The 54,785-nt window shown below is 73.3% G+C and carries 62 protein-coding genes and 1 tRNA gene (2 of these 63 running past the window's edge); 37 read left to right on the top strand and 26 right to left on the bottom strand.

The features are described 5' to 3' along the window. Both IEX42_RS10555 and IEX42_RS10550 read right to left on the bottom strand, forming a co-directional pair. Positions 1-1,197, bottom strand: the 5' portion of a protein-coding gene (locus IEX42_RS10555) for an alpha/beta fold hydrolase (protein WP_188779733.1). The gene continues 186 nt to the left of window position 1, outside the view; the window shows 1,197 of its 1,383 coding nt (coding positions 1-1,197); the start codon lies at positions 1,195-1,197; its stop codon lies off the left edge, out of view. Positions 1,198-1,251: 54 nt separating this feature from the next. Beyond that, on the bottom strand, positions 1,252-2,088 hold the full coding sequence (locus tag IEX42_RS10550) for an alpha/beta fold hydrolase (RefSeq protein ID WP_188779732.1): 837 nt from the start codon (positions 2,086-2,088) through the stop codon (positions 1,252-1,254). A gap of 62 nt (positions 2,089-2,150) precedes the next feature. On the opposite strand from IEX42_RS10550, the gene IEX42_RS10545 reads away from it, so the two are divergent. The 4 genes from IEX42_RS10545 to IEX42_RS10530 all read left to right on the top strand — a co-directional run bounded on the left by IEX42_RS10545 (position 2,151) and on the right by IEX42_RS10530 (position 6,154). Next, on the top strand, positions 2,151-2,744 hold the full coding sequence (locus IEX42_RS10545) for a TetR/AcrR family transcriptional regulator (protein ID WP_188779731.1): 594 nt from the start codon (positions 2,151-2,153) through the stop codon (positions 2,742-2,744). A gap of 58 nt (positions 2,745-2,802) precedes the next feature. Continuing rightward, positions 2,803-4,242 (top strand): amino acid permease, encoded by a 1,440-nt coding sequence (locus IEX42_RS10540; RefSeq protein ID WP_188779730.1) that lies wholly within the window; start codon positions 2,803-2,805, stop codon positions 4,240-4,242. Positions 4,243-4,319: 77 nt separating this feature from the next. Further along, complete coding sequence (locus tag IEX42_RS10535; RefSeq protein WP_188779729.1) at positions 4,320-4,463, top strand: GPGG-motif small membrane protein; 144 nt, start codon at positions 4,320-4,322, stop codon at positions 4,461-4,463. A 143-nt stretch (positions 4,464-4,606) separates the two neighbouring features. Then, positions 4,607-6,154, top strand: coding sequence for an alkaline phosphatase family protein (locus IEX42_RS10530; protein ID WP_188781066.1), 1,548 nt, complete (start codon positions 4,607-4,609; stop codon positions 6,152-6,154). 14 nt (positions 6,155-6,168) lie between these two features. On the opposite strand, the gene IEX42_RS10525 is transcribed toward IEX42_RS10530, so the two are convergent. Continuing rightward, positions 6,169-6,555 carry a cupin domain-containing protein gene (locus IEX42_RS10525; protein ID WP_229660774.1) on the bottom strand — a complete coding sequence of 129 codons (387 nt, stop codon included), beginning with the start codon at positions 6,553-6,555 and terminating at the stop codon, positions 6,169-6,171. Between the two features lie 4 nt (positions 6,556-6,559). After that, positions 6,560-6,853 (bottom strand): putative quinol monooxygenase, encoded by a 294-nt coding sequence (locus tag IEX42_RS10520; protein ID WP_188779728.1) that lies wholly within the window; start codon positions 6,851-6,853, stop codon positions 6,560-6,562. A 75-nt stretch (positions 6,854-6,928) separates the two neighbouring features. Between IEX42_RS10520 and IEX42_RS18165 the strand changes: the two genes are divergently transcribed. Both IEX42_RS18165 and IEX42_RS10515 read left to right on the top strand, forming a co-directional pair. Continuing rightward, positions 6,929-7,279 carry an iron chaperone gene (locus tag IEX42_RS18165; protein ID WP_229660773.1) on the top strand — a complete coding sequence of 117 codons (351 nt, stop codon included), beginning with the start codon at positions 6,929-6,931 and terminating at the stop codon, positions 7,277-7,279. Beyond that, positions 7,276-8,322 (top strand): GTP pyrophosphokinase, encoded by a 1,047-nt coding sequence (locus IEX42_RS10515; protein WP_308422219.1) that lies wholly within the window; start codon positions 7,276-7,278, stop codon positions 8,320-8,322. The genes IEX42_RS18165 and IEX42_RS10515 overlap by 4 nt, the downstream gene beginning before the upstream one ends. Here the strand turns inward: IEX42_RS10515 and IEX42_RS10510 are convergent. Beyond that, positions 8,313-10,226, bottom strand: coding sequence for a penicillin-binding transpeptidase domain-containing protein (locus IEX42_RS10510; RefSeq protein WP_188779727.1), 1,914 nt, complete (start codon positions 10,224-10,226; stop codon positions 8,313-8,315). The two genes, IEX42_RS10515 and IEX42_RS10510, sit on opposite strands and share 10 nt — an antisense overlap. 114 nt (positions 10,227-10,340) lie before the next feature. On the opposite strand from IEX42_RS10510, the gene IEX42_RS10505 reads away from it, so the two are divergent. Then, on the top strand, positions 10,341-10,823 hold the full coding sequence (locus IEX42_RS10505) for a glutathione peroxidase (protein ID WP_188779726.1): 483 nt from the start codon (positions 10,341-10,343) through the stop codon (positions 10,821-10,823). A 3-nt stretch (positions 10,824-10,826) separates the two neighbouring features. Here IEX42_RS10505 and IEX42_RS10500 read toward each other — a convergent pair whose 3' ends face one another. Continuing rightward, positions 10,827-11,621, bottom strand: a complete 795-nt coding sequence (locus IEX42_RS10500; RefSeq protein WP_188779725.1) for a mycothiol-dependent nitroreductase Rv2466c family protein — start codon at positions 11,619-11,621, stop codon at positions 10,827-10,829. Between the two features lie 33 nt (positions 11,622-11,654). On the opposite strand from IEX42_RS10500, the gene IEX42_RS10495 reads away from it, so the two are divergent. Continuing rightward, the gene (locus IEX42_RS10495) at positions 11,655-12,077 is read left to right on the top strand and encodes a PPOX class F420-dependent oxidoreductase (protein ID WP_188779724.1); all 423 of its coding nucleotides are present in this window, start codon (positions 11,655-11,657) and stop codon (positions 12,075-12,077) included. Here the strand turns inward: IEX42_RS10495 and IEX42_RS10490 are convergent. Beyond that, on the bottom strand, positions 12,065-13,060 hold the full coding sequence (locus IEX42_RS10490) for an iron-siderophore ABC transporter substrate-binding protein (protein WP_188779723.1): 996 nt from the start codon (positions 13,058-13,060) through the stop codon (positions 12,065-12,067). The two genes, IEX42_RS10495 and IEX42_RS10490, sit on opposite strands and share 13 nt — an antisense overlap. Before the next feature lie 50 nt (positions 13,061-13,110). Here IEX42_RS10490 and IEX42_RS10485 point away from each other — a divergent pair, with 50 nt between their 5' ends. The 3 genes from IEX42_RS10485 to IEX42_RS10475 are packed head-to-tail and all read left to right on the top strand — an operon-like array spanning position 13,111 to position 15,958. After that, positions 13,111-14,160: a FecCD family ABC transporter permease gene (locus IEX42_RS10485; RefSeq protein WP_229660772.1), complete on the top strand. Its 1,050-nt coding sequence runs from the start codon at positions 13,111-13,113 to the stop codon at positions 14,158-14,160. After that, positions 14,157-15,164 carry a FecCD family ABC transporter permease gene (locus IEX42_RS10480; protein ID WP_188779722.1) on the top strand — a complete coding sequence of 336 codons (1,008 nt, stop codon included), beginning with the start codon at positions 14,157-14,159 and terminating at the stop codon, positions 15,162-15,164. The genes IEX42_RS10485 and IEX42_RS10480 overlap by 4 nt, the downstream gene beginning before the upstream one ends. Next, a complete protein-coding gene (locus IEX42_RS10475; RefSeq protein ID WP_188779721.1) occupies positions 15,161-15,958 on the top strand; it encodes an ABC transporter ATP-binding protein in 798 nt (265 codons plus the stop codon). The genes IEX42_RS10480 and IEX42_RS10475 overlap by 4 nt, the downstream gene beginning before the upstream one ends. Here IEX42_RS10475 and IEX42_RS10470 read toward each other — a convergent pair. After that, positions 15,948-16,313, bottom strand: coding sequence for a VOC family protein (locus tag IEX42_RS10470; protein WP_188779720.1), 366 nt, complete (start codon positions 16,311-16,313; stop codon positions 15,948-15,950). The two genes, IEX42_RS10475 and IEX42_RS10470, sit on opposite strands and share 11 nt — an antisense overlap. 120 nt (positions 16,314-16,433) lie before the next feature. Between IEX42_RS10470 and IEX42_RS10465 the strand changes: the two genes are divergently transcribed. Together IEX42_RS10465 and IEX42_RS10460 are read left to right on the top strand one after the other, a co-directional pair. Continuing rightward, entirely contained in the window at positions 16,434-17,357 is a 924-nt protein-coding gene (locus IEX42_RS10465; protein ID WP_188779719.1) for an SGNH/GDSL hydrolase family protein, read from the top strand. Next, on the top strand, positions 17,354-17,842 hold the full coding sequence (locus IEX42_RS10460; RefSeq protein ID WP_188779718.1) for a GNAT family N-acetyltransferase: 489 nt from the start codon (positions 17,354-17,356) through the stop codon (positions 17,840-17,842). The genes IEX42_RS10465 and IEX42_RS10460 overlap by 4 nt, the downstream gene beginning before the upstream one ends. Positions 17,843-17,870: 28 nt before the next feature. On the opposite strand, the gene IEX42_RS10455 is transcribed toward IEX42_RS10460, so the two are convergent. The 6 genes from IEX42_RS10455 to IEX42_RS10430 all read right to left on the bottom strand — a co-directional run bounded on the left by IEX42_RS10455 (position 17,871) and on the right by IEX42_RS10430 (position 23,996). Continuing rightward, positions 17,871-18,719 carry an oxygenase MpaB family protein gene (locus tag IEX42_RS10455; RefSeq protein WP_229660771.1) on the bottom strand — a complete coding sequence of 283 codons (849 nt, stop codon included), beginning with the start codon at positions 18,717-18,719 and terminating at the stop codon, positions 17,871-17,873. 136 nt (positions 18,720-18,855) lie between these two features. Further along, complete coding sequence (locus tag IEX42_RS10450; RefSeq protein WP_188779717.1) at positions 18,856-20,529, bottom strand: DUF885 domain-containing protein; 1,674 nt, start codon at positions 20,527-20,529, stop codon at positions 18,856-18,858. A gap of 255 nt (positions 20,530-20,784) precedes the next feature. Then, positions 20,785-21,243, bottom strand: a complete 459-nt coding sequence (locus IEX42_RS10445; protein ID WP_188779716.1) for a TspO/MBR family protein — start codon at positions 21,241-21,243, stop codon at positions 20,785-20,787. Beyond that, a complete protein-coding gene (locus IEX42_RS10440) occupies positions 21,240-22,205 on the bottom strand; it encodes an SDR family NAD(P)-dependent oxidoreductase (RefSeq protein WP_188779715.1) in 966 nt (321 codons plus the stop codon). Before IEX42_RS10440 ends, IEX42_RS10445 begins: the two co-directional genes overlap by 4 nt. 4 nt (positions 22,206-22,209) lie before the next feature. Beyond that, a complete protein-coding gene (locus IEX42_RS10435) occupies positions 22,210-23,556 on the bottom strand; it encodes a cryptochrome/photolyase family protein (RefSeq protein ID WP_188779714.1) in 1,347 nt (448 codons plus the stop codon). Next, positions 23,553-23,996 (bottom strand): SRPBCC family protein, encoded by a 444-nt coding sequence (locus tag IEX42_RS10430; protein WP_188779713.1) that lies wholly within the window; start codon positions 23,994-23,996, stop codon positions 23,553-23,555. The genes IEX42_RS10435 and IEX42_RS10430 overlap by 4 nt, the downstream gene beginning before the upstream one ends. Positions 23,997-24,050: 54 nt before the next feature. On the opposite strand from IEX42_RS10430, the gene IEX42_RS10425 reads away from it, so the two are divergent. From IEX42_RS10425 to IEX42_RS10380, 10 genes are all read left to right on the top strand, one after another. Further along, positions 24,051-24,728, top strand: coding sequence for a cobalamin B12-binding domain-containing protein (locus IEX42_RS10425; protein ID WP_188779712.1), 678 nt, complete (start codon positions 24,051-24,053; stop codon positions 24,726-24,728). Then, positions 24,725-25,147, top strand: a complete 423-nt coding sequence (locus IEX42_RS10420) for a pyridoxamine 5'-phosphate oxidase family protein (RefSeq protein WP_308422218.1) — start codon at positions 24,725-24,727, stop codon at positions 25,145-25,147. The genes IEX42_RS10425 and IEX42_RS10420 overlap by 4 nt, the downstream gene beginning before the upstream one ends. A gap of 37 nt (positions 25,148-25,184) precedes the next feature. Further along, positions 25,185-26,159, top strand: a complete 975-nt coding sequence (locus tag IEX42_RS10415) for a bile acid:sodium symporter family protein (protein ID WP_188779711.1) — start codon at positions 25,185-25,187, stop codon at positions 26,157-26,159. 81 nt (positions 26,160-26,240) lie between these two features. Then, entirely contained in the window at positions 26,241-26,633 is a 393-nt protein-coding gene (locus IEX42_RS10410; RefSeq protein ID WP_188779710.1) for a hypothetical protein, read from the top strand. A 121-nt stretch (positions 26,634-26,754) separates the two neighbouring features. After that, entirely contained in the window at positions 26,755-29,481 is a 2,727-nt protein-coding gene (locus IEX42_RS10405; RefSeq protein ID WP_188779709.1) for a tetratricopeptide repeat protein, read from the top strand. A gap of 147 nt (positions 29,482-29,628) precedes the next feature. Next, positions 29,629-30,015: a Crp/Fnr family transcriptional regulator gene (locus IEX42_RS10400; protein WP_229660770.1), complete on the top strand. Its 387-nt coding sequence runs from the start codon at positions 29,629-29,631 to the stop codon at positions 30,013-30,015. Between the two features lie 7 nt (positions 30,016-30,022). Continuing rightward, entirely contained in the window at positions 30,023-31,009 is a 987-nt protein-coding gene (locus IEX42_RS10395) for an adenylate/guanylate cyclase domain-containing protein (protein ID WP_229660769.1), read from the top strand. A 50-nt stretch (positions 31,010-31,059) separates the two neighbouring features. After that, the gene (locus IEX42_RS10390) at positions 31,060-32,514 is read left to right on the top strand and encodes a flavin-containing monooxygenase (protein ID WP_188779708.1); all 1,455 of its coding nucleotides are present in this window, start codon (positions 31,060-31,062) and stop codon (positions 32,512-32,514) included. A gap of 8 nt (positions 32,515-32,522) precedes the next feature. Beyond that, positions 32,523-33,260, top strand: a complete 738-nt coding sequence (locus IEX42_RS10385) for a CPBP family intramembrane glutamic endopeptidase (RefSeq protein WP_188779707.1) — start codon at positions 32,523-32,525, stop codon at positions 33,258-33,260. A gap of 251 nt (positions 33,261-33,511) precedes the next feature. Continuing rightward, positions 33,512-34,447, top strand: a complete 936-nt coding sequence (locus IEX42_RS10380; protein WP_188779706.1) for a 1,4-dihydroxy-2-naphthoyl-CoA synthase — start codon at positions 33,512-33,514, stop codon at positions 34,445-34,447. Here the strand turns inward: IEX42_RS10380 and IEX42_RS10375 are convergent. Then, on the bottom strand, positions 34,441-35,079 hold the full coding sequence (locus IEX42_RS10375; RefSeq protein WP_188779705.1) for a hypothetical protein: 639 nt from the start codon (positions 35,077-35,079) through the stop codon (positions 34,441-34,443). The two genes, IEX42_RS10380 and IEX42_RS10375, sit on opposite strands and share 7 nt — an antisense overlap. Positions 35,080-35,288: 209 nt before the next feature. On the opposite strand from IEX42_RS10375, the gene IEX42_RS10370 reads away from it, so the two are divergent. Continuing rightward, the gene (locus tag IEX42_RS10370; RefSeq protein ID WP_188779704.1) at positions 35,289-35,477 is read left to right on the top strand and encodes a PLDc N-terminal domain-containing protein; all 189 of its coding nucleotides are present in this window, start codon (positions 35,289-35,291) and stop codon (positions 35,475-35,477) included. Here IEX42_RS10370 and IEX42_RS10365 read toward each other — a convergent pair. After that, the gene (locus IEX42_RS10365; protein WP_229660768.1) at positions 35,466-36,074 is read right to left on the bottom strand and encodes a TetR/AcrR family transcriptional regulator; all 609 of its coding nucleotides are present in this window, start codon (positions 36,072-36,074) and stop codon (positions 35,466-35,468) included. The two genes, IEX42_RS10370 and IEX42_RS10365, sit on opposite strands and share 12 nt — an antisense overlap. A gap of 83 nt (positions 36,075-36,157) precedes the next feature. Here IEX42_RS10365 and IEX42_RS10360 point away from each other — a divergent pair, with 83 nt between their 5' ends. Genes IEX42_RS10360 through IEX42_RS10335 form a run of 6 tightly spaced genes read left to right on the top strand, consistent with a single transcriptional unit; the run spans position 36,158 to position 41,248 of the window. Then, on the top strand, positions 36,158-37,384 hold the full coding sequence (locus IEX42_RS10360; RefSeq protein ID WP_188779703.1) for a cytochrome P450: 1,227 nt from the start codon (positions 36,158-36,160) through the stop codon (positions 37,382-37,384). A gap of 5 nt (positions 37,385-37,389) precedes the next feature. Further along, positions 37,390-37,605, top strand: a complete 216-nt coding sequence (locus IEX42_RS10355) for a ferredoxin (RefSeq protein ID WP_229660767.1) — start codon at positions 37,390-37,392, stop codon at positions 37,603-37,605. An 18-nt stretch (positions 37,606-37,623) separates the two neighbouring features. Beyond that, the gene (locus IEX42_RS10350) at positions 37,624-38,349 is read left to right on the top strand and encodes an NAD-dependent deacylase (RefSeq protein ID WP_188779702.1); all 726 of its coding nucleotides are present in this window, start codon (positions 37,624-37,626) and stop codon (positions 38,347-38,349) included. Positions 38,350-38,391: 42 nt separating this feature from the next. Continuing rightward, a complete protein-coding gene (locus IEX42_RS10345; protein ID WP_188779701.1) occupies positions 38,392-39,555 on the top strand; it encodes an NAD(P) transhydrogenase subunit alpha in 1,164 nt (387 codons plus the stop codon). Continuing rightward, positions 39,552-39,860, top strand: coding sequence for an NAD(P) transhydrogenase subunit alpha part 2 (locus IEX42_RS10340; RefSeq protein ID WP_188779700.1), 309 nt, complete (start codon positions 39,552-39,554; stop codon positions 39,858-39,860). The genes IEX42_RS10345 and IEX42_RS10340 overlap by 4 nt, the downstream gene beginning before the upstream one ends. Continuing rightward, positions 39,857-41,248 (top strand): NAD(P)(+) transhydrogenase (Re/Si-specific) subunit beta, encoded by a 1,392-nt coding sequence (locus IEX42_RS10335; RefSeq protein WP_188779699.1) that lies wholly within the window; start codon positions 39,857-39,859, stop codon positions 41,246-41,248. The genes IEX42_RS10340 and IEX42_RS10335 overlap by 4 nt, the downstream gene beginning before the upstream one ends. Here the strand turns inward: IEX42_RS10335 and IEX42_RS10330 are convergent. The 7 genes from IEX42_RS10330 to upp form a co-directional block, all read right to left on the bottom strand. Then, entirely contained in the window at positions 41,235-42,203 is a 969-nt protein-coding gene (locus tag IEX42_RS10330; RefSeq protein ID WP_188779698.1) for a putative endonuclease domain-containing protein, read from the bottom strand. The two genes, IEX42_RS10335 and IEX42_RS10330, sit on opposite strands and share 14 nt — an antisense overlap. Before the next feature lie 103 nt (positions 42,204-42,306). Next, entirely contained in the window at positions 42,307-44,025 is a 1,719-nt protein-coding gene (locus IEX42_RS10325) for a peptidoglycan recognition protein family protein (RefSeq protein WP_188779697.1), read from the bottom strand. Between the two features lie 91 nt (positions 44,026-44,116). Beyond that, positions 44,117-45,322, bottom strand: coding sequence for an ABC transporter permease (locus IEX42_RS10320; RefSeq protein ID WP_188779696.1), 1,206 nt, complete (start codon positions 45,320-45,322; stop codon positions 44,117-44,119). Then, on the bottom strand, positions 45,319-46,197 hold the full coding sequence (locus tag IEX42_RS10315) for an ABC transporter ATP-binding protein (protein WP_188779695.1): 879 nt from the start codon (positions 46,195-46,197) through the stop codon (positions 45,319-45,321). Before IEX42_RS10315 ends, IEX42_RS10320 begins: the two co-directional genes overlap by 4 nt. Positions 46,198-46,291: 94 nt before the next feature. Continuing rightward, positions 46,292-46,948: a response regulator gene (locus tag IEX42_RS10310; protein WP_188779694.1), complete on the bottom strand. Its 657-nt coding sequence runs from the start codon at positions 46,946-46,948 to the stop codon at positions 46,292-46,294. Further along, entirely contained in the window at positions 46,945-48,240 is a 1,296-nt protein-coding gene (locus IEX42_RS10305) for a sensor histidine kinase (protein ID WP_188779693.1), read from the bottom strand. Before IEX42_RS10305 ends, IEX42_RS10310 begins: the two co-directional genes overlap by 4 nt. 14 nt (positions 48,241-48,254) lie before the next feature. Beyond that, a complete protein-coding gene (gene upp, locus IEX42_RS10300) occupies positions 48,255-48,896 on the bottom strand; it encodes a uracil phosphoribosyltransferase (protein WP_188779692.1) in 642 nt (213 codons plus the stop codon). Between the two features lie 85 nt (positions 48,897-48,981). Between upp and IEX42_RS10295 the strand changes: the two genes are divergently transcribed. The 7 genes from IEX42_RS10295 (at position 48,982) to IEX42_RS10265 (ending at position 54,019) form a co-directional block, all read left to right on the top strand. Beyond that, positions 48,982-49,416, top strand: a complete 435-nt coding sequence (locus tag IEX42_RS10295; protein ID WP_188781056.1) for a nucleoside deaminase — start codon at positions 48,982-48,984, stop codon at positions 49,414-49,416. Positions 49,417-49,425: 9 nt separating this feature from the next. After that, positions 49,426-50,448, top strand: coding sequence for an aldose epimerase family protein (locus IEX42_RS10290; protein ID WP_188779691.1), 1,023 nt, complete (start codon positions 49,426-49,428; stop codon positions 50,446-50,448). Beyond that, the gene (locus IEX42_RS10285) at positions 50,445-51,173 is read left to right on the top strand and encodes a (Fe-S)-binding protein (RefSeq protein ID WP_188779690.1); all 729 of its coding nucleotides are present in this window, start codon (positions 50,445-50,447) and stop codon (positions 51,171-51,173) included. Before IEX42_RS10290 ends, IEX42_RS10285 begins: the two co-directional genes overlap by 4 nt. Before the next feature lie 41 nt (positions 51,174-51,214). After that, the gene (locus tag IEX42_RS10280) at positions 51,215-52,684 is read left to right on the top strand and encodes a lactate utilization protein B (protein ID WP_188781055.1); all 1,470 of its coding nucleotides are present in this window, start codon (positions 51,215-51,217) and stop codon (positions 52,682-52,684) included. Next, positions 52,681-53,259, top strand: a complete 579-nt coding sequence (locus tag IEX42_RS10275; protein ID WP_188779689.1) for a LutC/YkgG family protein — start codon at positions 52,681-52,683, stop codon at positions 53,257-53,259. Before IEX42_RS10280 ends, IEX42_RS10275 begins: the two co-directional genes overlap by 4 nt. 103 nt (positions 53,260-53,362) lie before the next feature. Continuing rightward, a tRNA-Ser gene (locus IEX42_RS10270) sits at positions 53,363-53,452 on the top strand. 54 nt (positions 53,453-53,506) lie between these two features. Then, positions 53,507-54,019: a DUF1990 domain-containing protein gene (locus IEX42_RS10265; RefSeq protein WP_188779688.1), complete on the top strand. Its 513-nt coding sequence runs from the start codon at positions 53,507-53,509 to the stop codon at positions 54,017-54,019. Positions 54,020-54,023: 4 nt separating this feature from the next. Here IEX42_RS10265 and IEX42_RS10260 read toward each other — a convergent pair whose 3' ends face one another. The 3 genes from IEX42_RS10260 to IEX42_RS10250 all read right to left on the bottom strand — a co-directional run. Beyond that, positions 54,024-54,182 carry a hypothetical protein gene (locus IEX42_RS10260; RefSeq protein ID WP_188779687.1) on the bottom strand — a complete coding sequence of 53 codons (159 nt, stop codon included), beginning with the start codon at positions 54,180-54,182 and terminating at the stop codon, positions 54,024-54,026. Between the two features lie 73 nt (positions 54,183-54,255). Next, positions 54,256-54,582: a GAF domain-containing protein gene (locus tag IEX42_RS10255; protein ID WP_268236457.1), complete on the bottom strand. Its 327-nt coding sequence runs from the start codon at positions 54,580-54,582 to the stop codon at positions 54,256-54,258. A 20-nt stretch (positions 54,583-54,602) separates the two neighbouring features. Next, positions 54,603-54,785: the final stretch of a hypothetical protein gene (locus IEX42_RS10250; protein WP_188779686.1), read on the bottom strand. 243 nt of this gene lie beyond the right edge of the window; 183 of the gene's 426 nt are visible here — the last part of the coding sequence; the start codon falls outside the window, past its right edge; the stop codon is at positions 54,603-54,605.

Genomic DNA, 54,785 nt, shown 5'->3' with positions numbered 1-54,785 from the left:
GTCGGCGAAGCCGCGCGCCGCCTCGGTGGGGGTGAACTCGCAGTGCCCGGCCTCGCGGATCGCGCGCTGCACGAGCAGGCTCTGCTGGTGGTTGGCCGCGACGTCGCGGGCGTAGATCTGCTCCTCGTCGAACGGTACGTAGTAGTCGCCGAGGCCGTGCAGGCTGAGCACCGGGACGTCGGGGCGGCCCTGGATCGTCGGCACCTGGGTCAGCCGGTTCGTCGTACGGGACGCGGCGTCGCGAGGCGCGACCCGCTGCACCGTGCGGTTCACCCGCGCCGGCCGGTTCGGCCGGTAGTCGGTGTCGAGGTTCTGCGCCAGCCGCCCGGGGTTCTCGGCGAGCGAGCCGCCGTTGTCGACCTGGTACAGCGTGAACGGGAAGTCCTTCCAGTACGCGAACGCCTGATCGGCCCCCGGGCGCTCGCCCCCGGTCAGCCGGGTCGCGACGTCGCGCAGCTGGGCGCCTCGCGCGTTCGTCGTGTCGGGGCCACCCGGCGTCAGGGTCGCGATCCCCAGCGCCTTCTCGATCGCCGGGACGTCGGCGGTGAGGTAGTCCGGCCGGGGCGGGTACGCCGCCGGGTGGTCGGCGAGGTCCTGCGCCACGAGGTTGTAGGAGAGGAACCAGTCGAACAGCTGGTGGTCGCCGAGCACCCCGCACATCGGCATCGCGCCGGCGTAGAAGCGCGGGTACTGCTCCAGCGAGCGGCCGATCACGTGACCGCCCATGGACGCGCCCGCGACGTAGGTCCGCTCCGGCTGCCGAGGCAGCCGCAGGGCGGCGTACCGCGCCAGGTCGTACGTCGTGGTGATCCCGGAGGCGACGTCGTAGCCGTTGCGGGCGTACGACGACGCCGCCCACGCGTAGCCATGCTCGAGGAACGTCCGTCGCAGCCCGAAGGAGGGCACGTCGACGCTCAGCGTGGACCCGTTGCCGCGGTATCCGTGCGCCCACATCACCAGCTGACCGTTCCAGTCCCGTGGGATCTCGATGTCGTACGCCGCGTGCTTGCGGACGCCCTGGACCACCCGGGTCCGCTGCCCGTCGACGACCAGCGGCTTCAGCGCCGGCGCCGAGATCGTGTACCCCGGGTACGGCTGCGAGCCCGGCGGGCTGTCGGCCTGGCCGGCCGGTGCGAGAGCGACCGCTGCGAGGGCGAGCGTGGCGGTGGCGACGAGAGCGCGAACGGAGCGGACCATGAGGAGCCTTCCCGAGAGTGACGTACGTCACTGTGCGCCCGCCACGCAGCTCGGTCAATCCTCCGGGCCACCGACGAAGTCACGGATCAGCCGGGCGAGCACCTCGGGCTGGTCCTCGGTGACCAGCGTCCGCGAGTCGGCCACCTCGACGTACCGCCCCTGCGGCAGCAGCTCGGCAAGCCGCCGACCATGCGCGAGCGGCATCATCGTGTCGTCGGCGGCCCAGACGACCAGCGCGGGCCGGTCGAAATCGGCCAGACGCGCCGACCACTGCAGCAAGGTGGAGCGTCGCGGCGTACCGGTGGCGAACGCGCGCAGGTCGCGACGTACGAGCGGGTCGCGGCGCGCTGGCTCGAACCAGGCGTCCATCACCTCGTCGGGCACGCGCGCGTGACTCATCGAGCCGTACCCGTGGCGGCCGTGGCGCAGCAAGGACGTACGCATCAGCTGGGTGAGCAGCCAGGTGCCGCCGGGTGCGCGGCACAGCAGTGCCGCGGGTCGCGCCGGCGGCGGCGGGAAGTTGTCGAACGCCTCGCAGGAGACCATCACCATCCGTGCCACGCGCTCGGCCCGGTCCTGCGCGACGACGAACGCGGGCCCGCCCCAGTCGCTCATCACGAGCGTGACCTCGTGCAGGTCCAGCGCGTCGAGGAAGTCGGCCAGGATCCTGGCCTGGCCTGCCTGCGTCAGGTCGGTGCCCGGCCGCATGGCGTGCCGGTGCGCGCCGAGAGGCAGCGTGGGCAGCACGCACCGCAGGCCGTCCAGGTCCGGCAGGACCAGACGCCACTGGCGGTGATCCATCGGGAAGCCGTGGGTCAGGACGACCACTGGACCCGAACCGCCGGTGTCGACGTACTCGACAGGTCCGGCGGGGAGCTCGACGACTGGCACGATGACCTCCACTTGAACGATCGTTCAAGATGGGACGCTAGCGGCGAGGAGGGAGGATGTCGATGACCCGAGACACCCGCGAGCGGATCACCACGACCGCCACCACGTTGTTCCGCCGCCAGGGCTGGACCGGCACCGGGCTGGCCCAGATCGCCGCCGAGTCCGGCACAGGGGTCGGCTCGATCTACCACTTCTTCGGCGGTGGCAAGGACGCCCTGACCGCGGAGGTGGTCCGCGACGGGGGACGGGCGTACGGCGCGTACGTCGCAGCGGTGCTCGCCGACGGCCCGGGCGACCCCGTCGACGCACTGGGTCACGCGTTCGTCCGGGCCGCCGAGGATCTCGCCGCCAGCGACTACGCCGACGCCTGCCCGATCGCGACGATCGCGCTGGAGGTCGCCAGCACCCACGAGCCGCTCCGGGTGGCGACCGCAGAGGTGTTCGCGAGCTGGATCGAGGCGCTGAGCGCGTTCTGCCGAGGGGTGGTCGACGACGAGGCGGAAGCCCGCGACCTCGCCTACGCCGTGCTGACGATGCTCGAGGGGGCCTTCGTGCTGGCCCGGTCGTCGCGCAGCCGCGAGCCGCTGCTGGCCGCGGGCCGGGGCGTCGTCCGGCTCGCCGAGGGGCAGCGCGACCGCGTCGCGCGCGGCGGCTGAGAGGGGCACGTCCGACGACGGCTCGACACAGACGACGCGCGAGGCGCACCGTGCTCCCATGAGCAGCACCCCGGCCGACCGCAGCCCCTCCCGCAGCATCTTCCGCCGCCGACCGATCGAGCCGGCCTCCGAGGACGGGCCGCTGGAGCGCTCGATCGGCCTGTGGCAGCTCACCGCGATCGGGCTGGGCGCGATCATCGGCGCCGGGATCTTCGCGCTCACCGGCGAGGTGGCGAACGAGTTCGCCGGGCCCGCCGTGTCGGTCTCGTTCCTCCTGGCCGGGGCGGCGAGCGCGTGCGCGGCGCTGTCGTACGCCGAGTTCGGCGGGCTCATCCCGCAGTCGGGGTCGGCGTACACCTACGGCTACGCCGTGCTCGGCGAGGCGGTCGGGTGGTTCATCGGCTGGGACCTGCTGCTGGAGTACACCGCGATCGTCGCCGTCGTCGCGATCGGCGTCTCGCAGTACGTCTCCTACCTGCTGACCGCGATCGGGCTGGACCTGCCCGCCTGGATGCTCGGCGCGCCCGGGTCGGGCGACGGCCACCGGGTCGACCTGTTCGCGGTGCTGCTGTGCCTGGGCGTCGCCTGGCTGCTCAACCGCGGCATCCGCAACAGCGTGCGCGTCGAGACCTGGCTGGTCCTCGTGAAGATCGTGATCGTGCTGGTGGTGGTCGTGGCCGGGGCGTTCTACGTCTCCAGCGACAACCTGACGCCGTACTTCCCGTACGGCTTCGGCGGCGCCGCGACCGGTGCGGCCACCGTCTTCTTCGCGGTCTTCGGGTACGACGCGATGTCCACGGCCGCCGAGGAGTCCAAGGAGGCCGAGCGCAACCTGCCCAAGGCGATCATCCTCTCGCTCGTGATCGCGATGGTGCTCTACCTGCTGGCCACCACCGTGCTGACCGGCATGCAGAAGTACACCGACATCTCGCCCGACGCCGCGTTCAGCGAGGCCTTCGAGGCGGTGGGCCGGCCCGAGCTCGCGAAGGTGATCGCCGTCGGCGCGATCGTCGGGATCGTCACCGTGCTGTTCTCCTTCACGCTCGGCGCCTCGCGGGTGGGCTACGCGATCAGTCGCGACGGGCTGCTGCCGGCGTGGTTCGCGAAGACCAACAAGCACCACTCGCCGAGCCGGACGGTGTGGCTGGTCGGCGTCGTGTCCGCGGCGATCGCCGGCTTCGTCTCGATCGGCACGGCCGCCGAGCTGACCAACATCGGCATCCTGCTGGCCTTCGTCGTGGTGTGCGCGGCGGTCATCGTGCTGCGCTACCGCTCGCCGGACCTGCCGCGCACCTTCCGGGTGCCGTTCATGCCGGTGGTGCCGCTGCTCGGGATCGGGTTCTCGCTGTGGCTGACCAGCAAGCTGATGTGGGAGACCTGGCTGCGCTTCGGGATCTGGTTCGCCCTCGGCATCGTGGTGTACGCGGTCTACGGCTACCGGCACTCCAAGGTCGGGCGCGGGGAGAGCGTCGGGAACGCGGAGGCCGAGGTCGAGTGACGGTGGTTTGGCTCACAGCCCCAGGGGTACCCCAGCGATATCGCCCCGACCGGTGGCGAGCTGAGGGAGGGAAAGTCATGGACCTGATCCTGTGGATCATCGCCGTCGTGCTCGTGATCGGCGGCATCGTCTCGCTGGTGCGCGGCCAGATCCTGTGGGGCATCGTGCTCATCGTCGTCGGGCTGCTCGTCGGCCCGGGCGGGGTCTCCGTGTTCAGTTGACCCGTGCCCACCTGACCAGCGCGCATCGAGACCGGCAACTGTTGCCCAACTCTCGGTGACACCCCTTGAGGCCAGCACGGGGCGGAGGCTTTCGTGGGTGACGGACCACGTCGCCTGCTCGGGAGGTTCGCCTCGTGCTGCCCATGTCCTCACGCGTGCTCGCGCGCGCCCTGCTCGCCCCGCTGGTTCTCGTCCCGGGGCTCCTCGCCGGGCTCGCGGCCGACCCGGCCGCGGCGGCACCGCGCGCCGACCCGACCTCGGCGACCGGGGTGGAGGCCGCGGCGAGGATCGCCCGGCCGCACGTGCTCGTGGTCGGCATCGACGGGCTGCGTCTCGACGTCGCCGAGCGCCAGCGCACTCCCGCGCTGCACGCGCTGATGGCGCGCGGGCAGACCTGGCGCACGCTGCTCTACGCGCCGCCGTTCTCGACCACCAAGTCCGGACCCGGCTGGTCGACGAACCTCACCGGCACCTGGCCGGACAAGCACAAGATCAAGGACAACGACTGGGGCGCCTCCGGTGACGTCGCCGACCACCCGGACGTCCTCACCCGGGTCGAGCGGGCGCGGCCGGAGCTGTCGACGTACGCCGCCGCCGGCTGGCCGGACCTGACCTCCGGCGGGCCGGACCGCCCGGTGATCTCCTCGGCGGTCGACACCCGGGTGTCGTACGACGGCGACGCCGACGGCTGGACGGGTACGGACGCCCGGGTCGCCGACGCGGCGGTGACGCACCTGCGCGGACCGCACCCCGACGCCTCGTTCGTGTACTTCGGCGCGGTCGACGAGGCCGGGCACGAGTGCGGGGCCGCCCACGCCTGCTACGCCGACGCGATCCGGCGCACCGACGCGCACCTGGGGCGGCTGATGCGGGTGGTCGCCGAGCGCCGGGCCCGCGGAGAGACCTGGACGGTGCTCCTCACCACCGACCACGGTCACAAGGACGCGGGCGGTCACGGCGGGGTCAGCCCGCACGAGCGGGCCTCCTTCCTCACGATGGACGGCGCCGGTGCGTACCCGGGGCAGGTCTCCGGTGACGACAGCCCGGTGCGCAACGTCGACCTCGTGCCGACGGTGCTGCGGCAGCTCGGCGTCCCCGCACCCGCCGACCTCGACGGTCGGCCGCTGACCGCGCCGGACCCGGACCCGTTCGACGCGCTCACCGCGACCGTCGCGGGCGGCGCGACCCACGAGGCGCCACCCGGGTGGGACGTCGACGACGCCGCGATGGGCACCGGCGGCGACGCCCGGTGGCGCGGCTGGGCGTTCACCGGTGACGCGCGCTGGAGCGCCGCGCAGCGCTACCAGGGCCGGGGCGGCAACGTGCGCGAGCGCGGCACGTTCGCCGTCGCCGACTCCGACGAGTGGGCGGACGCCCCGCACACCGGACGCTTCGACTCGACCCTGCGCTCCCCGTCGTACGACGTCGGCGGTCACGCCTCGGCGGTCGTGCGGTTCGCCTCCCACTACAAGGGCCACGCCGACCAGGCCGGTCAGCTCGCGGTGTCCTTCGACGGCGGGCCGGCGCAGGTGGTGCGCACCTGGCGGGCGAGCCGCCCGCACACGATCGAGCACGTCCCGGTCGCGGTGCCCGCCGGGGCCGAGCGGATGAGCGTCCAGTGGCGGCTGACGGGCGCGGCGAACGGGTGGTACTGGGCGGTCGACGAGCCGTCGGTGACGCCGACCGGCTGACTGCGACCGGCCGGCTACGCGTGCGGCGCCGGCGGCCCGTCCACGTTGACCGTGGGGACGTCGGTGCCGGCACGCGCGATCAGTGCCAGCGAGGCCTCGGAGCCGGGGTTGGACTCCCGGTGCACCGCGTGCGCCGGCACGTGGACCACGCACCCGGGCTCGGCGTCGACGTACCCCTCGACGCCCTCGCACTCCAGGCGCAGCACCCCGCGGACCACGTAGAGCATCGACTCGTTGCTCGCGTGGTGGTGCCAGCCGGACGCCGACCCGGGCTGGGTGGTCACCCGGCCGGCCCACAGCCCGGGAACGGTGAAGGCCTGCTCACGAGCCATCCCCGGGGTGGGGTCGGCCGGTTCCCAGTCGTCGGGGCCGTAGACCCGGACCCGGCCCGGTCGCGTCACGGGGTCAGAGCGCCTCGCCGAGCGGGTGGATCGCCACCTCGCCGGCCGCCTTGCCCTCCAGCGCGCCGAGCGCCTTGGCGATGTGCGGGGTCTGCATGTGCGCGTCGAGGTCGTCCTGGGAGCGCCAGCGCTCGACGGTCACGAAGACGCCGGGCGCCGATGCGGACTCGCGCGCCTCGTAGGACAGGCAGCCCTCCTCCTTGTTCGTCTCCACCGCCAGCTCGGAGATGAGCGGGCGCAGCTCGTCGACGTGCTCGGGCTTGACGGGGATGGTGGCGACGACGTGCAGCTCGCTCATGAGGGCCTCTTCTCTGCGGGTGGGGGTTCCTTCGCACTGTAGGCCCGTGGGGGTGCCTGGTCCTAGGGTGCAGGCGTGAGCAGCACTCCGGAGGTCGAGGCGTACGTCGCTGCGCTCCCCGACGCCACCCGCCCGCGCTTCGAGCAGCTGCTCGCGCTGGTGCGCGAGTGCACCGGCGACGGCTTCACCGAGGCGCTGCGCTACGGCGTCCCGACGTTGCGCCGCGAGGGCCGCAACGTGCTGCACGTCGGCGGGTTCGCCGCTCACGTCGCGGTCTACCCGCTGCCCGACACCACCGCGGACCCTGGGCTGGCCGCCGCGATGGCGCCGTACGTCGCGGGCAAGGGCACGCTGCGGTTCCCCCACGCGCAGCCGCTGCCGGAGGCGGTCGTCCGTCGCGTGGTCGGCGCGCTGGTGGGCCGGTGAGCCGCGCGCGCGACACCCCGTTCGACGAGGTCCGTCGCCGCGCCGTCGAGGAGTACGCCGGACGGCACCCGCAGCTGCGCGCGGCGGGGGCGGCGTACGTCGCCCTGATCACCGAGGTGCTCGACGACGCGGGCATCAACTACCTCTCCGTCACGGGCCGGGTGAAGTCGGTGCAGTCCTTCGCGGGCAAGGCCGTGCGGCCGGGCACGGACGGGGCTCCGATGTACGCCGACCCGCTGGGCGAGATCACCGACGCGATCGGGGTCCGGGTGATCACCTACGTCGCCGCGGACGTCGACGCGGTGGCTGAGCTGCTCGGCGAGGAGCTCCTCGTCGACGCCGACCGCGACCTCGGCGAGCAGACCGAGCGGGAGGGCCGGTTCGGCTACCGCAGCCGGCACCTGCTCGTCCGCACCCGCCCCGAGGACGCCGACGCGGTGCCGCCGGTGCTGCTCGGTCAGCAGGCGTCGGTGCAGCTGCGCACGGTGCTGCAGCACGCGTGGGCGGAGTTCGAGCACGACATCCGCTACAAGGGCACGGTCCCCGAGTCGTACGCGCGCGAGCTGGACCGGCGCTTCACGCTGGCGGCCGGCCTCCTGGAGCTGGCCGACCGGGAGTTCTCCGAGATCCGCGACCGGATGCAGGCCGGCGCGGACTCGCGGGTGCTGAGCTCCTCCGTCACCGACGACCTCCGCGACCCCCGGATCGGTCCGCAGGACCTCGCGGCGTTCCTCGCGGGCTGGTTCCCGGCGGCCGGCTGGTCGCGCACCGACCACTACACCTGGATCTCCTCACTGGTGCTGGAGTCGGGGATCGCCTCGCTGGAGGAGCTCGAGGACGTGCTGGCCGAGGTCGACTCCGACGCGGTCATCGCGGCGATGGACTACCGCTACCCGCCCGGTGCCGTGCGCCGGCTCGACGACGCGCTGCTCACCCACTTCGGGCAGGCGTACGTCGACCTGCGCGGCAACGACCACCGCCGTGACCTGCTGACCAGGCGGCTGGCGAAGATCCGCGCCGGCGCCCCGGGCGATCAGCGGTAGCCGCGCAGGAACCGCTCCAGGATCGGTCCGGCCGTGCCCGAGCCGGAGGCGCCGTCGCCGACGAAGACCGCGACGGCGAGGTCGCCGTGCCCGGCGATCATCCAGGCGTGCGTCTTGAGAGGGGTCGTCTCGCCGTACTCCGCGGTCCCGGTCTTCGCGATCGCCGGACCGTCGGGGAGGTCGGCCAGGCCCTTGCCGCTGCCGTACGTCACGACACCGCGCATCAGACCGCGCAGCTCGTCGGCCTCCTTCGCGGTCAGCGGCTTCGCGGGCTTGGTGTCGGACTCGGGCATGGCGGGGGAGGAGTTGCCGGGGACGGTGACGAGGTGGGGCACCACGCGCTTGCCCTCGACGACGCTCGCGGCGACGGCGGCCATCGCCATCGGTGACGCCAGGACCTTGCCCTGCCCGATCATGTCGGCGGCCGCCTCGACGTCGGAGGACGGGTCGGGCACCTGGCCGAAGTACGCCGGGAACCCGAGGTCGTGGTCCACGCCCACCCCGAGCGCGGCCGCGGCGTCGGCGAGGTCCTCGTGGTCGATCTTGGCGTGCTCGCTGATCACCGCGGTGTTGCAGGAGTTCGCGATCGCCTCGCGCAGCGGGATCGTGCCCACCGCCGAGGACGGGTAGTCGGAGTAGTTGGTGAACACCTTGCCGTCGACGCTGGTGCTCGGCGCACAGGTCACGTCGGACTCCGGGGTGAGCCCGGCCCGGAGCAGCGCGAGGGACGTGACCACCTTGAAGGTCGAGCCGGGGGCGTAGCGCGAGTACGTCGCCGTGTTCTGGCCCTTCGAGGCCGGCCCGCTGGCCGCGGCGACGATGCTGCCGTCGGAGGGCCGGATCGCCACCAGCGCACTCGGGGAGGTGGTCCTCGCCAGCGCCTTCTCGGCCAGCTCCTGAGCGTTGAGATCGAGGGTGGTGCGGAGGTCCTGCCCGGACACCGGCTCGGAGCGGTGCAGCGTCGTGGTCGACCCGTCGGCCTTCACCAGACTCACCTCGACCCCGCGTCGGCCGCGCAGCGCGTCGTCGTAGCGCTGCTGGAGGCCGCCGATGCCGACCTGGTCCGTGGCGCGGATCTTGCCGTCGGACTCGTCGACGATCTCCTTGGTGGGGCTGCCGACCTTGCCGAGGATCGGCGCGGCGAAGGACTTGGTCGGCGCGAGCGGCGCGCGGGCGGCGACCACCCGTGCTCCGGGGACCGCCTCGACGGCCGATCGGCTCGGGCCGTCGTTGCGACGGAACGTGATCGCCTCGACGAAGGACTTCGCGCCGGCACCCTTGACCCGGGAGGCGTACGACGCCGCGTCGACGCCCACGACCTGGGCCAGCCGACGGGCCGAGGCGACCGCCTCGCTGCCGCTGACCCGCGACTTGTCGATCCCGACCCGGTCCACCAGGCGGAGGGTGACGATCGGCGCGTCGCGGGCGCCCGTGATGTCGCCGCGCTGTGCGAGCAGCGTCGTCGCCTCCAGCCGGTCGCCCTTCGCGAGGTCGGCGTGCACCAGCGACGGCGACCAGACCGGCAGCCAGTCCTCTCCCGACTTGCGCAGGTCGAGCGAGGAGCGCGTGGTCCACGGCTTGCCGCCGGTGTCCCAGCTCCAGGTGAGGCTGGCGGTGGCCCGGTCGCCGTCGGCATCCACGTCACCGACGGTGACCTTCGCCGGCACCTGCTGCATGCCTCCGACGACCTTCTCCAGCTCCGGCTGGACCTCCGTGCCGGTGGCGCCGGAGAAGCGGACGTCGCTGACGTCGCGCTCGCTCAGCGCGGCCGCGAGGGTCTTCGCGGCGGGCTCGGCGTCGGACCCGCCGAGCGAGCAGCCGCCCAGGGCGGGACCGCTCACGAGCGCGGCGACCAGGGCCAGGGGAGCGGCGGCGCGACGCGGGACGACGGGCAGGACGCGCATGGCCCCGATGGTGCCCGACGCCCCCTAACCGCCGCTTCTCGAGCCCATCCGCGACCATGGTGCCGACGAACCACCGACGCCGTCCGTGCACCGCTGCCACCCCCCAGGAGAGACATGACCACGCTGAGCGACTTCACCGCAGAGACCCTCGCCGGACAGGACGAGTCGTTGGAGACCTACGCCGGGAAGGTGGCGCTGGTGGTCAACACGGCCTCGCAGTGCGGCTTCACCCCGCAGCTCGAGGGCCTGGAGAAGCTGTACGACAGCTACTCCGACCAGGGCCTGGTCGTGCTGGGCTTCCCCTGCAACCAGTTCGGCGGCCAGGCGCCGGGCACGTCGGCCGAGCAGGGCGAGTTCTGCCAGCGCAACTACGGCGTGAGCTTCCCGATGTACGGCTTGGTCGACGTCAACGGCGACGACGCGCACCCGCTGTTCAAGTGGCTGCGCTCGGAGAAGAAGGGCGTGCTGGGCGAGAAGATCAAGTGGAACTTCACCAAGTTCCTCGTCGGCAAGGACGGCAAGGTGATCAAGCGCTACGGCTCGACCACGAAGCCCGAGAAGATCGCCGGAGACATCGAGAAGGCCCTGAAGGCCTGAGCGCTACTTCTTCTGGCGCCGGCTCCCGCCGTGCCAGTCCTCGGTCTGCCCGACCGCGCCCTCCTCGACACCGAAGCCGACCAGCTGCGGCCGCTCGCGCAGGCTGCGCTTGAGCTCGGCGAAGCCGGGGAACGACGCCAGCCCGACCACGTGGTCCCACAGCTCGGCGGCCTCCTCGGGTGCGGGCAGCCGGCTGATGACGGGGCCGAAGAACGCGATGCCGTCAGGGCCGTCAGGGCCGTCGGAGTCGGTGGTTCGACGGCGCTCGGGCGCGCGGAACCAGATGATCGGCGTCCCGACGTCCTTGCCGGTCAGCGCGAGCGCCTCGTCGGTCTCTGCGCGGATCAGGTCGTCCCAGGACTCGTCGTCGAGCGCGTCGGCGAGGCCGGCGGGCAGGCCGAGCTGCTCCAGCAGCGGGACGACGTACTCGCGGGTCCCGCGGTTCTCGCGCCCCGTGGCGGAGTCCGCGCCCTCGGGTGAGTCCGGCGGGGTGTCGAAGATCCGGGTGCCCATCGCCTCGTACAGCGGCCCCACCACCTCGGGCCCGTGCTCGTCGCGGGCCCGGGCGACCACCCGGAGGAGCCGCAGCCCGGCGGTGTGGCCCGCCTCGTACTCCGGCGGGAAGTGGGTGTCGTAGTCGACTCCCGCGTTGAGCATCCGCAGCGAGATCAGCCGCCACTCGACGGCGTAGTCCCGCTCGGCGAGCACGAGGCGCAGCCACTTGCTGGTCATCCAGGCGAAGGGGCAGGTGGGGTCGAACCAGAAACGGACGTCGGTGGCGTGCGGGTCGGAGGCCATGACACCCACCCTGCCACCGGGCAGGCTGGGGACATGGAGCTCTCCCAGGCACTGTCCTTCGTCGGCGACCGCACCCGCTCGGTCCTCGTCACCGAGCGCGGCTCGGACGGCCACCCGCAGCTGTCGAACGTCATGCACCACCTCGGCGAGGACGGCGTCGTCCGCGTCTCGATCACGTCCTCGCGGGCCAAGTACAAGAACCTGCTCCGTACGCCCTGGGCCGCGCTGCACATCACCAGCGACGACTTCTGGTCCTGGGTCGTCGTGGAGGGCGAGGTGTCACTGGCGCCGGTGGCGCAGGCGCCCGACGACGACACCGTCGAGGAGCTCGTCGCCTACTACCGGGCCCTGTCCGGTGAGCACGACGACTGGGACGCCTACCGCGCCTCGATGGTGGCCGAGGGCCGCACGGTCGTCCGTCTGCGGCCCGGGCGGGCGTACGGTCAGCTGCCCTGAGCGGCGACCGCCTTCGCGAGCAGCGGGACGACGCTCTTCACCGCGTACAGCTGGGCCTGCGGTGAGGCCAGGGAGTACGCCGACTGGGTGGTCTTGTCGGCGATGAGGACCGCGCCGCCGCGCTTGACCACGGGCAGCGCCTGGTAGGCCGCCTGGTCGGAGATCTGCGAGGGGTCGACGTAGATCGGGAAGCTGACGAGGACGTCGGCGTCGAGCTGGTCGAGGTTCTCCGCCGAGACGCGCACGGTGAAGCCGCTGTCGCCGGCCTTCGCGTTCTTGATGGCCGGGCTCAGCTCGAACCCGAGCCGCTCGAGGAACCCGACGCGCTCGCTGCCGTCGACGTAGGCCCCCCAGCCCTCGCTGGTGTACGCCGCCGCCACCGTGCTCTTGCCGGCGAACTCCGGGTGCGCCTTCCGGGCCGTGGCGAAGGCGTCGTCGATCGTGGTCTGCACCTTCGCGGCCTGGTCGGTGCGCCCCAGAGCGCGCGCGACGAGGCTGAGCTGCTGCTTCGGCGAGATCAGGTAGTTGTCGGCGCCCTTCGGGACGGCGATCGTCGGCGCGATCGAGGAGAGTCGCTCGTAGCGGTCCTGGTCGCCGGAGCTCTTGGTGTCGAGGATGACGTCGGGCCGCAGCGCCGCGACCTTCTCGTAGTCCGGCTCCTGGGTGCCGATGATCGTCGGCTTCTCGTCGTACGCGCCCTCCGCCCAGGGGCCGAGGCCGTCGCCGCCGAAGGCGAGCCAGTCCGAGGCCCCGACGGGCTGGACGCCGAGTGCCAGCGCCGTCTCGGCGTCGCCCCACCCGAGGGCGACGACCCGCTCGGGCGCCTCCTCGAGCGTCGTGCCGCCGAACTTGTTCGGCACCGTGACCGGGAAGCCCGTGCCCGAGGCGGCACCGGCCGAGGAGTCGTCGCTGCCCGACGAGCCGCACCCGGCGAGCAGCCCGAGGACGAGGGCGAGGACGGCGAGCAGGGGAAGACGGCGCATGGGGAGGACCTCCGAGGTGGGGTAGGAAGAGGTAAGGCTAACCTCATCTGGTGACCACCTCGACGGTGCCCGCGGCACACGGGCAGCCGGCGTCGGCCGCCGTCGTACGACAGCGAGCGGTCCGCGCCCTGGTCCTGGCGCTGGTCGCGCTCGCCGGGCTCGTGCTGCTCAGTCTCGCGCTCGGCGCCCGGTCGATCAGCCCTGCGGCGGTGCTCGACGCACTCGTCCACGGTGGGACCTCCTTCGAGGACGTGGTCGTGCGCACCCAACGGCTCCCACGGACGGCGGCGGCACTCGTCGCGGGCGTCGGGCTCGCCGTCGCGGGCGCGCTGATGCAGGCGGTGACGCGCAACCCGCTCGCCGACCCGGGGATCCTCGGGGTGAGCAGCGGGTCGGCCTTCGCGATCGCGATCGCTGCCGGCGTGCTCGGCCTGACGACCCCGCAGGGCTACCTGTGGTTCGGCTTCGCCGGTGCCCTGCTCGCCGCGGTCGCGGTGTGGCTGGTCGGTGCGGCGGGACCGTCGTCGACCAGCCCGGCCCGGCTGACGCTGGCCGGGGTCGCGCTCGGAGCGGTGCTGTCGGGGATCACGTCGGCGATGCTGCTGTTCGACCCCGAGGGCTTCAACGCGATGCGTTCCTGGCAGTCCGGCAGCCTGCCCGGTCGGGGGTGGGAACCGGTCGCCGTGGTGGCGCCCTTCGTCGTGGTCGGCGTGCTGGTCGCCGTCCTCCTCGGTCCGGCGCTGAACGCGGTGGCCCTCGGGGACGACCGCGCGCAGGCGATGGGAGTGAGCCTCGGCCGCGTGCAGGCCCTGTCGGTGCTGGCGGTGACACTGCTGGCCGGCGGCGCGACCGCCGTGGCGGGTCCGATCGTGTTCGTCGGGCTGATGGTCCCCTACGTGGCACGCAGGGTCGTCGGGCCGGACCAGCGCTGGATCATCGCGTTGAGCGCCGTGCTCGGTCCGGGCCTGCTGCTGGCCGCCGACGTGCTCGGTCGGTTGGTGCTGCCCGACGGAGAGCTCCCGGCCGGGGTGGTCACCGCCGTCATCGGCGCGCCGGTGCTCATCGTCGTGGTCCGCGGGCTGCGGGTGAGCGGCCTGTGAGCGTCCCCCTGCTCTCCCGTGCCCGGAGAGCGTCCTCGACGGTGCCGGTCGTCCTCGCGGTGGCCTGCCTGCTGCTCGCGGTCGTCGCGCTCGGTCTGGGCACGTTCCCCGTCTCCCCGTGGTCGGTCGTGACGATCCTGCTCGGGGGCGACGAGGGGTTCGCCACGACCGTGGTCCGCGACTTCCGCCTGCCGCGGGTCCTCGCGGCGCTCGTCTTCGGCGGCGCCCTGGGGGCGGCCGGAGCGGTGTTCCAGTCGCTGACCCGCAACCCGCTGGGGTCGCCGGACGTGATCGGCTTCTCGACCGGCGCCTACACCGGTGCGCTGGTGGTGATCACCGTGACCGGGCAGGCCTTCGCCTCCACCGCGATCGGCGCGCTGGCCGGCGGGCTGGTGACGGCGCTGGTGGTGTACGTCCTCGCCTGGCGGGGCGGCGTCCAGGGCTTCCGGCTGATCGTGGTCGGTGTCGCGGTCACGGCACTGCTGTCCGCGGTGAACAGCTACCTCCTGCTCCGGGTCGACACCCAGACCGCGGTGGGTGCGGCGATCTGGGGCGCCGGGTCGATCTCCCTGGTGCAGTGGGACGCCCTTCTCCCCGCCGTGGTCGCGCTGGGCGTCGCCGGCGTCGCCCTGGGCGCGCTCCACCGAGGTCTGCGGCAGCTCGAGCTCGGTGACGACGCCGCCCGGGCCCACGGCGTCGCGACCGAGCCGGTGCGACTGGCGCTGCTCGTCGTCGGCGTCGCGCTGACCGCGGTCACCACCGCCGTCGCCGGTCCCGTCGCGTTCGTCGCGCTGGCCGCGCCCCAGGTGGCGGCCAGGCTGACCCGGTCCGCGGGCCTGCCGCTCGTGGCGTCGGCGCTGACCGGCGCACTGCTCCTGCTGGGGGCCGACCAGGTGGCCCAGCACGTCGTACCGAAGGAGGTCCCGGTGGGGACGGTGACGGTCGTGGTCGGCGGGGTGTACCTGCTGTGGCTGCTGGTACGCGGCGCGAGGAGGGCCTCGTGAGCGCGGAGTCGAGGCTCTCGGCGGAGGCGGTCACGCTCGCGTACGAGCACCGCACCGTCTCCAGGGACGTGACCCTGCGGATCCCCGACCGCGGCTTCACGGTCGTCGTCGGGCCGAACGCCTGCGGCAAGTCGACGATGCTGCGGGCGCTGGCCCGGCTGCTGCGGCCGCAGGCCGGTGAGGTGCTCCTCGACGGCAAGGCACTCCACACGGTGCGGCCCCGGGACGCCGCCCGGCAGATCGGCCTGCTGCCGCAGTCCTCGACCACACCCGACGGCATCGTCGTCGCCGACCTCGTGGCGCGAGGCCGCTACGCCCACCAGGGCCTGCTACGGCGGTGGAGCAGCGAGGACGAGGACGCCGTCCGCGAGGCGATGGAGACCACCGGCACCGCCGAGCTGGCCGAGCGTCGCGTCGACGAGCTGTCCGGCGGGCAGCGGCAGCGGGTCCAGATGGCGACGGTCCTCGCGCAGCGCACCCCGCTGCTGCTGCTCGACGAACCGACGACGTACCTCGACATCGCGCACCAGATCGAGCTGCTCGACCTCGTCGCGCGGCTGCACCGGCAGGGCACGACGGTGGTGGCCGTGCTGCACGACCTGCAGCACGCAGCGCGGTACGCCGACCACCTCGTGGTGATGAGCGACGGTGACGTCGTCGCGACCGGCGACCCCTCGCTGGTGCTCACCGCGGAGCTGGTGGAGCGCGTGTTCGGGCTGCCCTGCCTGGTGATCGAGGACCCGGTGTCGGGCACGCCGCTGGTGGTTCCCCGCAGCGAGGGCTTCAGGGCGTAGGCCGCGGCCACTCGCGGAAGACGACCGCGACGGTCGTCGAGTCGAGGATCGCGAACTCGCGAGCGCCCCACGGCCGCGCGGTGATCTCGGCCAGGTTCGGGTGCAGCAGATCCGGTCGGCGCTCGCTGATCTCGCGGTGCACGGCCTCGATGTCGTCGGTCTCGATCCCGAGCTCGGGACGCTCGTCGGTCGGGCCGACCGGTCCGGGGACGAGCATCAGCTTCACCCCGTCGCGAGCCACCACGACGAGGTCGTCGTCGCGGTGCAGCACCTGCATGCCCACGCCGTCGACGAACAGGTCCACCCCGACGGCGACGTCGCGGTAGTGGACCGTGGGGACGAGAGTCGTCAGCACCCTTCCAGGATGCACCGTCGAGCAGGGTTCCTCACGCGTTCACCGCGGGGACTTCCGGCGGTCGGAGGCGAGCCCTGGTGTGCGACAGGTCACACCACCTCTCGGGCAGGGCAACTCCACATGAAGGCCACTCTCGGGCTCGGGTGCGCCGCCGGCGCGCTCCTCGCCACCGCTGTCGCCGTCCCCGTGCAGGCCGCGGCACCCTCGTACGTCGCCCTCGGCGACTCCTACTCCTCAGGCGTCGGCACCCGCGCGTACCTCGACGACGGCACGGCCTGCCAGCGCTCGACGTACGCCTACCCGTCGTCGGTCGCCGCCGCGAAGGGCTGGTCGCTGAACTTCCGCGCCTGCTCCGGCGCGACGGCGGCGGACGTGACCTCGTCGCAGCCGAGCGCCCTGAGCGCGTCGACGTCGTACGTCACGCTGTCCGTCGGCGGCAACGACGCCGGCTTCGCCGACGTGATCACCGAGTGCGCGCTGCCGGCGTGGGCCAGCGACTGTGCGGGGGCCGTGTCCGACGCGAACGCCTTCATCCGCGGATCGTTGCCCGGGACGCTGCGAAGGCTGTACGCTTCGATCCGCTCGCGCGCACCGAAGGCGAAGGTGGCCGTCGTCGGCTACCCCCGGCTCTTCCAGGGCGAGGACTGCAACGCCGCGACGTTCTTCTCCCCCGAGGACGAGTCCAGCCTCAACGCGACCGCGGACCTGCTCGAAAACACGCTGCGCACGGCGGCGAGCGGTGCCGGGTTCTCCTTCGTCGACCCGCGCACCGCCTTCACCGGCCACGCGGTCTGCGACGACCCCGAGTGGCTCAACGGGTTCTCCGACCCGGTCTCCGACTCCTACCACCCCAACCGGCTCGGCCACTCGAGCGGCTACACCCCGCTGATCGGGCCCGCGCTGGGCTCGACCTCGGTGGCCGCGACCCCCTCGGTCCTCGCCGAGGCGCGCGCCCAGGGCCCCGCGCTCGCCTCGCAGCAGCGGGCGTACGCCGCCCGGGACCGGACGTACGCCGAGAAGGGTGACTACGCTCCGCAGCCATGACCGTGCGCCGCGCCACCACCGCCGACGTCCCCCGGATCGTGGCACTGGTGCGCGACCTCGCCGCGTACGAGAAGGAGCTCGACCAGGCGACCGCGACCGCCGCCGACTTCGAGACCGCGCTGTTCGGCGAGGTGCCGACCGCGTACGCCCACGTCGCGGTGTCGGACGGGGTCGACGGCGAGGTCGTCGGCATGGCGCTGTGGTTCCTCACCTTCTCAACCTGGACCGGGCGCAACGGCATCTGGCTCGAGGACCTGTACGTCGAGCCCGCCCACCGCGGGACCCGCGCCGGCAAGGCGCTGCTGTCCGCCCTCGCCCGGGAGTGCGTCGAGCGCGGGCTGCCGCGGCTGGAGTGGACCGTGCTGGACTGGAACGAGCCGGCGATCGGGTTCTACCGCTCGATCGGGGCGCGGCCGCAGGAGGAGTGGACCACCCAGCGGGTCACCGGCGACGCGCTGGCGGCGCTGGCCGCCGTCGCTCCGTAGTCGGACCGGGCCGGCTGAGCCGGTCGGGCTACCCGCCGGCGATCCAGCGGAACCCGCCGACGATCGCCTTCCCGGCCACGCGGGCGGTGGTGCGCTCGGTGAGCGGGAGGTACGGCAGCCGCAGCGGCCAGCGCGTCCACCACGGCAGGGTCGCGACGGCGGCCGCCGACAGCACGGCGTACGGCGGCCGGGCGACGAGCGGCAGCGGCGGGTCGAGCAGCAGGAAGCGGGCGGTCGCGCGGGCCTCGGGGGTGCTGCGCAGCTCGGGACGGTACGACGCCAGCTGCGCGGCCAGCTCCGAGGTGGACTCCGGCGGGTCGACGACGCCGAGCTTGCGGGCGACGAGTGCCGTGTCGGCGACGTACTCGTCCTTGCGTGTCGGCGAGAGCCGGTGGGCGCCGTACAGCTCGTGGGCGCGCAGGAAGCTGTCCACCTCGGCGACGTGCACCCAGCGCAGCAGGTGCGGGTCGGAGGCGGCGTAGGGCACGCCGTCGTACTCCCCGGTGACGCGGCGGTGGATGCCGCGGATGCGGGCGCAGGTGCGCTCGGCGTCCTCGGCGGGGCCGAACGTCGTCACGGCGAGGAAGTAGCTGGTCCGCTGCAGACGGCCCCACGGGTCGCCGCGGTAGCCGGAGTGCTGGGCGACACCCGCCATCGCCAGCGGGTGCAGGGACTGCAGCAGCAGCGCCCGCATCCCCCCGACGAACATCGAGGAGTCGCCGTGCACCTCGCGGATCGCGGCGTCCTCGGCGAACCACCGCTCACCGGGCGAGTCGTGGATGTGGTCCCGCTTGGCCGGGCCGTCCTCACCGGCGACCTTGGCGAACACCATCTCGCCGAGGCGGGCGCGCACGTCGGGAAGCAGCGGCAGGGGCACGCGTCCATCGTGCCGCGGACGCTCGTACGACACCGCCCCCGGCGGGATAGTCCCTGACGTTCGAGCGGTCCGGAGGGCGAAATGTCCACGCAAACGTCAGGGACTACCCCGCCCCGGCACCGAAACGTCCTTCAGCTCACGCCGGGAGCCGCGCGGCGACCACCCGGTCGAGGACGTCCAGCGGCAGGGAGCCCGAGTCGAGGACGGCGGAGTGGAAGCGTCGTACGTCGAAGCCCGCGCCCTGCCGGCCCTGGGCCTCGGCGCGCATCCTGAGGATCTCCAGCCGACCGACCATGTAGCCGGTCGCCTGGCCGGGCGAGCAGATGTAGCGGTCGATCTCGGGGCGCACCATCGCCGGCGTGAGCGGCGAGTTGTCGACCATGTAGTCGACGGCCTGCTGCCGGCTCCAGCCCAGCGCGTGCAGGCCGGTGTCGACGACCAGCCGGCAGGCGCGCATCGAGTCCGCGGCGAGCATCCCGATCCGGTCGACGGGACCGGCGTACAGGCCCATCTCGTCGGCCAGCCGCTCGGTGTAGAGGCCCCAGCCCTCGGCGTAGGCGTTGTGGTGCAGGTGCTTGCGGAAGTCGGGGAGGCCGCTCAGCTCGCCGGCGATGGTCAGCTGCAGGTGGTGGCCGGGGATGCCCTCGTGGAAGGCCATCGACTCCAGCTCGAAGCGCCCCCAGGACTCCGGCTCCTCGGTGTTGATGAAGAACGTGCCGCCGCGGCTGCCGTCGGAGGCGGGCGGGAAGTAGAACGCCTTCGCCCCGCCGTCGGTGCCCTGCACCTCGCACCGCGCCTGCGGCAGGGTCTCGAACCAGTCCGGCATCGCGGCCCAGGCCCGGTCCATCGCCACGACGCTGTCGGAGACCAGCTCCTCGCCGCGCTCGTAGTGCAGCGCGGGGTCGGTGCGCAGCCGCTCGAAGATCGTCCCGAGGTCGTCGGAGCCGACGACGTCGGGACCGAGGGCGCGGTACTCCTCGGCCAGCTTCGCCACCTGCTCCAGCCCGATGTCGTGGATCTGCTGCGCGGTGAGGTCGGTGGTGGTGGAGTGCCGCAGCATGGTGGCGTACGACGCCTCGCCGTCCGGCAGCGCGCCGAGGCCGCACTCCTCGTCGGGCCGGGCGTGCGGCAGCACCTCCGTACGCAGGACGTCGGCGTACGCCGCGAAGGCAGGGCGTACGACGTCGGCCACGACCTGCCCGAGCCGCTCGCGCCACGCCGCCTCGTCGAGGGTAGCCGGCGGCGCGGGGACCGCGGCGAGCAGCGGGTCCTCGTTGATCGGGCGGGCCAGCCAGTCGTCGATCTGGCCGACCGTGTCCGTCACCGCGAACGCCGCCGGGGTACGACCCGACGCGACGCCCTCGCGCAGCCGCTCGGTCAGCTGGTCGACCTGCCGGCCGAAGCCGTGCAGCTTGTCCGCCATCGCCTCGGCGACGCCGGCGTCGGGCAGACCGAGCATCCCGAGCACGATCGGCAGCTCCTCCTGCGGGCCGAAGATCGGGTCCGCGCCCAGCTCGGGCAGGCGTACGCCGAGCACCGCGGCCGTGTCGTCGGCGTGGTGGACCAGCAGCTCCCGGCTCAGGCGCTGCTGATCGTCCAGCCCGCCCGGGTCGATCGCCTCGGCGTCGCTCGCGAAGGTCCGCATCGTCTCGATCGTGCGGTCCTCCGCCGCGCGCGAGGAGTCCTCGACGAACCCGGCGTAGCGGTAGATCCCCAGCAGGTGCGCCTCGGTCGGGTTCGACTCCAGGTAGTGGTCCCAGAAGGCCGTGGTCAGGTCGTCGAGGTCACGGGCGGCGTCGTCAGCGGTCACGGTGTCGACCGTACGACGCCCGCCGCGCGGTGCGCGGGGTGGTTTCGACGCGCTCGCTTGCGCTCGCTGCTCAACCACCCCGAGGCGCTCGCTGCTCAACCACCGAGGTGGTCGAGCCCAACGGCCGAGGTGGTCGAGCCCGACCGAGCGCTAGCGAGGGAGGACGTCGAGACCACCGGACGACCAGCGAGGCGGTCTCCTGAGCCTGTCGCAGGGGAGGACGTCGAGACCCCCGGGGTCCCGGGGGGGCGGGACCTACCCGTTCCTCCGCACGATCTCGGCGTTGAGGGCGGCGGCGAACGCGTTCCAGCCGACGTACGGCGCGAGCAGCGCACCTGCTCCCGCGTCGACCCGCGCGCACCGGCGCGCCAGGTCGGCGGTGGAGGCCTCGAGGAGCAGCAGCTCGGCCAGCGCGAGCCGTGGCTTATGGGCGGTGAAGAACAGCCAGCACCAGCCGGCGTTGAGCGCCATGTTGGCCCACAGCCGTCGCTCGAGGTCGCGGCGCACCGACGAGGAGTCGGTCGCGTCCATGGCCCGGGCGACGGCGGTGGCGGTGGCGGCGTACAGCGACGTCCAGGCAACCGGGAAGACCACCGTCGGCGGCTCCCACGACGGACGGTCGAGGTCGCGGTACCACGCGGACGTCGGCTTCGTGCCGAGCGTGCCGAGGACGGCGCCGGTCAGGACGGCGGGGACGGTGCGCCTGAGACTCACGACAGACCGGTCTCCGCCAGCACCCACGCGAGCATCTGCTCGACCGCGCCCTCGCGGGGCTTGTTCGAGCCCCAGAAGTGGTCGGGCCGACGCCGCCGGTCGTGCCAGAGCCCGCCGTCGGGCGGCGGGGGCTCGGTGGCCAGCAGCCAGACGGTCGTGTCCGCGCCGCCGGAGCCGTCGCGCAGCACCGGGCCGAGGACCTTGTGGAAGGTCGGCAGCGACTCCACGACGCCGGGGGTGTCGGCCCAGCCGGGGTGCATGGCCCACAGGTGCACGTCGACCCACCGCGCCGCGAGCGCGGGGAGCAGCTCGACCTGGGCGCGCTTGCTGCGGGCGTACGCGGTGGTGGGGGAGTAGTCGCCGGTGAGGTACTCCGGGTCGTCGGGGCGCAGCACCTGGGCGTACATCCCGCCCGAGGTCACCATCACCACGCGTGCGCCCGGCGAGAGCTGCGGCTGCAGCAGCTCGGTCATCAGCACCGGCCCGAGCAGGTGCACCGCCATCGACAGCTCGTGCCCCTGGGCCGACTCGCTGCGCTCGGGCGGCATCACACCGGCGTTGTGCACCAGCCCGCCCAGCGAGGTCTCGCCGAGGTGGTCGCGCAGGTCGGCGACGAAGCGGCGTACGTCGTCCAGGTCGCCGACGTCGCACCGGTGCACCTCCACGACGGACTGCGGCACGTCGCGCTGGATGGCGGCGACGACCTCCTTGGCCTTGGCGGGGTCGCGGACGACGAGGTGGACGACGGCACCCAGGCGCGCGCAGTCGGTCGCTGTCGCGAGCCCCAGGCCCGAGGTCGCGCCGGTCACGGCCACGTGGGTGCCGACGAGGGCGTCCGGAGCGGGGTCCTCCGGCCACCCGGGCAGCAGCGAGCGGACCGAGAGCCCGACCTGGGAGAAGCCGACCAGCGTGCGGTCGAGTGCGAGGTCGGTGACGCGGGAGAGCGGGTCGAGCGGGTTCACGCTGTTACCCCTTCGCCTTCTGGTAGCGGTCGAGCGCCTTCTCGCGCTCCTCCTTGTGGTCCACGATCCGACGCGGGTAGTCGTGGGCGTAGCCGTCGTCGTGCTCCCACGGCTCGTGCGCGGCCTTGCCGGCCAGGTGCGCGAGCTCGGGCACCCAGCGGCGGACGTACTCCCCGTCGGGGTCGAACTTCTTGCCCTGCGTGACCGGGTTGAAGACGCGGAAGTACGGTGCCGCGTCGGTGCCGGTGCCCGCCGCCCACTGCCAGCCGTGGTTGTTCGAGGCGACGTCGCCGTCGAGCAGGTGCTCGAGGAAGTGCTGCGCCCCGACCGGCCACCAGGCGTGCAGGTCCTTGGCCAGGAAGCTGGCGGTGATCATCCGGACCCGGTTGTGCATCCACCCGGTCGCGAGCAGCTGCCGCATCCCGGCGTCGACCACGGGGAAGCCGGTGTGGCCGGACTTCCACGCCTCGATGCCGTCGGCCGGGTCGTCGTAGTCCAGGCCGATCGGCTTGAGGTCCGACCACGCGGAGTCGGGGTGGTGCCAGAGCACGTCGGCGTAGAAGTCGCGCCAGCAGATCTCCGTCTCCCACGCCGAGGCGCCGGCCGAGCGCTTGTCGGCGAGGTCGGCGAGGACGGTCCGCGGGTGGATCGCGCCGACCTTGAGGTACGGCGAGAGCCGCGAGGTCGCATCCACGGCCGGCCGGTCGCGGGCGTCCTCGTAGTCGTCGATCGCGTCGTCGAGGAACTCCCGCCAGCGCGCCAGCGCAGCGTCCTCGCCGGCGTCGGGCAGGTCGTCGGGCCCCTCGCGCAGCGCCTTGTCGATCATCTGCGCCGCCCGGCCGTCGTCGTCGGCCGCCGCCAGCGTCAGCTTCGCCGGCGCCTGGGCCGGCCTCGGCCAACCGTGCTCGCGCCAGGCCCGGGAGAACGGGGTGAAGACCTGGTACGGCGTGTCGTCGCCCTTGCGGACCCGGCCCGGCGTGATGGCGTACGGGCTGCCGGTCTCGACCCACTCGACCCCGTCGGGCAGGGCGTCCCGGACCGCCTCGTCGCGGGCCCGGCCGTACGGGAACGGCTCGGTCGACACGTGCACCGAGTCGTGCTCGGCGGCCAGCCGCGGTATCACCTCGCGCGGGTCGCCGACGCGGACCGAGAGGTTGCCGTCGTACGACGCCACGGCCGCGCGCAGGCTGGCGGCGAGCCACGCGGTGCGTACCTTCCCGGCGCGGCCCCACAGCGTCGGGTCGATGACGAAGACGGCCTGCACGCGGCCGTCGCCCGCCTCGGCCGCGGCGCCCAGCGCGGGCAGGTCGGCGCGGCGCAGGTCGCGGCGCAGCCAGAGGAGCGCGCTCACGAGCCGGCGTGCTTGCTCAGGGCCTCGGACAGCGTCTTCTCGGCGTCGTCGCCGAGCTTGGTCAGCGCCCCGCCGAGGAACGGCGAGGCCAGCTTGGCGATCCCGTGAAACGTCATCTCCGCCTGGTAGTCGACCGACGTGCTGCCGTCGTGCTCCTCGACCGTGATGGTGTCCTTGCTGGTGACGGTCTTGTTGCGGCCGATGATGACGAAGCGGTGGGAGCCCTCGACGCTCTCGACGGTGTACTCCAGCGTCGTCCTGCTCCCGCGGAACTCCGAGACGTTCTCGTACGTCGTCCCCACCCCGCCCTCGCCGGAGGTGCGGTGGCAGGTGACGGTGCCGGCGTCCCACTCGACCGCGTTCTCGAAGGCGAGGAGGTAGTCGAAGACGGACTGCGCATCCCAGGACGTGTGGACGGTGCGCTGGATAAGGTGCGACATGTCTCGGAACGTACCCACATCGAGGCGTCCCCACACGGACACCGGGAGGTAGTCGTGACCGACGTGCGCGCGGACCCGGCGGCCGGTCTCGCCGCGCAGGCCCACGGGCTGCGCGAGGCGTTCGGTCGCTACGACGAGCGCGCCGTCCACGGGCTTCTCGACGCGGCCTTCGCCGCGCACCGTGTCGCCGTCGTGGTCGACGACCTCGTCTTCCCGTTCCTGCGCGAGCTGGGCGACGCCTGGGAGCGCGGTGAGGTCTCGGTGGCCCAGGAGCACTGGGCGAGCGGGCTGGTCCGCGGCCGCCTCGTCGGGCTGGCCTCCGCACTGGCCGCCGGTCGCCCCGTACCCCCGCGCGGCACCGCGGTGCTGGCCTGCCCGACGTACGAGCGGCACGACATCGGGCTGCTCGCCCTCGACCTCGTGCTGCGCGAGCGGGGCTGGGACAGCGTGTTCCTCGGGGCGGACACCCCGGTCGACGCGGCGGTCGAGCTCGCGCTGGACCGTGACGCGGACGTGCTGGTGCTGTGCGGCAGCGAGCCGCACATGTACGACGCCCAGCTCGAGGCCGCCGCCGAGGACCTCGCCCGGCTGGCGGGGCGCACGACGATCGCCCTCGCCGGTCGTGCGGCGACGGCGCAGCTGGCCGAGCGGCACGCCGGTCTCCTCCTGCCGCTGTCGACCGTCCCGGCCGCCGACCTGGTCGACGGGACGCTGCGCGGGGTGCCCGCGTGAGTCGGAGCCCGCTGCTGGACGAGATGGGGGACGGCCTCCGGGAGTTCTGGACCGAGCGTCACCTGTGCACCCTGACCACCCTGCGGTCGGACGGGTCCCCGCACGTCGTCGCCGTCGGGTGCGTCCTCGACCCCGAGCAGGGCTGTGCCTGGGTGATCACCTCGGGCAGCTCCCGCAAGGCCCGCAACGTCGCCGCCGGAGACCCGGCCGGCGGCCCGGCACGGGTCTCGGTGGCGCAGGTCGACGGCCGCCGCTGGTCCTCGGTCGAGGGCACCGCCGAGGTCCGTACGGATGCCGAGTCGGTCGCGCACGCCGAGCAGGTGTACGCCGGCCGCTACCGCCAGCCGCGGGAGAACCCCGCCCGCGTCGCCCTGCGGATCACCCCGACCCGCGTGCTCGCCGGGCCGTCCCTGCGCTGAGGCCTCGCCTCCTCGGCGGTGTGCGAAGGTGCGGAGCATGTCGCGACTCGCCCGACTCGCCGCCGTCAACGCGTTCACCGGGCGGTGGTTCGCCCTCATCGTCCTCGTCGCCGGCGGCATCGCGCTGCTGACGCCCGGCACCTTCAGCCCGCTCGGGCCCGCGGTCCCGTGGCTGCTGGCGGTGATCATGCTCGGGATGGGGATGACCCTGCGCGCCGGCGACTTCGCGATCGTGGCGAGACGGCCCTGGGCGATCGCGCTCGGCGTGGCGGCGCAGTACGTCGTCATGCCGCTCACCGGCCTGGGCGTGGCGACCCTGCTCGACCTCTCGCCCGCGCTGACCGCGGGGATGGTGCTGGTCGGCTCCGCGCCGGGAGGGACGGCATCCAACGTGATGGTCTACCTCGCGAAGGGGGACACGGCCCTGTCCGTCGCGATGACCACGGTGTCGACGCTGCTCGCCCCGCTGCTGACGCCGCTGCTCGTCCTCTGGCTGGCGGGACGCTTCCTGCCCGTGGACACCGGCGGTCTGTTCGTCTCGATCCTCCAGGTCGTGCTGGTGCCCGTCGTGCTCGGCGTGGTGCTGCGACTGCTCCTTCCCGGGCTCGTCGACCGACTCCTGGAGGTCCTCCCGCTGGTCTCGGTCCTCGGCATCACCGTCGTGGTGATGGCGGTGGTCGCCGGCAGTGCGGACACGCTGCTCGACATCGGTGTCCTGCTCGTGGTCGCCGTCGCGCTGCACAACCTGATCGGGCTCGCGCTCGGCTACGCCATCGGCAAGGTCTCCGGGCTGGACGTGCCGAGCCGGAGGGCGGTCTCGATCGAGGTCGGCATGCAGAACTCCGGTCTCGCGGCCGCGCTGGCCGGGGCGCACTTCAGCCCGGCCGCCGCGCTCCCGGCGGCGATCTTCTCGGTCTGGCACAACGTCTCGGGCTCGCTGGTCGCCGGGCGCTGGTCCCGGCGCCCCGACCCGGCCGGCGTCGCCGAGCCGGTGACGGCCGGCAGCAGCTGACCCTCGGCGCACTCACAGCCTGATCACAGCCACGGGTCCGCGCCGGGGTCTATCGTCGGCCGTGACCCCGAGGAGACGCAGATGAGTGCAGCCACCGGCCCCGCCCGTACCTCCAGCCCCGGCACGCTGCGCGCCCTGCAGGTGTTCGCCGTGCTCACCGTGGTCAACCTCGCCTGGCAGTTCGTCACGGCCGGCCGACTGTTCCCCGGCCCGGTCGACCTGCACGCCACCGGCGCGATCGTGCTGCACGTCGTGAGCGGGTTCGCGGCCGTCGCGGCCGGCGCGCACTGGTACCGCACGCGCACCTCGCCGTGGCCCGGGGTGATCGCCGTGATCGTCTTCGTCTACACGTTCGTCCAGGCCGCCACCGGGGACCGGATGAGCCTCGCGGTGCACATTCCGGGCGCGATGGCCCTGGTCGTCGGGGCGGTCTGGGTGGCGCTCTGGTCCTTCGGGCGCTCGCCCCGGCTCTGAGCCGCGCGGGCCCGCCCACGGCCTGACCTGCACGGCTCGCCGCGCGTGCGGACGCCCGCGTAGCCTGTCGCGGTCGCCGCCGGCCCCGACCGGTCGGCAGCCGGGCGGACGAGGAGGGCACATGTCGAGCGTCGTCGAGGTGGAGCAGCTGCTCCGGGTCGCCGACGCTCTCCCACCCGGTGAGGAGCAGGTCGCCGCCGCCGAGCGTGCCCTGGACAGCGCGCGCCACCTCGAGGGCGCCGCGGGGGTCGGCCTGCAGGTGCAGGCGAGGATCAACCTCGTCGCCGCGTACGACGCCTCCCGCCCGGGTGAGCGCGAGCTGCCGCACATCGCCTGGCTGCTCAGCGCCCTCGCCGACGGGGACGGGCACGGAGCCGCAGACGTGTCGGGGGTCCTCACCGACCGGCAGCGCTTCGAGATCCTCTGGGAGTGCCGCTTCGCGCTGCAGCGGACCCGGCGCACGACGACCCTCCCGCTGCCCCTGGTGCTCCGCGTGTACGCCGACATCGAGCGCCGCTACCGCGCCGAGCGGGTCTCGCCGAACCTGTTCGCGAAGTACCGCGCCCTGCTCGCCCGCGACATCGACGACCCGGCCGTCTTCGACCGCTGGCTCTCCGTGTGGCGGCGCAGCCCGCGCGACGAGCTCAGCGACTGCGCGGTGTGCGACATCGCCACCGACGCCCGCTTCCTCGCCGAGGCCGGGGACCTCCAGGGTGCCCTCGAGCGGGCTCGCGACCTGCTGGAGGGCCGACGGTCCTGCGACCGTGAGCCGCACCGGCTCTACGGCGAGGCCGCCGACTGGGCGGCGCGGCTGGGCCTCGGCGACACCGCCGAGGCGTACCACCGGGCCGGGTGGCTGCTGGTCGCCGGACGACCGCGGCACGCCTCGGCGATGGCCGACCACGTGATGTACCTCCTGCGGGCGGGGCGCCCCGGCCGGGCCTCCCGCCTGGCCCAGCAGCTGGTCGTGCTCCTCAACGGCCCGGCCGCCGCGGAGATGGACGACGTCGAGCGGATGTGCGCCGCCGCGGTCGCCTCCCGCGTGCTCCGGGCGGGACGCGGGCACCGGATCGCTCCTCCGGTCGTCGACGGGCTGGCGCTCGACGCGGCGATCAGCACCTTCGCGACCGTCGGGCGCGAGCTGGCCGAGGCGTTCGACCGCCGCAACGGGACCGACCGGGTGGGCTCGCGGGTCCGGGAGCTGACCCGGATCCGGCTGCACGCCGAGGGGGCCTCGGAGGAGGCGCGCTCGTACGACCTGCTCGACGTGGCGCTCGCCGGCGGGGTCGAGCGGACGGCGCCGCCCGAGTCGGCGCTGCCCGCCGGGGCGCTGGGCTACGCCGCCGAGCTGATCGGCGCCAGCGACGCCTTCGACGGGGCGCGGGTCATGGAGCTCATCGAGGGCTGGTCGGTCGACCGGGACCACCTGCTGCCCGCGTCCGGGACGCTGGAGCACTTCGCCGTCGCGTACCTCGAGCGTCGCTCGCTGGCCTGCGAGCGGGCGCAGCGCGACCCCGCCTTCGCTGAGGAGCTGCTCGAGAGCGCGGCCGCCTCGGCCCGGCTCTCCGGCAGCCAGGCGGCGGCCCAGCGGGTCGACATCGACGTGCTCCACCGCCAGGCGGTCGCGGGCGACCGGACCGCGTGGTCGCGGGCGGAGAAGCTGGTCGAGGAGCTCGTCGACGAGGGCGAGCTGAAGGAGGCGGCGTCGGGGCTGCTCACGCTGAGCCGCTCCTCGGACCCGGTCCGCGGCCAGGCGTACGCCGAGCGCGCCGCCACGCTCTTCGAGCAGGCCGGCCAGCCGCGCTGGCGGGTGACCGCGCTGCAGGGGGCCGCGTACGCCGCCGTCTGGGCCGATCCGGCACGAGCCGTCGACCTGCTGGAGGAGGCGGAGGCCGAGGCCGAGACCCACGAGATGGTGCCGGTCGCGGTCACGCTCCTCGCCACCCGGGCCAAGCTGGCCCAGCAGCAAGGCGACCTCACCACCGCCGCGCAGGCGTACTCCGAGGCCGTCGCCGCCGCCGACGAGGTCGGCATCACCGACCCGCTCGGTCTGCGGGCCGAGCTGTGCGACGTGCTTCTCGCCGACGAGCGCTGGGAGGAGGCGATCGACGCCGCCCACGAGCTGCTGCTGCGCGCCGGGCCCGCCGACGTCGTCCGCCGCTCGCTGGCCCACCGCGTGCTCGGCACCGGGCTGCTCGAGACCGGCAACGCCCACGAGTCGGCGGAGGTGCTCGAGCCGGCGGTCGCCGCGCTGGCGCGGGAGGGCTCGCCCTTCCTGGCCGTGACGGCCTGGGCGCTCGGGCGGGCGCTGCTCGCCTGCGAGCGGCCGGACCTCGCCGCCGAGCACTTCGCGACGGCGGCGGAGGGCTTTCGTCGTACCGACCAGCTGCCGGACGCCGCGGCGGCCAGCGAGGCGGCCGGCGCGACGTACGCCCGCTCCGGTCGCGTCGACGAGGCCGGTCAGCAGCTGGTGGCGGCGGCGCGGATCTCGCGGCACCTGGGGGACCGGCACCGGCTGGTCTCCAGCCTGCGGCAGCTCGCCGGCGTCCAGGCCAGCGGCGGGCGGGTCACCGAGGCACTGTCCACGCTCGGGTCGATCATCCCGGAGACGCGCGACATCACTCCGCTGGAGCCCGACGACCCGACCACCCGCTTCGCCGACCCGATCGAGGAGAAGCGGCTGCGCGGCCTGCTCGAGCACCAGGCGGCGGTCATCCTGGTCCAGGCGGGCCGGGCCGAGGAGGCGGTGCCGCTGGCGCGGGCCTCCTCCGCACTCCTGGCCGAGCACGGGACCGCGGAGGACGTCGCCCAGGTGCAGTCCACGTGGGCGGCCCTCACCGAGCGCTGACCTGCACGGACGCCCGTACGAGCCGGGTGGCCGCGCATGGCGGGGATCATCTGGACAGACCCGGGCCGGCACGGGAGGATCACCGCGGCGGAGGGACTCGTCGGTCCGCCCACCCGGGGCGGGTCGGAGATGAGATGAGGAGCGCGCGTGAGCAGCAAGCCTTCGATCGGGGACATCCCGATCTTCGACCGGCTCAGCGACAAGGACGTCAAGCGCATCGCCAAAGCCGGCACGGAGGTCAACGTCCCCGCGAACTGGTCCTTGATGAGCGAGAAGACCCCCGCCGACAAGGCCTACATCGTCTTGGAGGGTGAGCTCTCGGTCCGCAAGGGCAAGGAGGAGATCGCCACCCTGGGGCCCGGCGACGTCGTCGGGGAGACGGCGATCGTGAGCCACAAGCTGCGCAACGCCTCCGTCGTCACCACCACCGACGCGTGCGTCCTGCACTTCACCCGGGAGACGGTCGAGAGGCTGCGCGAGGAGATCCCGACCTTCGCCGAGGCCCTCGACGCGGCCGCCGACCGGCGCAAGTAGCGCGCTCGTGAGCGAGGAGCCCGGGTCTCTGGCGGGGCGTCTGGAGCAGCTGCTCCTGGGCGGGGAGCCCTGCTACACCCGGCGCGACCTCGTGGAGCGCGCTGAGCTGCCCCTGGAGACGGCCGAGGAGCTGTGGCGCGCGCTCGGGTTCGCGCACGTCGGGGACGACCAGCGGATCTTCACCCAGGCCGACCTCGAGGCGCTGAAGAGCGTCACGCAGCTCTTCGACGCCGGCATCGTCGACCGCGACTCCAGCACGACGCTGGTCCGCAGCTGGGGGCGCAGCTTCGCCCGGCTGGCCGAGTGGCAGGCGACGCTGTTCGCGCGGGTCGCCGCGGAGGCTCCGGACCCCGAGGCCCGGGTGGGTGAGCTGGCCGACGACGTGATCCCGCTGGTGGCCTCGCTGCAGGAGTACGTCTGGCGCCGGCACCTGATGGCGGCCTCCGGCCGGCTGCTCGACCGGCCCGAGGGCGATGCGCCGACGCGTGCCGTCGGGTTCGTCGACATCGTCGGCTACACCTCGACCAGCCAGCACCTCGACGAGTCCGAGCTGCTCGCGCTCGTGGAGGGCTTCGAGAGCACCGCGAGCAGCACCGTCGTCGAGCACGGTGGGCAGCTGATCAAGACGATCGGCGACGAGGTGCTCTTCGTCGTCGACGACCCGGTCGAGGCGGTCCGCGTCGCTCGCGTGCTCTCCGAGCGGCACGCCGAGGACGAGGAATTCCCCGAGGTCCGGGCCGGGGTGGCGTACGGCGCCGTCTACAGCCGGCTCGGAGATGTCTACGGCTCCACGGTCAACCTCGCCTCCCGGCTGACCTCCCTGGCCCGGCCGGGCACCGTGCTCGCCGACGGCGGCGCGCACGAGGCGCTGACCGAGGCGGACCCGGACGAGGCGGAGTTCCGGCTGCGCCGGATCCGACGGGCCTCGGTCAAGGGCTACCACCACGTCGAGGCGTGGCGGGTGAAGCGGCCGCGCAAGCGCGACGAGGGCTGACCACCCGACGGGGCGTCCGACTCGTCGGTAACCCTCCCTAGACTCGGGCCATGGCGGAACACGTGGACGTGCTGATCGTCGGTGCCGGGCTCTCGGGGATCGGCGCCGCCTGCCGGCTCGAGATCGCGGCCCGCAAGGGCCTGCGCAGGCGCAGCGTCGCCGTCCTGGAGGCCCGCGCCGCCTCGGGAGGTACCTGGGACCTCTTCCGCTACCCCGGGGTGCGCTCGGACTCCGACATGTTCACCCTCGGCTACTCCTTCCGGCCGTGGGACGGCGACAAGCAGCTCGCCGACGGGCCCTCGATCCTGTCGTACGTCCGCGCGACGGCCCGCGAGTTCGGCATCGACGAGCAGATCCGCTACGACCACCGCGTCGTGGCTGCGGACTGGTCCTCGACCGACCAGCGCTGGGCGGTGCTCGTCGAGCACGCCGGTGAGCAGGTGGCGCTGACCTGCGACCTGCTCTGGTCGACCAGCGGCTACTACGACTACGACGCGGGCTTCACCCCGGCCCTGCCGCACCTGGCCGACTTCGAGGGCACCGTCGTCCACCCCCAGCAGTGGCCCGAGGACCTCGACGCGACGGGCAAGCGGTTCGTGGTGATCGGCTCGGGCGCGACCGCGGTCACGCTGGTGCCGGCGCTGGCGGCCGAGGGCGCCGGGCACGTCACCATGCTGCAGCGCTCGCCGACCTACATCATGCCGCTGCCGGCGCGTGACCCCGTCGCCCGCCGGTTGGGCAAGGTGCTGCCGGCCAAGGCCGCGCACCACGTGAACCGCTGGCGCAGCGTGCTGCAGCAGTCGGCGCTGTACGCGATGAGCCGGTGGAAGCCGGACCGGGTCCGCGCGCTCGTGCGACGCCTCAACGTCGCCGCCCTGCCTGCGGGGTACGACGTCGACACGCACTTCAAGCCGCGCTACGACCCGTGGGACCAGCGGCTGTGCGTCGTCCCCGACGGCGACCTGTTCCGTGCGATCCGCGACGGCGACGCCACGGTCGTGACGGACACCATCGAGCGGTTCACGCCGAAGGGGATCGCGCTGACCTCCGGGGAGGAGCTCGACGCGGACGTCGTGGTCACGGCCACCGGGCTGAACCTCAAGCCGCTGGGCGGCGTGACGCTCGCCGTCGACGGCGAGCCGGTCTCGCTGCCTGACACGATGGCGTACAAGGCGATGCTGCTCTCCGGCGTGCCCAACTTCGTGTTCACCATCGGCTACACCAACGCGTCGTGGACGCTGAAGGCCGACCTGGTCTGCGACTACGTCGTCCGCCTGCTGCAGCACCTCGACGCGACCGGCAAGCGGAGCTTCACCCCGCAGCGGCAGGCCGGGGTCGAGGAGCGGCCGCTGCTGGACTTCGCCGCGGGCTACGTGCTGCGTGCGGTCGACGAGTTCCCGCGGTCGGGCGACCGGGCGCCGTGGATGCTCAAGCAGAACTACCTGCGCGACGCGGTGACCATGCGTCGTACCCCGGTGGACGACGACGCCATGCAGTTCGCCTGAGGCCCGCGGTGACCGGGTCGAGCTGGCGGTTCTGGCACTGGCTCTACCCCTCCCTGCGCTGGCAGGTGGAGCGGGACCACCGCCAGGCACCGGCCGCGTTCCGTCGCCGGCAGGCGGTCACCGTGCTGTTCGTGCTGATCGGCGGCGGGGTGCTCGGCTACTCGCTGCGCCTGGACCCCGGCAGCAACGCGTTCATCGTCTCGACGCTGGTGCTCGCTGTGGTCTGGGCGGTCGGTGCCTTCGCCTCGGGGCCGATCCACCTCGGCCGGATCGACAAGGGGGTGCCGCTGCCCGAGGGCAGCGTGCTCCCGCGGCCGGTCGTGCACCCGGTCCTGCTCGGGCTCGGCCTCGCCGCCCTCTTCGTGGTGGGTGGGCTGCTGATCCACGCCCTGCCGTTCCTGTCCTGGCTGGACACCCAGGTCACGAGGGTCCTCGACTACGCCGACCAGGGCGGCGGCGTCACCGTCCTGGCCGTCACCCTGCTCAACGGCCTGGGGGAGGAGCTGTTCTTCCGCGGCGCGGTGTACGCCGCCATCCCGCGCAACCCGGTCCTCTGGTCGACCGTGGTGTACGTCATCGCCACCCTGGCGACCGGCAACGTGATGCTCGCCTTCGCCGCGATCCTCGTCGGGACCGTCGTCGGTCTCCAGCGCCGCGCCTCCGGCGGCGTCCTCGCGCCGATGCTCACCCACCTGACCTGGTCGGTCGTGATGCTCTACGCCCTCCCCGCGATCTTCCTGGGCTGAGTGCGCGCGTGGGCGCGGAGGTCTCGACGTGCTCGCTCGCTGCGCTCGCTTCGCGCTCGACCACCTGGTAGGTGGTCGAGCAGCGAGCGCCAGCGAGCGCGTCGAGACCCAGTGACGTACGCACCCGCGTCGACCACGGCGGTCGAGCTTGTCGAGACCCGGCGAGGTACGCACCGCCGGTGAGCACGGTGGTCGAGCTTGTCGAGACCCGCACCCGCGGCGACGGCGCGCCGTACCTCTAGCCTCGGCCCATGAGTGCGATCGAGGGAGTCAGCGAGACGTTCGACCCGGCCGCGTGGGACGTGGTCCCCGGGTTCGAGGACCTGACCGACCTGACCTACCACCGGGCCAAGGCGCACGGGACCGTACGCGTCGCCTTCGACCGCCCCGACGTGCTCAACGCGTTCCGCCCGCACACCGTCGACGAGCTGCTGCGGGTCCTCGACCACGCACGGACGACTGCCGACGTCGGCTGCGTGCTGCTCACCGGCAACGGCCCGGGGGAGCGGCACGGCAAGTGGGCGTTCTGCACCGGCGGCGACCAGCGGATCCGTGGCCGCTCGGGCTACCAGTACGAGGACGGCACCGGCGGCGAGACGGTCGACGCCCGCAGCCCGGCCGACAAGGCGCGGCTGGGACGGCTGCACATCCTCGAGGTGCAGCGGCTGATCCGGTTCATGCCGAAGGTCGTCGTCTGCGTCGTCCCCGGGTGGACCGCCGGCGGCGGCCACAGCCTGCACGTCGTGTGCGACATGACGCTGGCCAGCGCCGAGGAGGCACGGTTCAAGCAGACTGACGCCGACGTCGGCTCCTTCGACGCCGGCTTCGGCTCGGCGTACCTCGCCCGCCAGGTCGGGCAGAAGAAGGCCCGCGAGATCTTCTTCCTCGGCCAGACGTACGACGCCGCCGAGGGCGTCGCGATGGGCACCGTCAACCGCGCCGTCCCGCACGCCGAGCTCGAGGCGACCGCGCTGGAGTGGGGTCGGCTGGTCAACGGCAAGTCCCCGACCGCGCAGCGGATGCTGAAGTACGCCTTCAACGCCATCGACGACGGCCTCGTCGGCCAGCAGCTCTTCGCCGGCGAGACGACGAGGCTCGCGTACATGACCGACGAGGCCACCGAGGGCCGCGACCAGTTCCTGGAGAAGCGGGAGCCCGACTGGTCGGCGTACCCCTGGTACTACTGAGGCGGTTGCACCGCAGGCAGACTGCCGATCGCGGCGAAGCAGAGCGGGTTGCGCTCGCCGCGGGGCGCGCACCAGTCGGGGCGCGAGATCAAGGCGTCGGCGGCGACGCCGGCGAGCGCCGGCGGCCAGTCGCGCTCGCCGGCCGGCGGGCCGAGCAGCGTGGCGACCGAGCTGTTGCCGAAGCCTGCGAAGCCTTCGTCGAGGTCCAGTGACCGGTCGACCGACACGGAGCGCCCGCTCTCGGGGATCACGTCGACGGCGAGCTGTGCGTCGTAGTGGCCCTGGATGAGGACGAGCACGATGCGGTCGCGCACCGAGTCGATCTCGTCGTCGGAGAGCCCCGGCCGCAGGTGGACCCTCCCGTCGTAGCTGTCGCCCATCTCGAAGTTCGTCTGGTACTCCAGCGTCGCTGTTCTCACCTCGGGCATCGACCGGATCGTCGCCCGCAGCTCCTCGTCGGGCACCGCGTCGAAACCGCGCGGAGCCACCGTGGTGCCGTGGAGGAAGGAGGAGACACCGCGCCACGCGTCGGCCGCCTTCGGGGCGACCAGGAGGGCCGCGACCAGCACCACCGCGACCACGACACTGCGGCGGATGATCCGCTGCCTGCTCGGTGTACCGGAATCAGCCACGCCGGCAGTGTAGGGACCCTGTCGGGCGGCCCGTGCCCCGCTCGCCCGGCGCACGGTCCGCGACCACGGCCGACAGCCGCGCGCGGGGCGCACGCACGATGCTCGCCCGGCCGGCAGCGTGGGGACGTGCGTACGACGCACCGCCGTCCTACGCTCCCCCCACCCGGACGACGACGTCCGGGCCACCGACCCGCCGGGAGGCACCCGCCATGAGGACGATCCTCTACATCCTCGAGATCATCATCTTCGTCTACATCACCATCGACGTGTGGCGCTCGCCGGCGAGCGTGGCCAAGAAGGTGATCTGGACGGTCGTCGCCTTCCTGTTCAGCATCATCACGCTGATCGTGTGGCTGGTCTGGGGCCGCAAGAACGCGTACCAGGGCTCAACGGTCTGACGGTGCGGGTGGCGGCCGGGTCGCGTCGCGCACCGCCGCCACCACCTCGTCCAGCTCGTACGACGTCCCGCCCGCGGCCACCGCGTCCACCAGCACGCGCAGGGCCGCGTTCGTCGTGGCGGCCCTGACGTAGACCGCGGGCGCGTCGGGCGGGAGCCCCATCGGGCCGGCGAGGGCCTCGCGCAGCGCGGGCTCGGTCTGCTCCTGCAGCAGCAACCACACGGCGCGCAGCGGCGGCGACTCGTGGCTCATCCGGATGACCGCGAGCGCGTCCTCGGTGTCGTCGGCGTCGAACAGCTCCTCGGCGACCGCCCCGAGGTGCTCGTCCAGCGCGGTGGAGGCACTCCAGGAGCGCAGTGCGTCCCGGGTGCCGTCGACCACCGACCGCAGCACCGGCTCGACGCAGGACTCCTTGCTGCGGAACAGCCGCCACAGCGTCCTCTCGGAGATGCCGGCCGCGGCCGCGACCTGCTGCCCGGAGGTCGTGGAGAGGCCGTGCTCGCGGAACAGCGCGACCGCCGCGCGGCTGACGGCGAGCCGCTGCTCCCGGCGGCGCTCCTCGCTCAGCGGGGGGCGTCCGCGCGGGTCGGTGCTCATGCGGAGGGATCCTACGAACTATTTCTGTCATTGACTGCCATCAAGTCGTACGGTGAAGGCCTTCTCTCGGAAAGGCTCCCCCCATGACCGTTCTCGACGCCGACCCGGCCCGACCGCAGCTGCCCTTCGGCCGGCCGAACCTGCTCGATCTCGCCCCGCTGTACGACGTCCTGCGCCGCGAGGCGCCGATCACCGCGGTCACCACCCCCGCCGGCGACCCGGCCTGGCTGGTCACCCGCTTCGAGGAGGTCCGCAGCCTGCTCGCCGACAAGCGCCTGGGCCGCTCCCACCCCGACCCGGAGAACGCCTCCCGGATCAACACCTCCGCCGTCCTCGAGGGACCGTCGGGCGACATCGAGACCGAGGAGCGGGAGCACACCCGGATGCGCCGGCTGCTCACCCCCGCCTTCTCCGCCAAGCGGATGCGGACGCTCGAGGGTCGCGTCCAGCAGCTCATCGACGGCTACGTCGACGCCCTCGTCGCCGAGCACGACGCCTCGCCGGACGGTGTCGCGGACCTGCACGCGACGCTCGCCTTCCCGCTGCCGGTGGCCGTGATCTGCACGCTGCTCGGCGTACCGGAGAGCGACGGCGACTACTTCTCCTCGCTCTCGGAGCGGATGTCGTCGTTCACCGGCGGCGACGCCCAGGCGGCGCGGCGGGAGTTCCACGCGTACATGGGCACGCTCGCCGAGGCCAAGCGCACCGCACCCGGCGAGGACGTGATCACCGACCTGGTCCGGGCGTACGACGAGGACCCCGACTTCTCCCACGACGAGCTGGTCCGGATCTGCACGGGCCTGCTCTTCGCCGGCCACGAGACCACGGTGAACCGGATCGGCCTCGGCACGCTCATGCTGTCGGGCGCCCCGGACCAGTGGCGCGCGCTGGTCGAGGACCCCGAGGGCAGGGTCAACGCGCTCGTCGAGGAGATGATGCGGCTGGGGGCTCCGGGTGATCTGGGGCTGCTGCGCTACGCGCACACCGACGTCGAGGTCGGCGAGGAGACCATCCGCACCGGCGACGCGGTGATGTTCTCGATCAACGCCGCCAACCGCGACCCCGAGGCCTTCGCCGACGCGGAGGACTTCGTCCCGGACCGACAGGAGAAGGCGCACGTCGGGTTCGGGCACGGCGGCCACTTCTGCATCGGCGCGAGCCTGGCCCGTACGGAGCTGCGCGCGACGTTCGCGACACTGGCTCGGCGGCTGCCCGGTCTGCGGCTGGCCGTCGCCCTGGACGACATCGAGGTGCGCGAGACCGTCACCGGCGGTGTCCGCAGCCTACCGGTGACCTGGACCGAGCAGTGAGTGCAGTGAGCGCGGGGAGGCCGCTGCGCGTCGAGGCCGACGCCGACGTCTGCGTCGGCTCGGGCCAGTGCGTGATGACGGCACCCGAGGTCTTCGACCAGGACGACGACGCGTCGGTCGTGGTGCTCGAGGAGCACCCGACGGCGGACCAGGCCGCCGATGTCGACGCCGCGGCGGTCGGCTGCCCGGTGCAGGCGATCGTGCTGCACGAGGAGCCCTGAGGCGTACGGTTCCACCCCGTGACGCAGAACATCGTCGTCCTCACCGGCGCCGGGATCTCGGCGGAGAGCGGGCTCGCCACCTTCCGTGACTCCGACGGGCTGTGGGAGAACCACCACGTCGAGGACGTCGCGACACCGGAGGCGTTCCGGCGCGACCCCGAGCTCGTGCACCGGTTCTACGACGCGCGACGGGCCAGCCTCGACGGCGTGGTGCCCAACGCGGCGCACCACGCGCTGGCCCGGCTGCAGGTGGCCGCTCGCGAGCACGGCGGCCGGGCGCTGGTGGTGACGCAGAACGTCGACGACCTGCACGACCGCGCGGCCGCCGAGGCGGGTGCCGACCCCCGCGACCTGCTGCACATGCACGGCACGCTGCGACAGGCCTGGTGCCTGTCGTGCGGGGGGCACCCGGACGCGGGTCGTACGACGCTCAACGCGCCCTGCCCGGGCTGCGGCGCGGTGGCGCTGCGGCCCGACGTCGTCTGGTTCGGCGAGATCCCGCGCCACATGGACGCCATCGAGGAGGCGCTGTGGGCCGCCGACCTCTTCGTCTCGGTCGGGACGAGCGGGGCGGTCTACCCCGCCGCCGGCTTCGTCCAGCTGGCCTCGGCGGCCGGCGCGGACACGCTCGAGCTCAACCTGGTCCCCTCCGACGGCAGCGCGCTCTTTGCTCGTTCCAAGCACGGCCCGGCGACCGACGTCGTCCCCGCGTGGGTGGAGGAGACCCTCGCCACGCTGTCCTGACGGAGGGCCCAACCGTGCTCCCGATGCCCTAGGTTGCGCCCTGTGAGGATCGCAGTCGCACGGGAAGCCCGTGACGGGGAGACCCGCGTCGCCATGGTCCCGGAGCTGGTCGGGAAGCTGACCGGGCTGGGTGCCGAGGTGGCCGTGGAACCCGCCGCGGGGGAGCAGGCCGACCACCCCGACGAGGAGTACGCCGCCGCCGGGGCGGTCGTCGACCCCGACGCCCTGGCGTCGGCGGACGTCGTGGTGTCGGTGCAGCCGCTGGAGGCCGACCGGGTCGCGGGGCTGCGCGCGGGGACGGCGACGTTGTCGTTCCTGCCGGTCTCGACGCGCCCGGACCTCGTGGTCGCGCTGCGCGACGCGCAGGTCACCGCCTTCGCGGCCGAGCTGGTGCCGCGGATCTCGCGCGCCCAGTCGATGGACGCCCTGTCCTCGCAGGCACTGGTGTCGGGCTACCGGTGCGCGATCGTCGCCGCCGGGCTGCTGCGCCGGTTCCTCCCGCTCAACATGACCGCGGCCGGCACCGTGCCGCCCGCGCAGGTCGTCGTCCTCGGTGCCGGCGTCGCCGGGCTGCAGGCGATCGCCACGGCCAAGCGGCTCGGTGCCGTGGTCAAGGCGTACGACGTCCGTGCGGCCGCCGCCGAGGAGATCCGGTCGATGGGCGCCCAGGCCATCGAGCTGGACCTGGAGACCCTCGAGGGCACCGGCGGCTACGCCCGGGAGATGACCGAGGACCGGGCCGCACGCCAGCGCGACCTGCTGACGCCGTACATCGCCGACGCGGACGCGCTGATCACCACCGCCGCGGTCCCCGGTCGTACCGCGCCGATGCTGGTCACCGACCAGATGGTCCGGCAGATGGGGCCGGGGGCCGTGGTGGTCGACCTGGCGGCCGACTCCGGAGGCAACGTCGAGGGCTCGGTCGCCGGCAAGGTCGTCCGGGTCGGCAACGCGCAGATCTGGGGCGGCGCCAACGTGCCCTCGCAGATGCCCGGCCCGGCCTCGAAGCTGTACGCCCAGAACGTCGTCAACCTGCTGACGCTGATGACCCGCCCCGCGGACGAGGACGGTGCGGCCGCCTTCGCCCCCGACTTCGACGACGAGATCGTCGCCGGCTCCTGCGTCACCCACGCCGGCGAGGTCCGGCACGAGCCGACACGGGACGCCCTGCGCCAGCAGGGCCCGACCGAGGGAGACCCCGCGTGAACGAGACCGTCACCCTGCTGACCATCTTCGTGCTCAGCGTGTTCGTGGGCATCGAGGTGATCGCCAAGGTCTCCTCGACCCTGCACACGCCGCTGATGTCCGGCGCCAACGCCATCCACGGCGTGATCCTGCTCGGGGCGATCATCGCGACCGGCTCCAGCGACGGCGCCCTGCCGGTGACGCTCGGTGTCGTCGCGATCGTGCTGGCCGCGGTGAACATGGTCGGCGGCTTCGTCGTCACCGACCGGATGCTGCAGATGTTCACCCGCAAGAAGCCGGCCGCCAAGCGTGAGGACGTCGCGTGATCCCCGTCTGGGCGCAGGTCGCCTACCTGCTGTGTGCCGTCGGCTTCATCCTGGCGCTGAAGGGGCTCTCCGGCCCGCGTACGGCCCGGACCGGCAACGCCGTCGGCGCCGTCGCCGCGGTCGTCGGCTGCGCGATCCCGTTCTTCTACGCCGATCTCGACCACGTCGTGCTGATCCTGGTGGCGATCGTCGTCGGCTCCCTGGTGGGCTTCGCGGGAGCGCGCCGGGTCCAGATGACGCAGATGCCGCAGATGGTGGCGCTGTTCAACGGCGTCGGCGGCGGTGCGGCGGCGATCGTGGCGCTGCTGGAGCTGCGCGAGCTGGCCGAGGTGGACAGCGTCGGCGGCGACGTCCCCTGGTTCACCCTGCTGGCTACCGGCTTCACCATCGTGGTCGGCGCGATCTCGTTCGCCGGCTCGGTGATCACCTTCCTCAAGCTGCAGGAGGTGATGACGTCCCGCCCCGTGATCTTCCCCGGCCTGCCGGTCGTGTTCGGGCTGGGCCTCGTCGTGGCCGTCGTGCTCGTCGTGCTGAACATCGTCTCCCCGGCCATGGTCGTGGGCATCGTGCTCGCGCTCGTCGGGCTGCTGCTCGGCGTGCTGCTGGTGCTCCCGGTGGGCGGTGCCGACGTCCCCATCGTCATCTCGCTGCTCAACGCGTTCACCGGCCTGACCGTGGCCGCGGGCGGGTACGTCCTGGGCAACACGCTGCTGCTGGTCGCCGGCACGCTGGTCGGCGCGTCCGGCACCTTCCTCACCCGCCTGATGGCCAACGCGATGGGCCGCTCGGTGTCCAACATCCTCTTCGGCGCCCTCAAGGGCGGCTCGACGCTCGGCGCCGGCGAGGCCTCCGACCGACCGGTGAGGTCCGCCGGTCCCGAGGACATCGCGATCCTGCTGGCGTACGCCGAGCGCGTCATCGTCGTGCCCGGCTACGGCCTCGCGGTGGCGCAGGCCCAGCACACGCTGCGCGAGCTGGTCGACGTCCTCACCGAGCGCGGCGCCAAGGTCGACTACGCCATCCACCCGGTCGCCGGCCGGATGCCCGGGCACATGAACGTCCTCCTCGCCGAGGCCCAGGTGCCCTACGAGCAGCTGATCGAGATGGACGACATCAACGGCGACTTCAAGAACGCCGACGTCGTCGTGGTGGTCGGCGCGAACGACGTGGTCAACCCGGCCGCCAAGACGACACCGGGCGCCCCGATCTACGGCATGCCGATCCTCAACGCCGACGAGGCGAAGCAGGTCGTCTTCCTCAAGCGCTCCATGCGTCCCGGCTTCGCGGGCATCGAGAACGAGCTGCTCTACGAGCCCGCCACGACGCTGCTGTTCGGCGACGCGAAGGACTCGCTGTCCAAGCTGCTGAGCGCGGTCAAGGCCCAGTAGTCGAGTCGTGTGCTGCAGTGGTCGCCCTGGCGACCGCTCCAGCACACGACCTCACCCCCAGCGCGACCAGGTCCTCGGCCACTGCCTCCGGCTCGTCGCGCAGCTCGATGGCGCTGCACCGCACGACGATCCGGACGCTCGTGGCGAGCTTGCGCTGTCGTCGCATGTCCGCTCCCCAGTGCAGGACGTCGGCATGGAAGGCCCCGTCGACCTCGAGGACCAGGGTCCGCCCGTCCGGCAAGGCCCACTCGCAGTCGGTGTAGCGCAGGCGGCCCTCGCGGTCGCGCCGCGGACGCTGTCTCGTGGGCGGCGGGAGGCGGTGCGTGCGGCACATCCGGCGTACGTCGATCTCGGCCAGCGACTGGGCGCCGCCGGCGACGTCGAGCAGCACCCGGCGGAACAGCCGAGCCCGGCGCAGCGGCCGCAACCGCTCGATCCAACCGGTGAGCGCCTCAGGCGTGGTGAGGCGCTGCTGGACGACGGCGGCGACGATGCCCTGCGCCGTGCGGACGCTCGGGTCGTACGCCGCGAACAGCAGCACCGCCGGCTCGAGCTGGCAGACCGGCAGCCTGCCGGGACGCGAGCCGCGCAGGTCGCGCAGCGGTCGCCTGGTGCGGAAGAACTCGATGCCAGGCACCGGGTCGAACGACCACTCGTCGTCGACGAGCACGGTCACGTGGTCCCGGCTCCAGCCGCGCAGCCCGGCGTTCTCGGCAGCACTCACGCCGCCCACGAGCGACCCGCGGCCGGCGTGGAGCACGCCGAGCCACTGCCGCTGCAGGAGCGTGGGCTCCCCGGTCGTCGTGGCCAGGACACGGTCGGTGTGCTGCCCCCAGCGCTCCGTCGCCAGCTTGTGCCGCATGACGGAGCGCGTCACTCCCAGGCGCGACAGCTGCCAGACGCCCAGCATGCCCGCCTGGAGCCGAGCCCGTTCGCGCCACCGTCCGTCGTCCATGGCCGCGAGTGTGGCCAGCGAGCAGGGACCGCGCGAACGACTGTCCACAGCCCCACTGTCGTGTGCTGGAGTGGTCGCCCTGGCGACCACTCCAGCACACGACTCACTTGTAGGTGACCGTGAACGCCTGCGTCGAGGTGTTGTAGACGATCGTGCCGCCGGTGAAGGTGGCGCTCTGGTTGACGCCGCTGGTGACCACTCGCGAGGTGGGGGTGCCGAGCTTGCCGGCCAGGCTGTTGAGCTGGCGGTAGCGCAGGTCGACCTGGCCGGTCAGGCCCCAGGCCTTGGTGCTGCTGACCCGGTAGATCGTGCCGAACTTGTAGCGCTGGTAGGCGGTGCTCCCGACCGGGACGATCTCGCCACCGGGGAAGCCGAGGACACCGCGCTGGTTGCCGAGGGCGCCGTACTCCGCGAGCACCGGTCCGCTCGGGATCCAGTGCGAGCCGAGGGTGCCCTGGGAGTAGAGCACCCCGCGACCCATCCGGGTGACGTAGCCGCCGGAGTCGGGGTACTCCGCCTCGAAGACGTTGCCGGTGGTGGCGACGCCGAGCTGACGGGCCTTGATCCGGTTGGGCGTGCTGTAGTTCGAGACGTACGACGCCACCTGGTCGCGCAGCCCGCCCTTGGCGTTGAGCCAGGCGTAGCCGTACTTCCCGGGGCAGGCGGTCGAGGTGGCCGGGCGGATGCCGACCTTGTAGACGTCGCGGTGACCCGAGACGCGCTGCAGCCGGCCGTTGGCGACGCCGTACGTGCCGGTCGCGGGGAGGTAGAACGTCCCGATCCGCCACCCGATCAGCCGGACGGCGGCGCTCTTCATGGCGGCCGTCGGCTGCGCCGTGTCGAGGTTGGCCATCATCGAGACGCCGGTGGCGTAGGTGTTGACGTCGTAGTTCCCGGCGTGGGCACCGCGCACCTGCTTGCGGACGCTGCCGCCGCGGCCCTCGAACATCTGGCCGTACTTGTCGATCAGGAAGTTGTAGCCGATGTCGCACCAGCCCCGGCCGTCCATGTGGAAGGCCTGGATGGAGCGGACGATGCCGGCCGACTGCGCCTTGGTGTAGCTGTTCGAGCCGGCGGTGTGGTGGAAGATCACGCCGCTCTCGTAGGTGCCGAAGACCGGCGAGTCGCACTTGGTCCCACCCCGGGCGCCCCAGCCGGCGCGGCTGATGATCCCGGCGGGCTGTCCGGTGTACGTCGGCGCCGACGCCGCTACTGCCGCGGGTGCCGCGGTCGCCGTGCGCGCAGAAGCCGTGCTCGTCGAGGCCGCTCCGGGGTCGACCAGCACCAGGTCGACGTCCTGGGGTGCCTTTCCGCTGGCGCCGAGCACCCGGGCGGCGACGCCGTCCGCGTCGCCGGCCCACAACGGCTCGGTGCCGGCGCGGGTTCCTGCGGCCGAGGGGCCGTCGGTGTCGGTGTCGACGTGGAGGTCGGTCCAGCCCGACCAGGTGCCGTCGCTGCGGGTACGGACCTGGACGCGGACGTCCTCCTGGCCGGTCCCCTGCTTCCAGGTCACGCCGACGAGACCGAAGTCCTTGGTCGCGCGCTCGGCGACGACGGCCTGCTGCGGGAGCGCCGCCGGTGCGGTGGCGGGGCTGTCGTCGTCGGGTGCGACCGTGACGGCGCGGCGCTGTGCGACCGGCACCGCCGGCACGTCGATCGTGCTGACCTTCGGGGCCTTGACCGAGGACGCGGTGGACGCGGCGGTGGCGGTCGTCGCCGGCGCGTCGGCCTGGGCGGTCGGGAGGGAGACGGTGGCGGACAGGGCGACCGGCGCGACGAGCGCGAGGGTGGCCAGGGGCGGGGCGAGACGGCGATGGCGCATCCGAGAGGGTCCGTTCGGTACGGGGAAGTGGTGCGAATCACCATAAGCCCGAAACCTGTGAGTCGAGGCTCGGCGGACCCTCTCGGACGACTCAGCGCGTCGCCGGCTCCCGCTCGTCGGAGAGGCGGAGCGCCTCTCCGAAGCCGAGCTTCCCCCCGGTGCGCAGCAGGCTGCGCTCGTAGATCCGCGCTCCGACCCGGATCAGCAGGACCGCGGCGAGCACGGTCAGCGCCAGCGCGACCAGCAGCTGCCACAGCGGGACCGATCCCTCGGCCAACCGTCCGGGCATCAGCATCGTGGAGGCGATCGGGAGCATCGAGACCACCGTCTTGACGCCCTCACCGGCGACGAAGGCGACGATGTACGGCACGAAGAGCAGCATCTGTGCCGGCGCCGTCGTCGACTGGAGGTCCTGCTGGCGGGAGGCCAGGGAGCCCGCGGCCGCCCACAGGCTGCTCAGCGCGACGAAGCCGAGCACGAAGAAGACGACGTACCACCCCAGCGCCGGCGCGATCGGGCCCAGCGCGCCGGTCTGGCCGGTGGCGACCAGCGCGATGGTGGCCGCGACGCCGAGCACGACGACCTGGGCGAGGGCCAGCACGCTCCACCCGAGGACCTTGCCCCACAGCAGCGCCCGGATCGGCACGGCGGCGGCGAGGATCTCGACGACCCGGCTCTCCTTCTCCTGGGTGACGCTGGTGGCGATCTGCATGCCGAAGCCGATGGCGGTGACGAAGAACAGCACCACGAAGACGTACGACGCCGCGGTGCGGACGCCCTCGTCCTCCGGGCCGGCGTCGAGGAGCCGCTGCGTGGTCTGCGTCCCGGCCTGCAGCTTCGCGAGGTCGACGTCCTGGTCCGCCGCGTTCGCGCTCAGCACGGTGGCGGGCACGGCACTCTGCAGGGCCTGCGCGAGGGTCGAGTCCACGTCGTCGTCGCCGACGACCTCGTAGCCGTCGCGGGTGGGGAGCAGCGCGGCGTCGGCGTCACCGGAGCGTACGGCGCGCTCGGCCGCCCCGCGGTCCGCGACCCGGTCGGCGGTGACCGTGGTGTCCTCCTGCAGCCGGTCGGCGATGCCGGAGGCGGCCTCGACCGCGCGCTGGCCGGTGCCGTCGACGACGGCGACGGTGTCGTCGTGCGGGCGGCCGTTGAGGAACCCGGAGACGACGATCATCGCCACGATGGCGACGACGAGGACGGCGCCGGAGATCAGGAAGCTCTTGCTGCGCAGGGCGGTGGCCATCTCGCGGCGGGCGACGACCTGCCACAGGCCCCGCGTCGTGGTGGGGTTCGTCATGAGGTGACCTCCCGGAAGATCTCGGACAGCGGTTGGCGGACGCGGGCGACCTCGAGCACCCGGCTCTTGGCGACGACGGCGGCGGTCAGGTCGGCGGGCGGGAGGCCGGTGAGGGACAGCAGCGCGGTGCTGCCGTCGACGTCGCTGACCTCGACGCCGTCGAGGTCGCGCAGCCAGGCGGCGTCCTCGCCGTCGAGGACGACGCGGTACTGCTCGCTGCCACGCTCGCGGAGCTCCTCGACGGCTCCCGAGGCGACCACGCGTCCCGCGGAGAGCACGATCAGGTCGTCGCAGAGCCGCTCGACCAGGTCGAGCTGGTGGCTGGAGAACAGCAGCGGCAGGTCGGCCGCCTCGTTGCGCAGCAGGTCGGTCATCGAGTCGACGGCCAGCGGGTCCAGGCCGCTGAACGGCTCGTCGAGCACGAGGGCGGTCAGCCGGTGGATCAGCGCGGCGGCGATCTGGACCCGCTGCTGGTTGCCCAGCGACAGGTCGTCGAGGAGGTCGTCGGCGCGGTCGGTGAGCCCGAAGTGCTCCAGCAGCGACGCGGTGCGCTTCCCCGCGTCGTACGTCGACATGCCGTGCAGGCGGGCGAAGTAGACCAGCTGCTCGCCCACCTTCATCCGCGGGTACAGCCCGCGCTCCTCCGGCATGTAGCCGAAGGTCCGACGCCGCTCGACGGTGATCGGCTCGCCGTCCCATGACACGGTCCCGGAGGTCGGGGCGAGGACCCCCATCAGCATCCGCATCGTGGTGGTCTTGCCGGCGCCGTTCGCGCCGACGAAGCCGGTGATCCGCCCGGGCTCGACCCGGAAGGACACGGCGTCGACGACGCGCTTGTCGCCGAAGACCCTGGTCAGGGAGGTGGCTTCGAGCATGTCCCCGACGCTAGGAGAGCCGACCGCCCGCCCGCATCGGCCGCGGGAGTGAACCGGGGTCCTCCGGTGGGAGGAGGGACCGGTCCCGCGGCGCCTACTCCATCAGCCCCGACTCGTACGCCGCGATGACCGCCTGCACGCGGTCCCGGACGTCGATCTTGGTGAGGATCCGCGACACGTGCGACTTCACGGTGGCCGAGGAGAGGTACATCTCGCCGGCGATCTCGGCGTTGCTCAGCCCGCGCGCCATCGCCGCCAGCACGTCGCGCTCGCGCTCGGTCAGGGTGTCCAGCCGCGGGTCCCTGGTCGCGGGGGCGCCGGTCGTCGAGCGGGCGATCACGCGCTGGGTCACCTCGGGTGCGAGCAGCGAGTGGCCCTCGGCGACGGTACGGATCGCGTGCACCAGGTCCTCGGGCGGGCAGTTCTTCAGCAGGAAGCCCGCTGCGCCGGCCCGCAGGGCCGAGAAGAGGTACTCGTCGTCGTCGAAGGTCGTGAGGATCAGCACCGACGTGCCGGGGTGGTCGGCGACGACGCGCTCGGTCGCCGCGATCCCGTCCAGGCCCGGCATCTGCACGTCCATCAGGGCGATGTCGGGAGCCTGCTCGGCCACGAGGCGGCAGCCGGCCTCGCCGTCGGCGGCCTCGCCGACCACCTCGATGCCGGGCTCGACCGAGAGGATCATCCGGAAGCCGGTACGGATCAGCTCCTGGTCGTCGACCAGCACCACGCGTACGGGCTGCTCGTCGCTCACCGGGGGGACTCCTCGACCGGGATCCGTACCCGCACCCGGAACCCGCCCTGCGGGCGCGGCCCGATGTCGGCGACCCCGCCGTGCATGGCCACGCGCTCCCGGATGCCGGTCAGGCCGTAGCCGCCACCCGTGGAGCGGCCCTCGCGGAGGTTGGCGCCGCGGCCGTCGTCGACCAGCTCCAGCTCGACCTGGCGTCCGGCGTCCCGGCTGTCGGACCCGAGGTAGCGCACCACGAGCGTCGCCTCCCGCGCACCCGAGTGGCGGCGGGAGTTGGTGACCGCCTCCTGGGCGACCCTGTACAGCGAGTGGGCCGCCGTCCCCGGCACCGGGAACGGCTCCCCCACGACACGGTGGGTGATGTGCGGGCGTGCGTCGTCGTCGGCGAGCGCGGCGATCTCGGCGATCCCGGGCTGGGGCGCGCGGTCCGAGGGCGCGAGCTCCTCCTCGTCGCGCAGCAGCCCGACGAGCTGGTGCATCTGGGCGACCGCCTCGCGGGAGGAGGACTCGATCGTGCCCAGCGCGAGGCGCGCGGCGTCCGGGTCGGCGGCGATCACCCGGCCCGCGCCGGTGGCCTGCAGACCGATCCCGCTGATGTGGTGGGCGACGACGTCGTGCAGGTCGCGCGCGATCCGCACCCGCTCGTCACGGACCGCCTGGCGTCGCTGCCGCTCGTCGACCCGGCGCTCGCGCTCGTGCTGCTCGGCCAGTGCCGCACGGCGCCGGGTCGAGCGCCACGCCGACTGGCCCCAGGCGATGGCGCCGAAGAAGTAGACGACGTTCACCGCCAGCGAGTAGACGAACATCGCCGTGCGCCGGGAGATCGCGCCCGGTGTCGGCAGCGGCGGCAGGTCGGCGACGACCAGCTGCTGGACCAGCCAGCCGAACATCGCCACGAGCACGATCGCGGTGACGACGTACAGCGCGCGCGGCGAGCGCGACCAGGCCCAGGCGGCGTACAGCACGGCGAACACGATCATCTGCACGGTGAAGGTCGCCGCGAGCTCGTTGTAGAGCAGCCCGATCGCGATGAACAGCCCCGACTGCAGCACCAGCGAGGTCAGCGGCCAGGTGCGGCGCACGGCGAGCAGCAGGCCCGCGACGCCGAACAGCACGTACGCCGCCCAGCGGTCCGTACCGGCGGGAGCGCCGAACGCACTGCGGTAGAGCTCGACGGAGGCGACGCAGACCACCGCACCCACCACGCCGACCAGCGCGTCGACGCGACGCTGCGCAGCGGTCGGGGCGGGCCGGGTCCAGCCTCTCTCGAGGAACTCGCCCAGCGGCCCGACCACGCGCTCCACGGTGACTACTGCGCCACGCCGTAGAGCCGGTCGCCGGCGTCGCCGAGCCCGGGGACGATGTAGCCGTTCTCGTCGAGCCTCTCGTCCATGGCGGCGGTGACCACGCGGACGGGGACGCCGACCTCGGCCAGGCCCGTCTCGAGGTTCGCGCAGCCCTCGGGGGCGGCGAGCAGGCAGATCGCGGTGATGTCGTCGGCGCCGCGGTCGACCAGGAAGCTGATCGCCGCAGCGAGCGTGCCGCCGGTGGCGAGCATCGGGTCAAGGATGTAGCACTGGCGCCCGGACAGGTCGCCCGGCAGACGCTCGGCGTACGTCGAGGCGCGCAGCGTCTCCTCGTCGCGGACCATCCCGAGGAAGCCGACCTCGACCGTCGGCAGCAGCCGCATCATCCCGTCGAGCATCCCGAGCCCGGCGCGCAGGATCGGCACGACGAGCGGCTTCGGGTGGGCCAGCGTCACGCCGTGGGCCGGCGACACCGGCGTCTGCACGGTCACGTCGCGCACGCGCACACCGCGGGTGGCCTCGTACGCCAGCAGCGTGACCAGCTCGTCGGCCAGCCGCCGGAACGTGGGGGAGTCGGTCTCGGTGTCGCGCAGCGTCGTCAGCTTGTGGGAGACGAGCGGGTGGTCGACGACGTGGACGTCCATGGGTCCACCGTAGTGGTCCGCGCAGTCGACGGCTCCTGCCAGACTCGATGCCGTGGTGGGGCGATCGGGCTGGTGGGAGCCGGCGATGCGCGAGGCGCTGGTCGAGGCCGCGCTCGCGGCCGGGCACGATGACGTGCCCGTCGGGGCCCTGGTGCTGGACCCGGACGGCGTCGTCGTCGGCCGCGGGCACAACCTGCGCGAGCGCGACGGCGACCCGACCGGCCACGCCGAGGTGGTCGCACTGCGCGAGGCCGCCCGGCACGCCGGCGAGTGGCGGCTGAGCGGGCACACGCTGGTCGTCACGCTCGAGCCGTGCACGATGTGCGCCGGCGCGGTCGTGCTCTCGCGGGTCGAGCGGCTGGTCTTCGGGGCGTACGACGACCGTGCCGGCGCCGTCGGCTCGCTGTGGGACGTGGTCCGCGACCGCCGGCTGAACCACCGCCCCGAGGTGCTCGGCGGTGTCCTGGCGGAGGAGTCGACCGCCCTCCTGGAGGGGTTCTTCGACGGCCGGCGCTGCTAGCGTCGCGGAGTGACCGACGACACGGCCCAGGGGACCCGGCTGCGCGTGGGGTCGGCCGACGGAGTCGAGCTCGACGTGCTCGAGCAGGGCGCGACCGTCCAGCGACTGGTGGTCACCGGGGGCGACGGCGTGCGCCGCAACGTGGTGCTCGGGCACGCGACGGAGCAGGAGTACCTCGACTCGACCGACTACCTCGGCGCCGTCGTCGGCCGCTACGCCAACCGGATCGCCGAGGGCCACCTGGTGCTCGACGGCGTCGAGCACCGTCTGGGGGTCAACGACCGCGGCCACCACCTGCACGGCGGTCCCGACGGCTTCGACCGCAGGCGCTGGGAGGTCGTGCGCCACGACGCCGACCGGGTCGAGCTGACGCTGGTCAGCCCCGACGGAGACCAGGGCTACCCGGGGCGCCTGCAGGCGCGGGCGTCGTACGCCGTCGAGGGCAGCAGCGTCCTCGTCGACCTGCGGGCGACCACCGACGCCCCGACCATCGTCAACCTGACCAGTCACTGCTACTTCGCGCTCGACGGGGACGTGGCGGGCACCAGCGTGCTGGACCACCTGCTGCGGGTGCCCGCCGAGCAGTGGACGCCGGTCGACGCCGCGGGCATCCCGACCGGCGAGGAGGAGCCGGTCGACGGCACCCCCTTCGACCTGCGCGGCGGTCCGCGGGTACGCGACGTGCTCGCCGCGACGCACCCGCAGCTCGCCGACGCCGGTGGTGTCGACCACGACGTGGTACCGGCCGGCACGGGGATGCGTACGGTCGCCGAGGTGGTCTCACCGGCGACCCGCACCCGTCTCGAGGTGCGCAGCGACCGGCCCGCGCTGCAGGTCTACACCGGGAACTTCCTCGACGGCAGCACCCGGTCGCTGGCCGGGCACCCGATCGAGCGGCACGCCGGGCTCGCGCTGGAGCCGCAGGTGCCGCCGGACTCGCCGAACCGGCCGGCTCTGCCCGGGTGCGTGCTGCGACCCGGCGAGACCTGGAGCGCGCGGATCGAGTGGCACTTCTCGGCGGTCGACGCATGAGGGTGGCCCTGCAGGTGACCTGCCTCAACGACGCTCTGTTCCCGCACGTCGGGCAGGCGGTGGTGACGCTGCTGCGTCGTCTCGGGGTCGACGTCGAGTTCCCCGAGGCGCAGACCTGCTGCGGTCAGCCGATGGTCAACACCGGCTACCTGGACGAGGCGGTGCCGGCGGTGCGGTCGTTCGTCTCGGCGTTCTCTTCCTACGACGCTGTGGTGACCCCCTCGGGGTCGTGCGCCGGGTCGGCGCGGCACCAGCACGGGCTCGTGGCCCGGCGGTCGGGTGACGCGGGGCTGCAGGCGGCGGTCGCGTCGTTGTCGCCGCGGGTCTACGAGCTGACCGAGTTCCTGGTGGACGTCCTCGGGGTGACCGACGTCGGGGCGTCGTACCCGCACGAGGTGACGTACCACCCCACCTGCCACTCGCTGCGGATGCTCGGTGTCGGCGACCGGCCCCGGCGGCTGCTCGAGGAGGTACGCGGCCTGCGGCTGCGCGAGCTGCCGTACGCCGACCAGTGCTGCGGGTTCGGCGGGACCTTCGCGGTGAAGAACGCCGACACCTCGATCGCGATGGGCGCCGACAAGGTGCGGCACGTGCGCGAGACGGGCGCCGAGGTGCTCGTCGCCGGCGACTCGTCCTGCCTGATGCACCTCGGCGGGCTGATGGAGCGGCAGCGGTCCGGGGTGCGCACGATGCACCTCGCCGAGGTGCTGGCGGCCCAGGAGTGAGCGAGCAGGTGCAGGCGCCCGTGGGCACGACGTTCGTGGGCATGCCCGCGTTCCCCGACGCGGCGCGGGACGCGCTGGGCGATCCCGTGCTGCGGCACAACCTGGCCCACGCGACCGGCACGATCCGCGACAAGCGGGCACGCGTCGTCGCGGAGGTCGACGACTGGGAGGACCTGCGCGTCGACGGGGCCGCGGTCAAGGACACCGCGCTCGCGGACCTGGGGACGCACCTCCTCGCGCTGGAGTCCGCGCTCACCGCGCGCGGCGCGCGCGTGCACTGGGCACGTGACGCGGCTGAGGCCAACGCGATCGTGGCCGGGATCGCGAAGGGCCACGGCGTCGACGAGGTGGTCAAGGTCAAGTCGATGGCCACTCAGGAGATCGGGCTCAACGAGGCGCTCGAGGCCGAGGGGATCGCCGCCTGGGAGACCGACCTGGCCGAGCTGATCGTGCAGCTGGGCGAGGACCGGCCCAGCCACATCCTGGTGCCCGCGATCCACCGGAACCGGGCGGAGATCCGCGCGATCTTCCGCGACCGGATGGCCGCGGCGGGGCGCCCGGCCCCCGACGACCTGACCGACGAGCCGGCCGAGCTGGCGGCGGCGGCTCGGCTGCACCTGCGCGAGAAGTTCCTGCGCGCCCGGATGGCCGTGTCCGGCGCGAACTTCGCCGTGGCCGACTCGGGCACCCTCGTCGTCGTCGAGTCCGAGGGCAACGGGCGGATGTGCCTGACGCTGCCGGAGGTGCTGGTCTCGGTGGTCGGCATCGAGAAGGTCGTGCCGACCTGGGACGACCTGGGCACGATGCTCCGGCTGCTGCCCCGCTCCTCGACCGGCGAGCGGATGAACCCGTACACCTCGACCTGGGCCGGGGTCACGCCCGGCGACGGCCCGCAGGAGATGCACGTCGTCCTCCTCGACAACGGGCGCACCCGGGCGCTGGCCGACGAGGTCGGCCGCCAGGCGCTGCGCTGCATCCGCTGCTCGGCGTGCCTCAACGTCTGCCCGGTGTACGAGCGCACCGGCGGCCACGCGTACGGCTCGGTCTACCCGGGTCCGATCGGCGCCATCCTGAACCCGCTGCTCCAGGGACCCGGGTCGAGCGCGTGGGTCGACTCGCTGCCGTACGCCTCGTCGCTGTGCGGTGCCTGCTACGAGGTCTGCCCGGTCCGGATCGACATCCCCTCGGTGCTGGTGGACCTCCGCGCGCAGGTCGTCGACGCCAAGCGGATAGTCCCTGACGTTTCTGCGGCCGATTCGGGCGTACGACCGCGACAACGTCCTGCAGCGCCCTCCCCGCAGAGCCTGGCGATGAAGGGTGCGGCGATGACCTTCGCGTCCGCACGGCGGCTCGGCCTGGCCGAGCGCTTCGCCGGCGTGGGTACGTCGCTCGCGCGCCGCCTGCCCTGGCTGCCGGGAGTCTCCGCCTGGGCCGGTGCCCGCGACCTGCCCCAGGCGCCGGCGGAGTCCTTCCGCCGCTGGTGGCGCCGTACGGACGGGGGTCGACGGTGACGTCTGCTCGCGAGGAGATCCTGGCGCGGGTCCACGCGGCGACGGCGGAGGCCGTCGCTCCGGAGCGCCCCGCGCTCGCGCCTTCCGGGCCGGTGGACGTCGACCTCTTCGCCGAGCGGGTGGCCGACTACGAGGCGGTCGTCGAGCGGTGCGCGCCCGAGGAGGTCACCGAGCGCGTCGCCGCCCGGGTGGCCGGCCTGCGGGTCGTGGTGCCCGACGGCCTCCCGTTCGCCGTCGCCGGCTCGGTCGCGGACGACGGGCTCGTCGCCGCCGACCTCGACGCGCTCGACGGGGTCGTGACCACGGCGACCGTCGGCATCGCCGAGACCGGCACCATCGTCCTCGACCACGGCCCCGGCCAGGGCCGCCGCGCGCTCACGCTCGTACCCGACCTGCACGTGTGCGTCGTCCGCGCCGACCAGGTCGTCGCCGACGTCCCCGACGCTGTGCGCCGCCTGGACCCCGCTCGCGCCCAGACCTGGATCTCCGGCCCCTCGGCGACCAGCGACATCGAGCTCTCCCGGGTCGAGGGCGTCCACGGCCCGCGCACCCTCCACGTGCTGCTGACTCGTTGAGTGGTGCCCCCTGCTGGCCCGAGTGGTGCCCTCTGCGGGCTCGAGTGGCTCGTTCTGCTGCGCGATTGGGCGGCGGGTCCGGCACTCCGGTACATTCGCCCGCGGTGGCGTGTCCGAGAGGCCGAAGGTGCATCACTCGAAATGATGTGTGGGGTCAAACCCACCGTGGGTTCAAATCCCACCGCCACCGCCAGTGAACGGTCCCGGGCAGCGCGCCCGGGGCCGTTCGTCGTACGACGATGGGCGGGTGCACCTCGACGACCTGACCGAAGCGCCGCTGACGTACGCCGAGGTCGGCGCGACGTACGACGAGCTGCCGGACGGCTACCACCACCTCACCGCCAGCGGGTACGTCGGCTCCGGCCGCGCCCGCTTCGCAGACGCGGCGCGGGTGCTGCTCGGCTGGGAGATGCATCGGCGAGCCGGTCTGACGGTGCGCACGCGGGAGCCGAGCGTGACCGAGGACGCCGTCGCGATCCTCGGGATCGGCGTCGGGCCGCTCCGGGTCAGCGCCCCGGTCCGCGTCGTCCGCGTCGTCGACGAGTCGGACTGCCAGGGCTTCGCCTACGGGACACTGCCCGGGCACCCGGAGTGCGGCGAGGAGCGCTTCGAGGTGCGGATCGGACCGGACGAACGGGTCACGGCCCGCATCGCGGCGTTCTCGCGACCGGGCACGAGGCTGGCGGGTGCTGTCGGGCCCCTGGGGAGGGGCGCTCAGTCGGTGGTGACGCGCCGCTACCTGGCTGCGCTGGCGCGCTGAGCGCTCAGGCGGGGCGGTGACGCAGACGAGGGCGGCGGGCCCGCTTCTCCGCCTCGATCTCCGCGCGTGCCTTCTCGCGAGCGCGGGTGAAGTAGGCCTTCGGGTCGGCGAGGATCTGCTCGACGCGCTCGTCGCGACCCTTGCCAGGGAGCTTCACTGCCATGGCGACCTCCTGCTCGAGTCCCATTCTGCCCGACGGGTGAGGACCTTTCTAGACGGTGGCACCGACACTGGGCTCACCGGCTCCCGAGCGCGACGGCGAGCAGGCCGGCCATCAGCCGCAGCAGCCCCATGTCGTCGTCGTCGAGCGAGCCGGGCTCGACGGCGTCGAGGGTGAGCATCCCCAGCGCGGTGTCGCCGGCGATCACGGCGACCGAGATGAACGCGCGGTAGTCGCGGTCCTTGTCCGTGTCCCACCCCGTCGGTGGGTCGGTGCGCACGTCGGCGCAGCGCAGGTCCTGGTCGGCGAGGACCAGACCGATGGTGGCGTCACCGGACGGGATCCCCTCGACGAACCGGGTCGTCGGCGACCCCGCGCGCCCGGCGAAGCTGGTGGGCTCCAGCGCCCGCGGCGGGCCGGGTGTCAGCTTGAACCAGCACGCCCCGAGCGGTCCGGGCCGACGAACTCAGAGGCCGTCTTGAGCACCAGCGGCACCGCTTCCGCCCGCAGCTGGAACAGGCGGGTCGGGTCGGTCTCCACCGCCAGGCTGCCCAGCAGCCGCACGATCGGGTCGAGGGCGTCGTTGACCGCGACCCGGGTCTCGAG

Source organism: Marmoricola endophyticus (assembly GCF_014644415.1).
In the GTDB taxonomy this organism is placed as follows: Bacteria; Actinomycetota; Actinomycetes; order Propionibacteriales; family Nocardioidaceae; genus Marmoricola; species Marmoricola endophyticus.
This window is presented reverse-complemented; position numbering and strand designations above follow the sequence as displayed.

What these genes read in the sequence shown, in the direction of transcription:
- IEX42_RS10465 (WP_188779719.1), top strand. Translation starts at nt 16,434, where the DNA reads ATGAAGGCCACTCTCGGGCTCGGGTGCGCCGCCGGCGCGCTCCTCGCC.
- IEX42_RS10315 (WP_188779695.1), bottom strand. Translation starts at nt 46,197, where the DNA reads ATGCTCGAAGCCACCTCCCTGACCAGGGTCTTCGGCGACAAGCGCGTC.
- IEX42_RS10545 (WP_188779731.1), top strand. Translation starts at nt 2,151, where the DNA reads ATGACCCGAGACACCCGCGAGCGGATCACCACGACCGCCACCACGTTG.
- IEX42_RS10540 (WP_188779730.1), top strand. Translation starts at nt 2,803, where the DNA reads ATGAGCAGCACCCCGGCCGACCGCAGCCCCTCCCGCAGCATCTTCCGC.
- IEX42_RS10415 (WP_188779711.1), top strand. Translation starts at nt 25,185, where the DNA reads ATGTCGCGACTCGCCCGACTCGCCGCCGTCAACGCGTTCACCGGGCGG.
- IEX42_RS10370 (WP_188779704.1), top strand. Translation starts at nt 35,289, where the DNA reads ATGAGGACGATCCTCTACATCCTCGAGATCATCATCTTCGTCTACATC.
- IEX42_RS10500 (WP_188779725.1), bottom strand. Translation starts at nt 11,621, where the DNA reads ATGGCCTCCGACCCGCACGCCACCGACGTCCGTTTCTGGTTCGACCCC.
- IEX42_RS10260 (WP_188779687.1), bottom strand. Translation starts at nt 54,182, where the DNA reads ATGGCAGTGAAGCTCCCTGGCAAGGGTCGCGACGAGCGCGTCGAGCAG.
- IEX42_RS10520 (WP_188779728.1), bottom strand. Translation starts at nt 6,853, where the DNA reads ATGAGCGAGCTGCACGTCGTCGCCACCATCCCCGTCAAGCCCGAGCAC.
- IEX42_RS10405 (WP_188779709.1), top strand. Translation starts at nt 26,755, where the DNA reads ATGTCGAGCGTCGTCGAGGTGGAGCAGCTGCTCCGGGTCGCCGACGCT.
- IEX42_RS10495 (WP_188779724.1), top strand. Translation starts at nt 11,655, where the DNA reads ATGGAGCTCTCCCAGGCACTGTCCTTCGTCGGCGACCGCACCCGCTCG.
- IEX42_RS10505 (WP_188779726.1), top strand. Translation starts at nt 10,341, where the DNA reads ATGACCACGCTGAGCGACTTCACCGCAGAGACCCTCGCCGGACAGGAC.
- IEX42_RS10410 (WP_188779710.1), top strand. Translation starts at nt 26,241, where the DNA reads ATGAGTGCAGCCACCGGCCCCGCCCGTACCTCCAGCCCCGGCACGCTG.
- IEX42_RS10280 (WP_188781055.1), top strand. Translation starts at nt 51,215, where the DNA reads ATGCCCGCGTTCCCCGACGCGGCGCGGGACGCGCTGGGCGATCCCGTG.
- IEX42_RS10430 (WP_188779713.1), bottom strand. Translation starts at nt 23,996, where the DNA reads ATGTCGCACCTTATCCAGCGCACCGTCCACACGTCCTGGGATGCGCAG.
- IEX42_RS10490 (WP_188779723.1), bottom strand. Translation starts at nt 13,060, where the DNA reads ATGCGCCGTCTTCCCCTGCTCGCCGTCCTCGCCCTCGTCCTCGGGCTG.
- IEX42_RS10360 (WP_188779703.1), top strand. Translation starts at nt 36,158, where the DNA reads ATGACCGTTCTCGACGCCGACCCGGCCCGACCGCAGCTGCCCTTCGGC.
- IEX42_RS10460 (WP_188779718.1), top strand. Translation starts at nt 17,354, where the DNA reads ATGACCGTGCGCCGCGCCACCACCGCCGACGTCCCCCGGATCGTGGCA.
- IEX42_RS10365 (WP_229660768.1), bottom strand. Translation starts at nt 36,074, where the DNA reads ATGAGCACCGACCCGCGCGGACGCCCCCCGCTGAGCGAGGAGCGCCGC.
- IEX42_RS10295 (WP_188781056.1), top strand. Translation starts at nt 48,982, where the DNA reads ATGCGCGAGGCGCTGGTCGAGGCCGCGCTCGCGGCCGGGCACGATGAC.
- IEX42_RS10530 (WP_188781066.1), top strand. Translation starts at nt 4,607, where the DNA reads ATGTCCTCACGCGTGCTCGCGCGCGCCCTGCTCGCCCCGCTGGTTCTC.
- IEX42_RS10330 (WP_188779698.1), bottom strand. Translation starts at nt 42,203, where the DNA reads ATGGACGACGGACGGTGGCGCGAACGGGCTCGGCTCCAGGCGGGCATG.
- upp (WP_188779692.1), bottom strand. Translation starts at nt 48,896, where the DNA reads ATGGACGTCCACGTCGTCGACCACCCGCTCGTCTCCCACAAGCTGACG.
- IEX42_RS10535 (WP_188779729.1), top strand. Translation starts at nt 4,320, where the DNA reads ATGGACCTGATCCTGTGGATCATCGCCGTCGTGCTCGTGATCGGCGGC.
- IEX42_RS10285 (WP_188779690.1), top strand. Translation starts at nt 50,445, where the DNA reads ATGAGGGTGGCCCTGCAGGTGACCTGCCTCAACGACGCTCTGTTCCCG.
- IEX42_RS10380 (WP_188779706.1), top strand. Translation starts at nt 33,512, where the DNA reads ATGAGTGCGATCGAGGGAGTCAGCGAGACGTTCGACCCGGCCGCGTGG.
- IEX42_RS10510 (WP_188779727.1), bottom strand. Translation starts at nt 10,226, where the DNA reads ATGCGCGTCCTGCCCGTCGTCCCGCGTCGCGCCGCCGCTCCCCTGGCC.
- IEX42_RS10390 (WP_188779708.1), top strand. Translation starts at nt 31,060, where the DNA reads ATGGCGGAACACGTGGACGTGCTGATCGTCGGTGCCGGGCTCTCGGGG.
- IEX42_RS10320 (WP_188779696.1), bottom strand. Translation starts at nt 45,322, where the DNA reads ATGACGAACCCCACCACGACGCGGGGCCTGTGGCAGGTCGTCGCCCGC.
- IEX42_RS10325 (WP_188779697.1), bottom strand. Translation starts at nt 44,025, where the DNA reads ATGCGCCATCGCCGTCTCGCCCCGCCCCTGGCCACCCTCGCGCTCGTC.